Below are 45,629 nucleotides of genomic sequence, written 5' to 3' on the forward strand. Positions count from 1 at the left end.
TGATAGGCGCAAACTCGGATTCTACATCTACCTTAATCATGTGAATGGACGGTGCTACCGCCTTTAGCCTTACCCCAAATCTTGCACCTTGACGTATAATTTCAGGCTCATCCAGGCTCATATCTTCAAGTGAAGGAGCGGCAATACCATAGCCAGTCTGTTTGACCATTTTGAGAGCATCCGAGATCTGGTCATATTCTGCCTTTGCATGTGCAAAGTCTTGCATTAATTCAAGCAAATGATCTTTCCCGCGGATTTCAACGCCGACAATTTCCTTTAGGATGCTGTCGTATAATTCATCTGGTGCGAAAAGGTCAATCTCAGCAACCCCCTGCCCCATTTCAATCCCTGCTAAGCCTGCGTGATCAATGAATTCATACTCGCTAAACACACTGACAACCCTATCAACATCACGTAATCTTTTTATATCTTTAACGGTGTTCTTCACTGCCTCTTGATAGCTTTGACGAAGCCAGTGTTCTTCTTTCAACACCATTACCCAGCTAGGAAGATTGACGTTAACTTCAAGTACCGGGAATTCGTATAATGCTTCACGCATAACGCTTAATACATCTGTTTCTCTCATGCCTTCAACACTCATGGCTAGAACTGGGATATCATATTTTTCGGTTAATTCATTTCGAAGCGCTTCTGTGTTTGGGTGCTGTGGTTGAACACTGTTGATCACGATAATAAAAGGTTTCCCAACCTCTTTTAGCTCAGAAATAACTCTTTCCTCTGCTTCAATATAATCTGAGCGAGGTATTTCACCAATCGTTCCATCAGTTGTAATGACTACACCAATGGTAGAATGTTCTTGAATAACCTTCCTCGTTCCAATTTCTGCTGCTTCATGGAATGGTATTGGTTCTTCATACCAAGGTGTACTGATCATTCGAGGCCCATTTTCATCCTCGTATCCTTTGGCACCTGGTACGGTATAGCCAACACAGTCCACTAAACGAATATTTACATCCAAACCTTCTCCTACATGTACGGTAGCTGCCTGGTTTGGAACAAACTTAGGCTCTGTTGTCATAATGGTTCTGCCAGCTGCACTTTGAGGCAATTCATCTTGGGTACGAGCCCGATCAGCTTCATTTGCCATATTTGGCAGTACTACTAACTCCATAAACTTTTTTATAAAAGTAGATTTACCTGTTCGAACTGCTCCTACAACCCCTAAATATATATCGCCGCCCGTTCTTTCGGCAATATCTTTAAAAATATCTACCTTTTCCAAGTGATCCCCTCCTGAAATCCCGAGTAAGTGGGAGAATAATCTTTTCATCATATTGTATAGACAGTTTATATTTATGACGTTGTCCTACAATGTTATGACACTTTTCTAAGAAACAACCCCCTTCTTTTAAAAACCTCTCATCCGTATTTCATCTTTCATTACATACTTTTTTAATTTAATTTATAAAAAACAAAACCCTTCTCCTACAATATATTCTGAGGGAGAAGGGTTATGACTATTTCGATAAAAAGATTGGTTCTTTTGTGCTGGAATCGATTGTATACGGCAGCGAATAGGCAGGAACAAACATAGACTCTTCTATTAGAATACTCCTGATATCATCGCCTGGTTCGAAGTTATGGTTTTTATTTTGCATGATCTGGTATAAATCGCTCCGATAATCCACATAAATTTCTGCATCACCTGTAATAACATAAGAAAGATTCTGACTGGTAAATGGGCTTATGACAACCGGCTCCTCTTTAAAGCCCAGCTGTTCATAATCTAATGTATAAACATTTTCTGCTACCTTTTCTTTAAATGGCGGAAATCCCTGCATTTTAATTCTCAAATTCAAGTCCCTAATGGTCTCAGCAATCCTTAAATCAAATATTTTCACAGTTGGATTTGTTTCCACATCAATTAGAACATATTGGAATACACCGCCTGATTCATAAGCATTTCCTGGTGCTTCTGCAATATAGGCTGGTGCAATTTTGCTAAAATCAATTAGATACTTTTGATAGATGGGCGTATCCATCTCTTTTGTCTTGATTGGGAGAATCCCCCCGTTATCCTGCTGAAATTGGTCCACTGCTTTTTGTACCGATTCAACCTGATCAGCATAAGGCATTTGATTCTGCACAAGCTTGTCTTCAGGGTATGCGCATCCAGCTATAAGTGACATCACTGTGACCAAAATCAGGATTAGCACTGATTTTTTTTTCATTAAGATCAATCCTTCTAGTCTATGTATTTACTTAATCGGTCGGCCCAGTCATTACAACAAAGAAGATAATGATACCGGCTAAAACCATAAATATAAATGCTAAAAGTGAAAATATAAATTTGATTACACGATTCTGAAGTTTAAAACGACTAAAATAAACTAAAACAATGGAAATAAACATAAATCCCATTGATCCCAGTGAAATCCACATTTTCATCAAACTCGCCGACAATTGTATCCTCTCCTTTTTCCGAGAAGTATTATAACATACGAAATGATACTTTCATATGGAAAACCTCTGGTAACCATTTTGATACACAGAATATAAAAAAAGACTAAAGTAAGGCAGGGGCCTCCTTACTTTAGTCCAGTTCGACTAAATACTCCATCCAGCTATTCGTTACACCAGGTTGCTTCGTTGCATTGTATGCAGAGAAGGCTAATATCGCATCGTCGAAAGCCCATGTTTCCATAAATTCACTAAAATATTCTATCGAGTGTCTTCTAATAAATTGGTTAGGTCTTCCATCTCATTTGTTTTCCCACGCGACATAAGGGAATCTACTTCATCTTTTGGACTGCCGTTGTTAAATAAGACATTGTATAACGCCTCTGTGATCGGCATCGTGACCCCATATTTCTCAGCAAGCTGGAATGCCGCTTTTGTTGTTCTTACTCCCTCAACGACCATTCCCATGCTCTCCAGCACTTCTTCTAAGTTGTGCCCCTTACCTAATAAATTACCTGCCCGCCAATTTCGAGAGTGAACGCTTGTACAAGTCACAATCAAATCACCGATTCCTGTCAAGCCTGCAAATGTTAGCGGGCTTGCACCCATTCTCGTCCCCAAACGAGCGATTTCAGCTAATCCTCTCGTTATTAAGGCTGCTTTCGCATTATCTCCATATCCTAACCCGTCAGTAATCCCGGCCGCTAATGCGATGATATTTTTTAAAGCACCGCCAATTTCCACACCGATAAGATCCGGATTCGTGTATACCCGGAAATTTGTATTCATAAATAAATCCTGAACGTTCTCTGCCGCCTTCATATTCTTTGATGAAACAGTGACAGTTGTAGGATGCCGCAAGCTCACTTCTTCAGCATGACTAGGTCCTGAAAGTACAACTACATCCTTTAATTGTTCTTTAGGCATTTCCTCTTCAATCATTTCAGAGATTCGAAGCAGACTGTCAGGTTCAATTCCTTTACTGACATGTACAATCGTTAATGGCATCTCAATTACCTTGCATACCTTTTTTAGTACTTCCCGAATAGCTTTAGTTGGCACAGCCAAAATAATCGTTTCAATTTCTGTTAAAGCCTCATGCAAAGAAGAATACCCCACGATATTTTGCGGCAATGAAATTTCTGGCAGGTACCTTGAATTTGTATGGAATTGATTTATTTCTTGTACTTGTGTTGGGTTATGACTCCAAAGGCGGACTTCATGACCATTATCCGCAAGAACAAGTGCAAGAGCAGTCCCCCAGCTTCCAGCACCAATTACAGTAATTTTTTCCATAAAAACACACCTTTTCAACGGAACTTTACTTTATTATCTTATTACTTTCTCTCTCGAGCAATAATCTTTATGGGTGTCCCTTCAAAACCAAAGGCATCACGAATTCTATTTTCTAAAAATCGCAGATATGAAAAATGCATTAACTCCGGATCATTAACAAAAACAACAAATGTAGGAGGCTTTACAGCTACTTGTGTTGTGTAGTAGATTTTCAGTCGTTTTCCTTTATCCGTAGGAGTTGGGTTCATCGCTACAGCATCCATGATAATATCATTTAAAACGCTTGTTTCCACTCTTCTTGCATGATTATCACTAGCGATATCAATCATTGGAATTAATGTATGTATGCGTTTTTTTGTTTTTGCTGATAAAAAGACAATTGGAGCATAATCCAAAAACAGAAAATGTTCGCGAATGTTACGTTCAAAATCTTTCATCGTCTTTTCATCTTTCTCGACCGCATCCCATTTATTCACTACAATAACAATCGCTCTGCCTGCTTCATGCGCATAACCTGCAATTTTCTTATCCTGCTCAATAATCCCCTCTTCACCATCTAGGACAACTAAGACAACATCGGAGCGTTCAATTGCTCTCAATGCTCTGAGCACACTATATTTCTCGGTACTTTCGTAAACCTTGCCTTTCTTTCGCATACCAGCTGTATCAATAATGACGTAATCCTGTCCATTCACTTTAACCATTGAGTCAATCGCATCTCTGGTTGTTCCTGCAATATTACTAACAATTACACGTTCTTCCCCTAAGATGGCATTTACAAGTGAGGATTTCCCAACATTTGGACGGCCGATAAGTGAAAACTTAATGACATCATCGTCATAACGGTCCTTCTCATCCTTTGGAAAATGTTTGGCAGCCTCATCAAGAAGGTCACCTAAACCAAGTCCATGCGCACCTGAAATCGGAAATGGTTCCCCGAAGCCAAGTGAATAGAAATCATAAATTTGATCTCTCATATCGGGATTATCAATTTTATTCACTGCCAATACAATCGGTTTTTTAGCCTTATAAAGTATTTTCGCTACTTCTTCATCAGCAGCGGTTACACCTTCTCGGCCATTTGTTAAAAAGATAATGACATCTGCTTCATCAATGGCAATCTCTGCTTGTTGACGGATCTGCTCCAGGAAAGGCTCATCCCCAATATCAATTCCACCCGTGTCAATGATATTGAAATCATGAGTAAGCCATTCTGCTGAACTATATATCCGATCCCTTGTCACACCTGGTATATCTTCTACAATGGAGATTCGTTCTCCTACAATTCGATTGAAAATCGTTGATTTTCCTACGTTCGGACGTCCAACAATGGCTACTACTGGTTTCACCATGAACATCACCCTTTCTATCTTTATTCCCAATTCATATTTTACCTTTAGTTCATGTTATTAAAATTGTTTCAAGACAAATAAATAAATTTTTCTTTCATGAGTAAAAGAAACCCTTCTTATATAGAAGGGTCCAACTTTATTATACTATCAAAGTGAATTCTTCCAATCAAGGAAAAAGCTGCTTAGTGTTTTACAATCACATACGTTTCTTTCGTTAATGCATGGGCGATGCCATCTAGGATTGCTTCTAAATTCGCTGTAATCGTCTCCATTTCCTCTACACTATCACAATGAAATACAGCTGTACCACTAGGTACTTTCTTCGGATTAATCGTAATAATAGCAAGTATGTACTTATCTATCGACATATCATTGATTTCCCTCCTCTTTCATATTCCGTTCCGTCGGCATTCTAATGGCATTTTCAAGTGTAGGGACTTTTCCAATGATCTCGATTGCTTTTTCCACATCCTTATGCTGTGGAAGGACAAAAACCCCCACTCGTCCGTCATCTAAATCCCTTTTTGCCAAAGGAACAAGAGCTGGCGTACCCGAGTCTCTATACACCCCGAGTGCAGTGGAGACATCATGGAGAATAGCTTGCCTTTGACCTAAATTAGCAATGGTTGACCTTGCATTAAAATTTTTTGGTTTCAAGATAAAGCCCATCCCATATCTTAGGACCTCTTCTTGCCTTGCTGGTAACCCAATATTCATAATATAGATATTATCTACATATAACCCAGCTCCATCAAACCGGGGCTCTACAAATTCAATCTCAACAATATCGTCTAATCTTCCCCCAGACATTAATTTTTTCGAAACAAAAAATGTAATAACCCCCGCAGCTAAACCTACCCAAATATTAAAAAGTAAATAACCGAGTGTACTGACTAGTGAGCTTAAAATCACTAAATAATTTCTGCTCTCAAACGCGATGGCAATTCCTTCAATATAGGTTTTCCCTCTAGGAACCAGCTCATAACTGTCTAGCTCGGCTAATGTGTTTCTCTCCATATTCCGAACTTCCCTAAATTGAGATGCCGCAATTGTCAAAAAAGTAACAGCAGTAAAATCTTCTTCAAGAATGGATGGAACAACCAATGTTCCTAGCCCCGCAGCAATAAAACCCAATGCCACATGAATGATTTTTCCATGCAGATAAGTGGGATATTGACGGTAATCTGTTCTTAACATAAAAATCCTTGTCAAGGTTCCAATAACAACCCCAAAGATTATCGGTAGTGTATACTCACTCATGATTGTTTTTGTTTCTCCCCTTCTTGTTGACTAAAATATTGTTCAAAGAAAACAGATACAAATTTAAACCCGCTGATAATAAGCAGAAACGCCAAGCTAAGTGCCAAAACATCTAAAAATTGCATAGAACCAATTGGGTACGAGAAGGAAAATTTTCTTAACAGGAATCCATATAAAATATCCCCATGAATTGCACCGGCGACTAACGTTATCAGCCTCTGCTCTATATATTGGTGCATAATAATCACTAAATACACTAACAGAGCTGCCAGCATCCAGCTTCGGTTGAAGATTACCCAAACTGGATCATACAATTCAAATAATAGAAATGTTGCATATGATATCATCACAATAAAAGATGTAAAAATAACATATAATCTCCTCCCCGTTGTTTGCTTGGCAATCACAGCATATGTTACTAAAAGCACAAAAACAGTTGTCATGGATATTTCAAAGTCCAGCAAAACAATGGAATTTAAGGATAGAATAATGGCAATGAGCAGATAAAGAGATATTTTCAAACGTTTTATATGCCGATTCATAAAAAAGGTAGATATAATCCAGAACAACCAAAAAAGCCAATAAAAGTAAATGCCTTCCACGCCTACACCTCCTATCATTTCCATTATGGCTCATGCTTATGTACTTTAACCTGATGATGAATAATCTTTTATAAATGAACCATGTTAAAGTAAGGAGGTGTGCAAATGGGAAAAGATCGTCAAACAAGAAAATTAAAAAAAGAAGGCCGTGTTGAGTCGGATCGAGATCAGGCTCTCCATTATCCAGGATCAACAAAAATGTCAAGCCCTGAAGAAGCACGATCATTGAATGATAATAAATATAGTTAAAACCTCATGAAATTAATTAGACAAAGAAAAAAGCTCTAACGCATTGATGAATGCGCCAGAGCTTTTTCTTTATCTACAACTAAATTGCTTTGTACTAATGCCTCTTTCATTTAACCAGTGATGCGTTTCTCCTGATATAATAAGCGGAACGGATTGTAAGTCAGGAACAGTTACTGCTCCAAGAGCCGTCATCATAAACCTGATTTCATTAAGGATTATATTGATTTCTTCTATCAACTTCTCATGTCCGCTCTCCATTAATACTTTCAAAAACCTTCCAGCCAATCCTGCTGCATTTGCTCCAATTGAAAGTGCTTTAACGATATCAAGGCTATTTTGAATACCGCCGGACCCCAAAATAAATAGCTCCGGACAGCGGCTCCTAGCTTCTATAATCGAAATGGCCGTCGGAATTCCCCATTCATTAAAGAATGAAAGCAGATGGTCCCTTCTCTCATTCTCCACTTTAGCAAAATTGGTTCCTCCATAGCCGCCAACATCAACAGCTGTCACACCCACAGATTTCAATTTTTGAACAGTTTCCATGCTCATTCCAAAGCCAACCTCTTTTACGATCACAGGAACCCCTGACTTGTTAACAATGTTTTCAATTCTAGTTAAAGCGCCGGTAAAATCACGATCTCCTTCAGGCATTGTTAATTCTTGAATCGTATTCAAATGGATTTGAAATGCATCTGCTCGTACCATTTCAATAGCCGTAAGCGCCTGGTCGACTGTGGCTTCACTGCCTAAGTTGGCAATAATCGTACCATTTTCATTTTCTTTTCTAACAATTTTATAGGTATACGCTTCAGATGGATCTTTTATTGCAGACATTTGCGAACCAACTGCCATTGGTATGTTCGTTTCCCTGGCAACGATTGCTAATTTTTGATTAATCTCTAGTGTTGTTTGTCCACCGCCGCCTGTCATGGCATTGATAAAAATTGGCGAACTTAATTCAAGTTCGCCAATTTTTGTACTTAATTCAACCTGTTCTACTGAACAATTCGGTAAGCCCTGGTGAACAAACGTGATTTCATCAAAACCAGTAAGTCTACTCTGACCAGTATTTAATGAATGCTGAATATGATCCCATTTTCGTTTTGATCTCGTCACATCTATCACCATTTATTTTTTTAAATTCTTTAATTGATCTCCAATCATTTCACCTAACTGGAACCCTTTTGTTTCCTCTGGCATTTCATAATCCGTAAAGTTATCCGGCTCTTTTTCTTCCAGCTCTTTAATGCTTAAAGAAAGACGTTGATCCTCTTCATTTACATCAAGAACTTTAACTTTAACATCCTGACCTTCTTGAAGTACTTCATGAGGAGTACCGATATGTTTATGAGAAATTTGAGAAATGTGTACCAAACCTTCAACAGCAGGGAATACTTCCACAAATGCACCGTATGGTACGAGGCGCTTCACAACTCCGTCAAGCACAGCCCCTTTTGGTGCTTTTTCAGAGATATTTGCCCATGGTCCAGGTAATGTTTCTTTAATGGACAACGAAATTCTTTCATTATCACGATCAACTTGAAGAACTTTAACTTGAACCTTTTGACCTTCTTCCACTACATCTGATGGCTTTTCAACATGTTCATGAGACAATTGTGAAATATGAACAAGCCCATCTATGCCGCCGATATCAACGAATGCACCAAAGTCCGTAATTCTTTGTACGGTTCCATCCAAGACTTGACCCGCTTCAAGAGAATCAAGGATAGCTGATTTTTGTTTCCCTTTCTCCTCTTCAACCACTGCACGGTGCGAGAGAATCAAGCGATTTTTCTCTTGGTCTACTTCAATAATTTTAAATGTCAGTACACGGCCTTTATAATCAGAAAAATCTTCAACGAAGTGTGCTTCAACTAATGAAGCTGGAACAAATCCTCTTACACCCAGATCTACCACTAGACCGCCTTTTACAACATCCTTTATTTCAGCTTCAAACACTTCACCTGTCTCAAACTTTTGCTGAAGCTCATCCCATGCTTTTTTAGCATCCACTTTTCTTTTAGACAAAATTAAAGCTTCTTCTTCTACTTTTAATACTTCTAATTCTAATTCATCGCCTTCAGAAACAGCATCACTTGCTTTCTCCACATGTAAACTAGATAGTTCACTAATCGGTATGATCCCATCAAGCTTGCTGTCTTGAATATTAACGATAACCTGTTTTTCTTCTACTTTTGTAACTTGACCCTTTACACTGTCACCAATCTCAAAATTCTTAACCTCTACTTGATTCATCTCTTCGGACATATGTACTCCTCCTTAATCCAATGACTACTCTATAATAGTTTAGCTCAAGTAAAAACACGAGTCTCTTTTAATAAACTTCTTATAAATAAGCACTTTTGTCAAGCAAATACATCTTTGAATCTACCTATGCTTATTTATTAGTTCTCCTATTTCCGCCATGATGATTTCAGTTGCTTCCTCTGCCGAAACCTTTTTTTGACGGAGTTCAGCCATATCAATCGGCTTCCCATAAACAACCTTCAACCTAGAAAAGGCTTTATATGGGCCGATAATAGCACAAGGCACGACGTCGGCATCTGTTCTTAACGCGAAGAAACCGGCACCTGCAAGCCCTTTGCCTAATTCACCTGTTTTACTTCGAGTCCCCTCAGGAAACAACCCTAACACTTTTCCCTCTTTTAAGATCGCTAAACCTTTCCTTAATGCCTCCCTGTCACTCATTCCCCTTTTCACAGGGAAGGCATTCAAATGAGGGAGCAGCTTCCCAAGTGCAGGGACGGAGAAAAGTTCATCTTTCGCCATGAAGTGGATTGGTCTTGGGGCTGTTATTCCAACGATTGGGGGATCGAAATTGTGAATATGATTCGTACAAAGAAGCACTCCCCCTTCTTTAGGGATATTTTCTCTTCCTATTACTTCCATTCGGTAGATCGGCTTCATGAATCCATATACAACCGATCTGGCAAATGCATATATAGACAACTTCATCGTATCCTTTCCAAAGCTAAATCCATGATTTCTTCGACTACTTGGTCAATTGTCTTCGATGTGGTGTCTATTTCAACAGCATCGACAGCTTTTTTTAATGGAGCCACTTCACGTTCCGAATCCAGTTTGTCACGATTAGCAATTTCTTCTTTCAATGTCTCTAGATCTGCAGGAAAACCTTTCAGTTGATTTTCTTTAAATCTACGTAGAGCACGTTCTTCAACGCTTGCTAATAGAAAGACCTTTACCTCTGCGCCTGGGAGGACATGTGTCCCGATGTCCCTGCCGTCCATGACAACTCCGCCGTTTGCAGCTAAGCTTTTCTGCCTCTTCACCATTTCTTCTCGAATCAGTCTATGCTTTGCTACAATCGATACAGTATTTGTAACCTCTGAATTTCTAATTTCTGCAGTTACATTATTGCCATTCACATAGACAAGCTGTCCCTCCTTGCTAGGTTCCAGCTTGATAGTAGTGTCATCTAAAACGCTCATTAACTCAGCTTCATTCTGGAGGTCCACTTTCTTTTGTATCGCTAGGTAAGTTAACCCTCTATACATGGCACCTGTATCTACATAAATATAACCTAATTTACTGGCAACAATTTTCGCAACGGTACTTTTCCCTGCAGCAGCAGGTCCATCTATAGCAATAGAAATTCTTTTCATAGTTCCTCCTAGTAATTTCAATGGATGTATGTGTTATTCTAGTATTTTCTGCTCCCACCTCATTACTGCCATAATCATAAAATCTCCAACTTTATTTTACCATATGTAGCCATATTCAACTTAGTAGTAAGTACATTTTTTATTAATTTACACAAAAAAAGCAGGAGTAACCTGCTTTTTATCTTAAAATTACTATTATGAGCTGCTCTCATTCCTTATCTTGGCTGCCATTAAACACTTGCAGCAGTTCTGAGAAATTATTTTCCGTTACCCCCTCGTACTGCGTAATCTCTTTTAACTCTGGAAATGTATTTAACCTGTGAAAGAAAAATTGCGTGACCAGTAGAAAAACGAACTGAACAATAATTATTTTGATAATAATCCTTTCTATCGTCTTCATATAACCTCCAAATGCTAACGGCTTCTATCGTTATCATTATCGGTGGTCCTAGACGAGATTATTCACATTCTATAATCCTTTTTTACGAATCATCAACTGTCTGTCAAAAGTAAACCGCAGCAGCATCTGCCGGTCATTTGGACTTACTTCTAAAAATTGTATCGAAACTTTATTTCTTCTTTCATCTAAAGGAATCACCCTCACGATTTTACTGTGAAATTGCTGATAGTGATATTCTCCATTCTGCATAGGCAAGACAAGCCAGCAGTTTATTTTCATACCTGAGTTTAAATTAATCTTATTGGAAGTAATAATTGCTGCACCGCCAGCACTTATATCATCAGTGACCGTTACAAACGGCTTGAATTCAAAACTGGTTGGATGAACGGCAATATCCACTGATGTTTCTACCCTGACATATTGACGGCGCTGAATTTTAATATATCGTTCACTGCCAGGATCACTTAAGATTAACATTGGAATATTTTGCTTGACTCTTCCCAGTACCTCTGTTTCAAATAAGTAGACAGAGCCCGTTTTGTCAACAAAGGAACATTTTAACTGTGTACCATCTATTAAGAAGGCTGTTTTATTCGTTTGTAAATTGATCGGATAATCTATATACAGATGCTGGCCCTTTCTTTCTGCAAGCTTGCATTTATATTTTTCAAGTTTATCACTGAACTTCACTTCAAGGGTTAAAACGTCACCGATATTTATCATCACTATCACACTTTCCATTAATTCAAAAATCATACTATTTTACTATATTATGCCATGACTTCTAAGACATTCGCAATATAAAAAAAAGCTGTCGAGGGATCCCGACAGCTTTTTACGCAGCAAACTTTAAACTACATCTTCATAAACAGGTTCTGCATTCTGCAATTTTTCTACTTTCTCTTCAACACCACTTTCAGCATTAATGAAAATTCGGTATGTGTCATTTCCTAATGTCCCTAAGATCTCATGGCAGAGAACTTCTTCATTTAAATCATTTACGATGACAGCCAGTCCTTCTTGCATGACCTTAACATTCGGGTTAATTTCTTTCCTAGCTTGCTGTGCTGTAAGGGCTGGCTTAGGTACTTCGCGAACATGATGAGATTTTAAGTATTCATCAGCCGAAAAACCAATTATACTGCCATTATCAAGAGCAACCTTTACATGTATCGCATCAGGGTAGACGCGGACATCATTCTCATTCGTAACAAAGGTAAATACACCGACATTATCATATTGAGTGCTTTCGAATAAATCTAAATTCTCAAAATCATTATCTTTTAAAAATTTAACTGCTTTATTGCTAGCTTCATTCAAGCTTATTTTCTGCTGGTCCACTTCCCTTGATAGAAGGTACCAGATAGGATAGCCGCCTTTTTTAGTTATGTCCATGTTTGCATCTTGTTTTGTCTTTTTGTTTGTAATGGCAACACTGTAGAAACCAAAATCCGAGCCCTTTCCATTTTCTGTTACCTTTACTTCCGCGTTTTCGCCAAATCCGCTGTATTTCCTTGCTATTTGTGCTGCTTCTTTTTCCGTTATAGCTTCACCTTCTAGATACTTATACTGATCATCATCCTTTTGCATATTGACAAAAGTTGGACCCATCTCTGAATCAGAATAACTCTCAACTGTTTTTTCAACGGTCTTAAATCCATCAATAATCGTATTGTCTAGCGGCTGCTCCTCTGAGGCAAGGGCTAGCTCTACATCCATCCAGCGCAGATTATTCTCAAGTACCATATGCTGAACGGTTCTTAATTCTTTTTGAATATCCGCAGATTGCTCGTACAGCCCTGTTAGTGTTTTATATTCTTCATCTGTTAACGGTTCTTTATCTAGGTCACGAACTGCTGTACGATAACTAAAGTCTCCAATTTTCGCTAAGAATTCTTCTGTTTTATTAAAAGGCAGTAAAGTCAATGGAAGTTGACCTACGTCATTATGGGCTTGGGATGTTATTCTCCAAACTTCAGCCAGTGTTGGTGAAAGAGACTGTCTGGAATTCATCGCCAATGTGGTTCCAATCTTGTCATGAAGCAAATCAATTTCATAAGTTAAATCATGAAAAGCTCTTTGGTAGTTGTTTTCTGCATTAATTAAAATAGCATTTTTCTCCCTATGCTCCTGGTAGCCCCAAAATGCTGTACCAGCAACTCCCAAAACTAATATTCCTATTAGAATTCCTCTAAGCATTGTACTCACCTCTTTATTTACAGAATATATGTTTACCGATCTTCTTAATCTGCGGTCTAGTCCAAATCCAACCGCTTGTGGCTGTGTCAGGATTAAAATAATAGAGAGCATTTCCAGTAGGATCCCAGCCATTTATTGCATCCAACACTGCTTTTTTGGCCTGCTCATTCGGAGTCAACCAGATTTGCCCATCAGCAACTGCCGTAAATGCTCTCGGTTCAAAAATCACACCTGATGCGGTGTTTGGAAAAGTCGCACTTTCTATCCTATTTAAAATGACAGCAGCTACAGCAACTTGTCCGATATAAGGTTCTCCTCTTGCTTCTCCATAAACAGCATTCGCCATCAATTGAATATCATTTTGAGAAAATCCAGTTGGAACATTAGCAGCAGTCGGTTTTTGCGCCTGCGCTTGGTTCTGGGTTTGTGCTTGATTTTGATTAGCAGCAGGCGGTTGCTTTTTCTGAGTTTGCGGCTGGCTAGTTTGAGGTTGTTTTCCTCCGCCAGTTTGCGGTGCTTTCTTCTGTTTATCTAAGTCCACACCACCATAATGAGTAAAATCATTCCCTTTGTTTATTTGTTCTTTCACGTGCTGTTCATTATATTTAGTCGCTTTCACTAGCTTGTTCTTCGTTTCTTGCCCTGCCAGACCATCAATAGGCATTCCAAATTCATATTGAAAATTTCTCAGTGCCCAATAAGTACCCCAGCCAAAGACACCATCAATTTTCCCATTGTAAAATCCTAGATATTGCAGGCGGGATTGTAACTCAATTACGTCATCGCCTACTGCCCCATGTTGAATGACTTGATTAGAGAAAGCACCTGCCTTATGCTGCTGCATACTTACAGGAACACAAATCATACATACGGTAACAATGATAAAGACTTTCAGTACAAACATTTTTCTGCTCATTGATCAACACCCCCAGCGAAGAATTTCTTAATTAAGCCTATTTTTTGTAGAAGCTGGGTTTTTATACAAGAACAATAACAAAAACCCTCCAATTACAATTGAAGGGTTTTATCTACCGTGATTTTACTACTGCTTAATAATCGAGCCATTTTAACCTTCCGAAGAGCTAACCACCATAAAAAAATCATAAAAGGAAGCATAAAGAACACCCAATATTCAAAGGAAATAAGAATATAGTCATAAATGCCATGAAAGAAGAAAGGGAGAAGGAGAGAAAGACTGATCCATTTTCGGTTGGAGAACTGGCTGAACTTGCCTTTTCCTAAGTAAAAGCCCATAATAACACCAAATAAAGCATGGCTTGATACAGGCAATAACGCTCTTCCTATCGCATGTTCAACCCCGTGGGCAACCAAATATAAAATATTTTCAGCAGTGGCAAATCCTAAGGAAACGGCCACTCCATAGACAATTCCATCATACGGTTCATCAAATTCAACATGTTGGTATACCGTGTAAAACAATACAAACCATTTAAAAAACTCTTCTAGCAGACTGACTGAAAAAAATGCATGACTCCATTCATTTTGCACCAGATTTTCTACATCAATTACATACTGTATAAACATGATAGGAAACACAAGAAGTGCACCAAAAATAAAAGCTCTTGATACGACAGAAATAGGCTCAGAATCATATTCATCTTTTAAATAAAAGTAGCTTAATAAAGCTAAGCCGGGAGCGATTCCGGCCGACAATATCCCCAGCATCATCTGTCCTCATTTCAATCTATTTTCTACATTCTAATCGTATCATGATATAGATAGATTGAAAATGGATTTATTTAGGTTTATATGGTTAAGATTCTTTATAGGTGGAACTAAACCTAAAAGGAGGAAAAAATGAAAAAGAAGATTTTAGTGATACATACTGGGGGCACTATTTCCATGAAAGAGGACTCGGAGACTGGTACAGTCACACCTGGAAAAAAAAACCCTCTCACAGAAAGTACCAACCAGTTATTAAATTTGGCCGACTTAATCGTCGTAGAGCCCTTCCACTTGCCATCACCTCATATTACGCCGAAGGAAATGCTGCAGTTAAAAAAGATCATTGAGGAAAAAATGAATGAAGATTTAACCGGAGTTGTGATAACACATGGAACAGACACATTAGAAGAAACTGCATATTTTCTAGATTTAACATTAAATACACATCTTCCTATAGTCGTAACAGGAGCAATGAGATCCAGCAATGAAATAGGGGCAGACGGACTTTATAATTTAATTTCATCAATCCGGGTGGCAATTGATGAGGATTCTAAAAATAAGGGTGTTTTGGTGGTCTTAAATGATGAGATTCACACAGCTAGAAATGTCACAAAAACACATACAAGCAATATTTCAACCTTCCAAAGTCCACAGTATGGACCAATAGGCATCATTACAAAAAGAGGTATTTTCTATCACCATACCCCTACAACCAGAGAATTTTATGATATTGAAGATATCTCTAAAAAGGTTGTGCTAATTAAGAGTCATGCCGGCATGGATTCATCACTGCTTTTTGCCATTAACCAATTAAATTTTGAAGGAGTTGTGATTGAGGCACTTGGACAAGGCAATCTTCCTCCTGCAACAATACCTGGTATAAAATCATTAATTGCCAATGGTATCCCAATTGTCCTCGTGTCCCGTTGTTTCAATGGATTTGTCCAAGACACATATGCCTACGAAGGCGGGGGAAAAAAATTAAAAGATTGCGGAGTGATTTTCTCTAACGGCTTAAACGGTCAAAAAGCGCGGCTGAAATTGTTAATTACGCTGGCGAAAACAAATGATTTAAATGAGATTGAGAAAATGTTTCAAGCCTAGAAGTCTGTCTTTTTTGAAAATAGAGGAAGGACTGATCTTTCAAAAGATCAGTCCATTTCATTGCGCTTAATTTCTTGTGATATCAGGTCTCCATGGAATCGGCCATTTTCAATAAAGATTTCATTTGCATTATTCCCTGCTGCAATGACACCGGCAATAAAAATTCCTTTTACATTCGTTTCCATCGTATTTTCATTAAAAATAGGTCTTCCCGTTTGTTCATCAATATTTACCCCCATACTCTTTAAAAATTGATGGTCCGGGTGATAACCTGTCATCGCAAAAACGAAGTCATTCTCAATTTGTTTTTCTTGTCCTTCTTTTTCATAGATTACTTTGTCTTGTTGAATTCTTTTAATTACCGCATTGAACTCCATCTTGATGCTGCCATTTCGAATTAAAGCCTCAAACTCAGGTAAAATCCACGGCTTAATACTCGGGGAAAACTCCGAACCACGATAAATCACGGTTACCCGGCTGCCTGCCTTCACCAGTTCGATCGCTGCATCAACGCTAGAATTTTTCCCTCCAACTACCACAACATCTTTATCAAAATATGGGTGAGCTTCTTTAAAATAATGGTATACCTTTGGGAGGTCTTCTCCTTGAACACCCATTAAGTTTGGATGGTCATAATATCCGGTAGCAATGACTACATATTGACAGCTATATTCCTGTTTATCCGTCTTAACCGCAAACTGTTGACCTTGTTTTTCCACCTTTAACACTTTCTCATAGGCTTGTATACGTAACTCTTTCCTTTTTACAACTTCTCGATAATAAACGAGTGCTTGATTTCTTTTCGGTTTATAATTTTCTGTTACAAACGGAACGTCCCCTATTTCTAATTTCTCACTAGTGCTAAAGAATGTTTGATGTGTAGGGTAATGATAAATCGCATTGACGATATTTCCTTTTTCAATTACTAGAGGGTTTTTCCCGATGTTCTTTAACGCAATAGCTGCCGCTAACCCACAAGGACCTCCGCCTATAATAATTACATCTTCTTGTTTCATTGCGATGTTCACTCCTTAAATCCGAATACATGTTTTTTACCTATTTTATTTTACATGAAAATTGAATATTATCGTAAAAAAATCTCCCATCAATGATGACAGGAGAATGTTAAGATCATTAATCTTACTATACGGCATTAAATCCAGCCTCTGAATCTTGAGGCTTCAGCCATTTTTCGCACCCCGACCATATATGCAGCCAAACGCATATCAACACGGCGGGTAGTAGCTGTTTCGTATATATTATTAAAAGCCTTTACCATGACTGCTTCAAGCTTTTCATCCACTTCTTCTTCTGACCAATAATATCCTTGATTATTCTGTACCCATTCAAAATAGGATACCGTTACACCTCCGGCAGATGCTAATACATCCGGTACAAGGAGAATACCGCGGTCAGTTAGAATTTGTGTACCTTCTAAAGTGGTTGGTCCATTTGCTGCTTCTACCACTATTTTAGCTCTAATATCATGGGCATTTTCTTCTGTAATTTGATTTTCAATTGCTGCTGGTACAAGAATATCACAATCTAATTCCAACAGTTCTTTATTGGTAATGGTATTGTTAAATAACTTTGTTACAGTTCCAAAGCTATCGCGCCGGTCCAATAAATAGTCAATATCCAGACCATTCGGGTCATGCAGTCCGCCATATGCATCTGATATACCGATTACCTTAGCTCCTGCATCATGCATAAATTTAGACAGATAACTTCCTGCATTTCCAAACCCTTGGACCACTACTCTGGCACCTTGCAAATCAATACCCTTTTTCTTAGCTGCTTCTCTTATACATATTGTAACACCCTTGGCAGTAGCAGACTCTCGTCCGTGTGAACCACCAAGTACAAGTGGTTTTCCTGTAATAAAACCAGGGGAGTTAAATTCATCTATTCGGCTATACTCATCCATCATCCATGCCATGATCTGTGAGTTTGTGAAAACATCTGGTGCTGGAATATCTTTTGTGGGACCAACAATTTGGCTGATTGCACGTACGTATCCACGACTTAATCGTTCTAATTCACGAAAGGACATATCCCTTGGATCACAAACAATGCCGCCTTTTCCTCCTCCATACGGCAAATCTACAATCCCGCATTTCAAACTCATCCAGATAGAAAGGGCCTTTACCTCTTTTTCCGTTACGTTCGGGTGGAATCGAATCCCCCCCTTGGTTGGTCCGACTGCATCATTATGTTGAGCTCGATAGCCTGTAAAAACTTTTACAGATCCATCATCCATTCTTACAGGAATTTTAATCGTCATTAACCGCAAAGGTTCTTTTAATAGTTCGTAGACTTCTTCTGGGTATCCAAGCCTATCTAACGCATGATGAATAACCGTTTGAGTTGACTTTAATACGTCAAGTTTATCTTCCTGATTTCTTTGTTCTTTACCTTTCTCGGCAACCATTAATAATCCTCCTAAAAAATCACTCTGCGGTTGTGTCCGCTTTCAGTCACAAGTATACACCTTTCGTTTTTTTATGCAATAAAAAACCATGAATTTTGCTATCAAATGAAAACGCTGTCACCCAACTTGAACAAACTGGTTTTTGTAGTTCCTTTTCCCGTATCCCTTACTATTTAAACCGTTATTCTCCTGAATAGGTACGTAACCATTTCGGTGACGAAGGAAAGATGTTCTAAACTTATGTTTTACCCAATTTAACTAAATATATCATTTTATTTCTTTTTATATTGAATAGCCTGTCTTATAAAAAAAAGACTGCATGCTAAAAAAATTTAACAAGAGTCTCCACTGCCTTTTCTTTAATGATTACAATTCCATATTCATTTAACCGATGTATGCTCTCTAGCGAAGCATTCCCATATTCGCACATATTCGCAATGATCCCGTCTTTTACTAATAGAGGATCTTCTTTTACAAAAAAGAAATACGTTTGATTCATAAAATAAAGAGTACCATTTAGAAAATTCATGGATGCCAAACGTTTAGATAACTGAATAACTTCTTCAATATCAGTAAATTCAAATAAGATCACATTATTACTTTGGTCAGTGACCTGCATATTAATGAATCCGTCATCGATCAGAAGCTCATCTTCTTGATCTTCTTTTGTTACAATCATAATCATTCCTTGTGCATGGATCGAAAAAATCTCCACAGCAACCGCACCTTGAAAGTTCACTCCTAATTCTTCACTTGCCTCTTCAAGCATCTCGTGAAACAGCTGGTGCCATTTCAAGGAGTCTTTCCAGATATCCTCTTTCGTTAATCCACGTTCTGACAAATCGTCTGATGTTAGAAAGATTTTTATTTTATTGAATGTTAATCGTTCAATGCGCATACCTTATGCCCCCTAAAGCGACAACTCTTGGTTTAGTGTATGAAGGAAGTAAAGGATGGTGAGTCATCAATTAGGGGTTTTTTCATTCATCTCCATATTTTATCGTAATGAAGTGAGTTTCTGCTTTAGCACCAAGTCTAAAGGGCAAAGCAGTTGTGCCATAGCCATTGCTCACAAGCAAAGTACATTTATTGTATTTTTCAATTTTCCCCTTTTCATAAGGACTAAATCCTAACAAACGAATTTGTCCCCCGTGCGTATGACCGCTCAACACGAATGAAATCCGATCTGTTTCATTAACTTTATCAATAATTTTTGGATTATGACTGACTAGTACTTTAAAACCTTCATCACCAGCATCCTGGAGTGCGAGGTGAAGACGCTCTCTTCCTTTCGTCATGTCATCAACACCTAAAAGTATAAAGCGATCTCCTTCTTCGGACTCAAAGGAAACCGCGGTGTTATCCAATATTTTAACTCCATATTTTAACAATAGTGCATCGATAATGCGCTGATCGGCCTCATAGTCGTTATTTCCCCAAACAAAATAAACGATTCCAAGTTCCCTCAGTTTTTTAATATTTTCTTCAACTCTTTCGAGCGGCACGCCTTTTTCTAATAAATCTCCGCCAATGATAACCATGTCAACCTTATCTTTAACTTGATTAAGCAAATTACTGGTTATAACACGTTTATGTATATCAGAAATAAAAAAGATCTTTACTTCTCCAAAGCTTTTTGGAAAATTAGGAAATGTTACCTCCTGATAAAGGACTCTGTCCGCATTTGCCTCTTTATACATATAAAGTAATAACCCTGCCCCTACGAGACCCATCACTAAAACCGCTGCTATCATAAGTCCTCCCGATTGCTTTTTAATCTTTTACCATCTTAAACTTTTGAAAATCTAATGAAATAATACCATAAAGTATAGAAAAACAGAAAAAAACTGTAGTTTGCCAGAATCCAGATAAAAATAATAGCACAAAGCTAATCATCACTAAAGGGGGCATTATATGTTCAATAAATGAAGCTTTTCTATACCCAATCATTAATTCTGCGGCATTACTAATCAAGTCTGCCTTCAGTAAAAAACCGATAATAAAGAATACAGAAGCTCCAAAAAATCCTAAAGGATTGAATAGAAACTCCACAATAAGGTCCGACGGGTGAAAAGGGTTACTGAACGGCACACATTTAATAAATAAAAAGCCGCATAAATAACCTAAAACTAACTTAATTAGTTTTTCTAACATGAAAAAGCCCCCCTCCTTACAATGTATGAGGGTGTTTGAAATTATTGCCAAGTTTAGCAGGCACATATTTCTTCCCCATGTTCATTTTTTAATTTATACACAGACATGATTTAATCATATCTGTCATAAGTTACATTGACGCATGAAAAATTAGGAGGGCATTTATGTTTACACTTTATAAAACTTATCAACCTTATGCCAGTCCATTTGACCCCTGTAAACCCATTAAAGTGAAGACTTACTCTACTCCGCCAAATTTATATATAGGATTTCAACCACCTAATTTCCCACAATTCACGCCGATGGAGGCTTTAAGAGCAGGAACCCTATGGAAACCTTTTTATGATCCATATTACAACCCATATGAGAAAGCTTCTAAAGGAGGCTATCCATCATGAAACAGCTGCCTGCAGAATTTTACCAATTGATGGAACAACTCCAAGCTGTTGACTTCGTTCTTGTAGAGCTTACTTTATATTTAGATACCCATAACGGAGATGCGGAAGCCATTAAACAATACAATCATTACGCTAAAGAAAGAAAAAAATTAGTAAAAGCGGTAGAAAGCATTTATGGACCATTAATGCCTTTTGGACATAGTTATGCAGGTCAACCATGGAATTGGGATGACTCTCCTTGGCCGTGGCAGGTATAAGTAGTATTTTTCAAGTGTCCCTGATGTGAATCATTCTAAACTAGTTCTACTTAATAGGAGGGATAAGAAATGTGGGTGTACGAAAAAAAGCTTCAATACCCTGTTAGGGTCAGCTCATGTAATCCAAGATTAGCTAAATTTTTAATTGAACAATATGGCGGTGCAGATGGGGAACTAGCTGCAGCTCTTCGATACTTAAATCAACGCTACACGATCCCCGACAAAGTAATCGGCCTCTTAACAGATATTGGTACAGAGGAATTTGCTCACTTAGAAATGATCGCGACAATGGTATACAAGTTGACAAAAGACGCTACACCCGAACAAATGAGGGATGCTGGTCTTGATGCACATTACGCCAATCATGATAGCGCTCTATTCTATCATAATGCTGCAGGGGTTCCGTGGACTGCTTCCTATATCCAAGCAAAAGGTGACCCAATTGCCGATTTATATGAAGATATTGCTGCAGAAGAAAAAGCAAGGGCTACTTATCAATGGATTATTAATATGAGTGATGATCCAGACCTAAACGATGGTCTCAGATTCTTAAGAGAGCGTGAAATTATCCATTCACAGCGCTTCAGGGAAGCGGTAGAAATACTTAAAGAAGAGAGGGATAAGAAAAAGTTCTTTTAGTTGCCTCGGAAGCAGCATTTGCTTTGCTGCTTCTTCTTATTTATTTTCATGGAATAGATTAATATCAAAATTTTCTTTCATCATCTCAAAAACAAGATGTCGGTTATTCCAGGCATCTTCCTTTTTCCATAAATCCTTGCTTTTGTCAATAATTTCACATCTTAACGCATGGTATTCTTTTTCAGCCTTGTCCCTTTTTTCTTTTAGAAGATTCATAAATCCATAGCAGCCAACAATAAAAGCAAGGGCATAAAAATTAACAGAATGATCTACATAGGCTGAAAACATCGATGAAAATGAATAAGAATAAGGAGTAATAATAACCTTGTATAAATAATAAAAGTAAAAAAACGAACTAAAAACGGTTGCCCACATCACAAGCAAATGCCTAAATTTAAGTGTTTCATATTTTTGCTTCTTCTCTACCACTTTTTGAAGCATTTGTTTTGTTGCCGGATCTGTTCGTTCATCTAGTGTAATGATTGATTTTTCCATACCGCATTTCTCCCCTCCCTTAACCACTATATGCTTCCGTCCATCAATTATGTCCAACCCCTTAGGAAATTGAAATAAAAAACAGCCCCAGAATGGAGCTGCTTTTAACGAGTTACTGAACTGGAATTTTTAAGGTTTGGCCAACAATTATTTCATTTCCCTTTAATCCATTTGCTTTTTGTATTACAGGAATCCCCGCTTTTGAACGGTAATATTTCATCGATATACTATATAAAGTATCATTGGGGTGTACTCTATGATATTTATATTCTGGTGCATCCTTGCCACTCCCGCTGGATTGATAAGAATTTTTATCGTCCCCCCCAGTACGAGGTGCTAATGAATCGGTTATGTCGGATTCTTTATTCATATCATTCTGGTCAGTTTTATCCGTTAAGGGGTCTTCCTCGATGATCTCATCAACAGCCTCTTCTTGTGAAGAATGATCCTCCAATCCATTCTCGACTTCGACCATCTCATAATCAGATCTCCCATTACTCACTTTTTCTACATTGCCTTTCTTTTCACTTTCGAGAATGGTATATATACTAAAGCTGACGATCGGTAAAAGAATAAAAAATAGTACTAATAAGCGAATGACTGGATATTTTAACTTTAACTTCGTTTTCTTTTTTTTATGTTGATGTATTTCACTGCGGGGAGGTAATCCATTTTTGGATGAGGATGGCTCTTCCCCAATTTTTTCTATCCTCTTTCTCAATTTCTCGGCTTGGTCACGATGTGGTTCTTCCTTATTCATGGGGTCCCCCCTCCACTTTCCTGTCTTTCTTAGAAAAACTTATATATAAACCTAGCAGGAAATCTATTATAAAGTGCATCACAATGGTGACTAGAAGATTTTCTGTGTATTCATATATAAAGCCTATAAAAAAACTTAAAACAATAATATTAATAAAAAGAAACACATTAAAAAGATAACGATAATGGATTAGTGCAAAAATAATACTTGTCACAACCAAGCCGGCGTGAGTTTGGATCATCCCTCTAAATAAAATTTCTTCACTGATCGCCACACAGGCTGCAATAAACACAATCTGCACTGGCGTTTTATTATGAAAAAGCTTTGCATTAAGTCCCCCATCATCATACATGGATGATGGAAGTAATTTCATTAAACTTAGATCTAAAAGCACAACAAAAAGTCCTAATGTAACGCCTATTGTCCAAATCCTTGTGTCTCCCCACTGAAATAACTCATAAAACGCTGAAAACGAATCGAACAGGATAAAACCAAGGATAATGGAAATAATGATTAATAACACTTGTGTAGCAACAAGATGAAACACGATTTCTCGCTCAGAGAGTTCCTTAATGATCTCTTCATACTTTTTTTTCATAGATTACTCTCACTTATTTAATAGAATAGTTGATAAGTACTGCTTCCAATAGAATGATTCATCACCCTTTTTGTTTTTGCATGTCGTTTTAGTAAATGAAGAATTATCGATACCACAAAGGTCACAGCAGTCTTCTACTTCTATTTTCCGTTGTTCGCCAAAATAATTCAAGATTTTTTCTCTTCGACAATCTTCACAATCCAGCCATTTTTTCATTTGATATACATGATTTTTCTTGACAGCCATTCGCTGATCTACATAATCATTAAACAGCTGTAATATTTCATCATATTTTAATTGTTTCTGTCTATGAGAAATAAAGAAATCTTTTGCCAGCCTCCACTGTGTCTCACTAAAACCGGCAAGCGCGATGATTTCATCTTCAAACTCTTCCATCCTCTGTAAGTTGTTTGAGTTTTGTCTTAACCAGTAACCGAGCCTCTCAACTTGAGATGAATTCGGCACTTCATTTTCGACAAGCTGATAGGGCAGAAGTTCGTCTCCTGGGGAATAAAGTAAGATAGCAATACTTTTTCCACCATCTCTTCCACCCCTTCCAATTTCTTGCAAATATGACTCCATTTGCAAGGGCATATGAAAATGGATAACATAACGGACATTTTCCTTGTTAATTCCCATCCCAAAAGCACTTGTTGCGCAAATCACATCGAGCTGCCCATTAAGAAACTGCTGCTGTATGAGCATTCGGCTTTCTTGATCAAGCCCTCCATGGTAAGCTTGGATATCCGAAACACCACGAACCTTTAACAAGTAAGCCACTTCTTCAGCCAGCTTTTTACTTGAGAAATAAATAATCCCTGGTCCTTCCAGAGTTGAAACAAGCTCAACCACTCTTTCCTGCTTATCATAAAAACTCGAAACCTGCTCGACCTTTATCGCTATGTTAGGACGATCAACTGAATAGATGTATTTTTCGCAGCTTGTTAGGTGTAATGATTTAATAATATCTTCAGCTATCTTTTCTGTAGCCGTCGCGGTCAAAGCCAGTGTTAACGGGTTGCCTAATTGCTCCCTGATATTCCCAAGCCTCATATAATCGGGTCTAAATTCATAGCCCCACTGGGAAATACAATGCGCTTCATCTACAACAAACAACGATATCGTTAGATTCTGAAGCTTTTCTATCACATAATCTAATTGCAGCATCTCCGGGGAAACAAAAATAAATTTAAATTGATCAAGCCGTCGAAAAACTTCCCTTCTATCGGCTCCTTGCAAAAAAGAATTTAATGCAATCACTCTTTTTTCCCCATTCATCTGCATTTGTTCCACTTGATCTTGCATTAAGGAGAGAAGAGGAGAAACAATAATAACTGTCCCTGGCAAAAGATAACCTGGAAGCTGATAGCACAGAGATTTTCCTGTCCCAGTAGGCAGCAAAGCAAATGTATGTTGTCCATTCATAACAGATGTAATGACTTCTTGTTGTCCCTGCTTAAAGGAAGAAAAGTTGAATTTCTTTTGCAAAAATGATAGTAAATCAACACTCATATGTTATCTCCCAGCTGTGCCATAACAAGTCGTATTTCAAAATAACTCGCATCCACAATCTCTTGTCTAATCTGTTTTAATTGTCTTGACGTTATCTTTTTAACAGCCAAAACAATCCGCTTTTGCAGTTCTTCAGAAACATACGGAGATATGTCAAATGATTGAATTTGTAATGCAATCTCCACGATATGATCTTGTATTGTATTCAGCTTCAACTTCCTAATCTTTGCTATTTCTTCAATTAATAAACCATTATTGATCAATTTCAGGGTCAACCTTGCTGAATCTGTTAAAGGCACATCCTCATGTAAATCCAATAGAAGATGATGAAGAAGAGGGTATTTCTTTTCATTTTTATGAATTTCACTCATCACAAAGTGTAAAAGAGAGACAAATTGGTAATGGTAATGAGAATGTTCATACCCTAATAGTTCAGCCGCCTGTCTTTTCGTTTTACCAATATTTCGAAACCCTGTTAACCTCATTACTAATAAGGATGGGTCTACTAATTGACTGCCCTCTAAACATCGGACCATTTCATCATATAGCATTTTTGATAAATCAGTGCGTTTGATATTATTTATCACTAAAAATCGTTTAATCCAAGCCTGAACATCCTTATTTCTTTGAACAGGGAGATATTTTATTTCCTCCATTCTTAAATTAGAGGCCACCTGAACGATCAACGAGAGTCTCTCCCAAAAAACTTCATCCTGCTGAAATTGATAACCATCTAAATAATGAATAAAGGCATGTTGGGCAAGAAAGGTTTTTAGATAATTTAGACCATCTTCTGTCAACAGAAATGACTGCTGAGAAGTTCGCAACAAGAGATGTTCCCTTTCGAGGTCAGTGATCAGCTCATCAAAATGTTCACGTGATAATTTAGGAAAAGTTTTAAAATACTGACTAATTTGGTAAAATTTTGCGTCTTGAATTGTTTGGGAGGATTTCTTTCCATTCAGGAGATGATATATAGAGTAAATGGTTCTTTCACCATTTATTTTGTATAAACAATTTAAAACCACTCCGTGTAAAAAAGTTATGGCCATTGTCATCACCTTGTCACTTGATCATATATAAGGAAAAATGCACAAGAATAAGGAAGCTTTAGACCGTAACGGTCTCAAATGATACTTCCCTTTTACAACCTGTACCGGTCTATTTTATCATGAAAGATGAAAATTTCTTAGGGTCTTTTTAAAAAGCCTGATATGATAAGCATTCTCATTACTTTTTCTATTGAAATGTTAGTCATGGAGCTTTAAAATAGGTATGAGGGATACGTTTCAAAAATATTATGAAATGTATAGAGTAAAATGTTTAAATTCTTGGGAGGTTTTTTTACATGGCAAAATACACAATTGTAGACAAAGAAACATGCATTGCATGTGGTGCTTGCGGAGCCGCTGCACCAGACATTTACGATTACGATGATGAAGGAATTGCATTCGTAACACTTGACGATAACGAGGGAATTGTTGAAATTCCAGATGTGTTACTTGACGATATGATGGATGCCTTTGAAGGTTGTCCAACAGATTCTATTAAAGTAGCTGATGAGCCATTTAATGGAGACGCTTTAAAATTTGAATAATCCTTAGCATAATTCGAAAATCCTCTCTTTATTAAAATAAAGAGAGGATTTTTTGTACGAATAAATAAAAAAGCATCGAACCCTGAATATTCGCTGCTTTTTTTTATTCTGTATGGTTTAGGCATTTCCAACTGGTTTTTGTTTTCCAATCCATGTACTCATTCTCGTGAACAAAAGCATAAATAAAATTGAAATTAATGCTCCCTTAATTATATTGAATGGCAAGATCCCTGCAACAATCATCTGTCTTGTTTCTTCATTTGACATGGCAGGGAAATTTAAGAAGAATGTGTATGCCGGTAAAATGACATAGTAATTAAGGACACTCATCAAGACAGCCATACTGACTGTACCTGCAACTAAACCAATCGTCATCCCTTTTTTAGATTTTAATTTTTCATAAATATAGTAAGTAGGTACAACAAATAGTACTCCTGCAATAAAATTAGATAAATGACCAATTGGAATTCCTGTGTCGCTGCTTGTCAAAAAATAATCGAGAATATTTTTTAATAATTCTACTAAAATACCAGCACCAGGCCCAAAAATAATCGCAGCTATTAATGCTGGGATATCACTGAAATCCACCATAAGAAATTGTGGGAACGGCGGAATTGGAAAATTTAGCAGCATAAGTACAAAGGAAACACTGCTTAACATTCCAATTGAAACTAAAGTTTTGACGTTGTACTTCTTCATTTTATCCTCTCTCCTTTTTGGACCCATCTCTCCAAAGAAGAAAGGTTCAGCATCTTAAGGAATTCTCCCCTGTACGATAAAACTCCCATAACACATAGTTACGGGAGTTAATATACAAAGGTACACTTAATAAACATCCAAGTAATGAAACTTTTTGAATGTCTGCAGAACCTCCATCTTCTCCCATCCAGACTATACTGTCGGCTTTGGATTTTAACCAAATCAACCAGTAAGCGCTTATTGATCCAGAATTGGTTTGCTCTCTGAAATCTTTTTTACGGTTACTTACGGCTCGCGGGCTTAGAGAATATCTCATCACCGCCGGTCGGGAATTTCACCCTGCCCCGAAGATAGACCAATATTTATTTTAAATATATTATACATTTTATTGTTACATATGGGAAGAATTTGGCCAGTTATTACATAATTTTTTGTCGTTCCCTTTCTTTTATGGTAAATTAATATAGTGAAAATTATATTATTTTAAAGTTCTTTATTCAAAGGAGAGTAACATGGAAAAAGTATTGATTTTCGGTCATAAGAACCCAGATACTGACACAATCTGCTCTGCAATCGCATATGCAGATTTGAAGAAAAAGATCGGCGTGGATGCAGAACCCGTTCGATTAGGAGAAATCAACGGTGAGACAGACTATGCATTAAAAACTTTTAATGGTGAGGTCCCTCGTTTAGTAGAAACAGTCTCAAATGAGGTAAAAAATGTCATTCTTGTCGATCACAATGAACGTCAACAGAGCGTTTCTGACATTGAGAAAGTTCGAGTTCTAGAAGTTATTGACCATCACCGTATTGCTAATTTCGAAACTAGTGATCCTCTCTACTATCGTGCTGAACCAGTAGGCTGTACCGCGACAATTTTAAAGAAAATCTACCGTGAAAACGGAGTTGAAATTGAAAAAAACATTGCTGGATTAATGCTTTCAGCTATCATTTCAGATTCTCTCTTGTTTAAATCACCTACATGCACTGATGAGGATGTTGCTGCAGCTAAAGAACTAGCGCAAATTGCTGGAGTCGATGCGGAACAATACGGTCTAGAGATGCTTAAAGCAGGTGCTGATTTAAGTGATAAATCTGTTCAACAATTAGTTTCTCTTGATGCTAAGGAATTCCAAATGGGCAGCAGCAAAGTAGAAGTTGCTCAAGTAAATGCAGTTGATATCCAAGATGTATTCTCCAGACAAGCAGAGTTTGAAACAGAACTGCAGTCAATTATTGAGAAAAAGAATCTTGATTTATTTTTGTTTGTTGTAACAGATATCTTAAATAATGATTCAACAGTAATTGCACTTGGAAGTGCAGCGGATGCTGTAGAAGAAGCATATAATGTTAAATTAGAAAATAACACAGCACTGCTTAAAAACGTTGTTTCTCGTAAAAAACAGATTGTACCCGTTCTTACAAATATCCTTTCTGCAAGAGGATAAGAAGATTTAAAAAACACAGGCATACATGGAGGGCACTGAAAAAGCCCCTTAAAGGAAAAAAGGGAAGGATTTCTCAATTATTTTGAGGAATCCTTCCCTTTTTGTTTTATAATTAGGTTAACAATTTTAAGCGGGTGGTTTCAATGATTCAAAAACAACAATCAATGGCATTAAGTCCATATATGGAACTCTATAACTTAATCGTTCCTGCAGACAATATGTTACGAAAAATTAATGAACTAATTGACTTCTCTTTTGTTTATGAAGAATTGAAAGATAACTATTGCTTGGATAACGGGCGAAATGCCATTGACCCTATTCGTATGTTCAAATATTTATTTTTGAAGACCGTCCATGACCTATCTGATGTTGATATAGTAGAACGTTCTAAGTATGACATGTCTTTTAAATACTTTCTCAACATGGCACCAGAGGAGCAAGTAATTGATCCTAGCTCTTTAACAAAGTTTAGAAAATTACGGTTAAAAGATATTAATCTTTTAGATCTGCTTATCAATAAGACTGTAGAAATAGCTATTGAAAAGGAAGTCATCAAAAGTAATTCTATTATTGTTGATGCCACCCATACAAAAGCTCGGTATAACCAAAAAACTCCTAAAGAGGTCCTTATGGACCGTTCCAAAAAACTGAGAAAAACGATATATCAAATAGATGAAAATATGAAGAGTAAGTTTCCATCCAAAACGACAACGGATGTACTAGAGGATGAAATCAAATATTGCCAAGATCTCATTGATGTGATTAAAAAGGAAGAAGTTCTTGTTCAATATCCAAAAGTAAAAGAACAGTTAAATCTTCTGGAAGAAACCGTTGCCGATGATGTTGAACAATTACAGATATCAGAAGATAAAGACGCAAAAGTTGGACATAAAAGTGCGGATTCCGCATTTTTTGGATACAAAACACACCTTGCCATGAGTGAAGAGAGAATTATCACAGCGGCAACAATAACCACTGGCGAAAAGAATGACGGAAAGCAATTAGAAGCGCTAATTGAAAAAAGTATCGAAGCTGGAATGGAAGTTGAAACTGTAATTGGTGATGCAGCATATTCTGAAAAGGGAAATATAGAATATGCCAATAAAAATGAAATAAAATTAGTAGCTAAACTAAACCCTTCTGTCACACAAGGNGGGAAAAGGCTGTTAAATTACTTGATCTTGTTGGGATTCCAAATCCCGAAATCCGATTCAAGCAGTACCCTCATCAATTTTCGGGCGGAATGAGACAGCGTGTTGTAATCGCTATTGCTTTAGCCTGCAATCCGCAAATTTTAATTGCTGATGAGCCGACTACAGCTCTTGATGTAACTATACAAGCGCAAATACTTGAGTTAATGAAATCTTTGCAAAAGAAAGTGGAGACTTCCATTATTTTCATTACTCACGATTTGGGTGTAGTAGCTAACGTTGCGGATCGTGTAGCTGTTATGTATGGTGGAAAAATCATTGAAGTAGGAACTGTAGATGAAATCTTCTATAATCCAAAGCATCCATATACATGGGGGTTAATTAGTTCAATGCCTGACTTGGAAACAGAAGAAGAGGATGAATTATTCGCAATTCCAGGCACACCACCTAATCTTTTGAATCCTCCAAAAGGGGATGCCTTTGCACCTCGTAACCAGTACGCAATGAAAATTGACTTAGAGAAAGAACCTCCGATGTTCAAGGTCTCTGACACGCATTATGCTGCTACATGGCTGCTTCACCCTGATGCTCCAAAAGTTGAGCCGCCTGCTGCTGTTCAAAAGCGAATGAAGATGTACCAAGAACAACATAAGTAAAAGGGGGGAATGCTGATGGAAATGAAGAAAAAACTATTAGAAATCAAGAATCTAAAGCAATACTTCAATGTGGGAAAACCAAATGAAGTGAAAGCTGTTGATGGACTGACTTTCGATATTTATGAAGGTGAAACATTGGGACTTGTAGGGGAATCAGGCTGCGGGAAATCAACTACTGGCAGAACAATTATTCGCCTTTATGATGCAACAGATGGACAGGTTTTGTTTGATGGTGAGGACGTTCATGGTAAAAAGTCTAAAGCAGAAATGAAGAAATTCAATCGGGAAATGCAGATGATTTTCCAAGACCCGTATGCATCATTAAACCCAAGAATGAAAGTGGCGGATGTGATTGCTGAGGGAATTGATATTCATGGCTTAGCAAAAACAAAAGAAGAACGGACGAAAATGGTCCATGATCTATTGGAGACTGTTGGATTAAATAAAGAACATGCAAACCGCTATCCACATGAATTCTCAGGCGGGCAAAGACAGCGGATTGGAATTGCTCGTGCTTTAGCAGTAAAGCCTAGTTTCGTAATTGCTGATGAACCAATTTCAGCATTGGATGTTTCGATTCAAGCACAAGTTGTTAACCTAATGAAAAAGCTACAGCGAGAGAAGGGCTTAACTTATTTATTTATCGCACATGACTTGTCTATGGTGAAATATATTAGTGATCGAATTGGCGTCATGTACTTTGGTAAGATGGTGGAGCTTGCTCCAGCAGAGGAACTATATAAGAATCCGATGCATCCTTATACTAAATCTCTACTATCTGCAATTCCTCTGCCAGATCCAGTATATGAAAGAAATCGTAAGCGCCAAACATATGATCCCTCATCACATAACTATCGTGAAGGTGATCAAGTCGAGTTGAGGGAAATAACAGCAGGACATTTTGTTCTTTGTTCTGAGAAGGAATACGAAGAATTGAAAAAGCAATAATAAAAAACGATCTCTAACTTGGAGGGCACTGAAAAAGCCCCTTAAAGGAAAAAAGGGAAGGATTTCTCAATTATTTTGAGGAATCCTTCCCTTTTTGTTTTATAATTAGGTTAACAATTTTAAGCGGGTGGTTTCAATGATTCAAAAACAACAATCAATGGCATTAAGTCCATATATGGAACTCTATAACTTAATCGTTCCTGCAGACAATATGTTACGAAAAATTAATGAACTAATTGACTTCTCTTTTGTTTATGAAGAATTGAAAGATAACTATTGCTTGGATAACGGGCGAAATGCCATTGACCCTATTCGTATGTTCAAATATTTATTTTTGAAGACCGTCCATGACCTATCTGATGTTGATATAGTAGAACGTTCTAAGTATGACATGTCTTTTAAATACTTTCTCAACATGGCACCAGAGGAGCAAGTAATTGATCCTAGCTCTTTAACAAAGTTTAGAAAATTACGGTTAAAAGATATTAATCTTTTAGATCTGCTTATCAATAAGACTGTAGAAATAGCTATTGAAAAGGAAGTCATCAAAAGTAATTCTATTATTGTTGATGCCACCCATACAAAAGCTCGGTATAACCAAAAAACTCCTAAAGAGGTCCTTATGGACCGTTCCAAAAAACTGAGAAAAACGATATATCAAATAGATGAAAATATGAAGAGTAAGTTTCCATCCAAAACGACAACGGATGTACTAGAGGATGAAATCAAATATTGCCAAGATCTCATTGATGTGATTAAAAAGGAAGAAGTTCTTGTTCAATATCCAAAAGTAAAAGAACAGTTAAATCTTCTGGAAGAAACCGTTGCCGATGATGTTGAACAATTACAGATATCAGAAGATAAAGACGCAAAAGTTGGACATAAAAGTGCGGATTCCGCATTTTTTGGATACAAAACACACCTTGCCATGAGTGAAGAGAGAATTATCACAGCGGCAACAATAACCACTGGCGAAAAGAATGACGGAAAGCAATTAGAAGCGCTAATTGAAAAAAGTATCGAAGCTGGAATGGAAGTTGAAACTGTAATTGGTGATGCAGCATATTCTGAAAAGGGAAATATAGAATATGCCAATAAAAATGAAATAAAATTAGTAGCTAAACTAAACCCTTCTGTCACACAAGGATTTCGTCCAAAAGAGGATGAATTTGAATTTAATAAAGATGCTGGAATGTATGTCTGTAAAGCAGGGCATATGGCTATAAGGAAAGCGAAACAAGGAAAAAAAGGGGAAGGTAGAAACCAAGTAACTACGTACTATTTTGATATAGAAAAATGTAAACATTGTCCGTTTAAAGAAGGATGTTATAAAGAAGGGGCTAAAAGTAAGACTTATTCTGTAAGTATCAAATCAAACGAGCATACAGAACAGGCAAAATTTCAGGAAAGTGAGTATTTTAAAGAAAAATCTAAAGAACGATATAAAATAGAGGCTAAAAATAGTGAATTAAAACACAGGCACGGGTACAATGTTGCAAAATCCTCGGGTCTATTAGGCATGGAATTACAAGGTGCAATGTCTATATTTACAGTAAATCTAAAAAGAATATTGAAGCTAATGAATCAATAATAAGGGGATATAGACCCCAATCCACACAAAAAACGACTCAGAAAATAAAATTCTGGGTCGTTTTTTGATCCACTTCTATAATCCCTCCGAAAAATCCGAAGGATTTTCAGTGCCCTCCATACATGGCCTGTGTTTTTTAAAATTCTTCCATTAAGATAAGCTTGGTTATTGACTATGAATTACCAGCACTTGATTTGGGCGAATAACGTCGGTTGTCAACGAGTTGATTTTCATTAAAGTTTGTACTGTAGAGTTTGTTTTTTGAGCAATATAGCTCAACGTATCTCCTTTTTGTACAATGTACTGATTCTGTTCTGACTCATCATATGTATTAATTTTCGCCGATGCATGCAGAGCATCGGATCTCTCAGCGGTTTGTTTAAAGGCTTGTACACTTTCGCCTAATTCTATATCACCAAGCACCTCTACTGGATCAAGGGCATTTTTTTTATTCACTGTCCACTCTGATTCATGAACCTCAAAGTGCAGGTGCACACCCGAGGAACGGCCTGTGTTCCCCATTTCGCCGACAGACTCTCCTTTTTTCACCCGATGACCTACTTCGACGTATCTTTTATTTAAATGTGCATACACAGTCTCTAAATTATTGTGGTGCTTTACAAAGACAACATGTCCATAAGAACTTGAATAATAGGACTTTGTTACGATCCCGCTATCAACCGAATATACTGGGGTTCCCAGCCCTGCAGCAATATCTATTCCGTAATGACTGCCATTTCTTGTTCCAAACGTATCTGTAACGACACCGTCTGTAGGCCATATCCATTCTTCTGCAGCCGTGTCAGGCTCCAGCATCTGTGCATTAGTTTTCCCTCCAAGGAATAACAAAGTGATAAAAACACCCATTATTCCGGCTATTAACAATCTTTTTATAAAATCTAGCATCCTGTATCCTCCTTGTTTTTTTCATAGGTATAAGAGCAGCAAGATCCTCAATTCAAAACTTAGAAGACGGAAGAAGGAACAGCAGGGGATCGTCTGCCCATTAAAAGCCCGATAAGTTCAACTACCTCAATGAAATAGACATTTATGAAGTTTCACTTTTTACTCTCCTTTTTCACGCTATGTGGCCGATTACTAGTTTAGAACAGCATTTTAAAGAAGAAATCGTGCAGTGCCTATGCATTTTCAAAAAACAGTAGAACTCATATTTAAAAGACACATTTGTTATTATTTGGCCAGTTTTTATGTTTTTATGCAATAAAAAAAAGATCAGCTCTTTGGCCGATCTTACTCTGATAAAAATTTCTTATTAGGAGCTACTGGAACAGCCCATTCTTCATTAAAAATAAATTTTCCAATCTGATCTAGATTTGCATTTTCAATCTTCACCTTTTCATAATCAAAGTCCTTTGCTGTCAGCAGTATTGCTTCTATCGTATGAATCATCGACTGATCATTGGAAAGCTCGGAACTTTCTCCAAGGCGAATGACTAACAGTTCTTTATTGGCTGTAACCATATCTTCTATATTAAAATTACTTGGAATCGAGGCTTTTAACATATCTGTTTCGATATCAGTTTTCATCGCATCCATCGCTTCATTAATATTTTCATAAGGATTTCTTGATGGTACTAAATAAGGTAAATTATCTTCCCCACTCGGATAGAAGAAATAGTAGGCACGATTGCCTTTTTCCTCTACCTCAATTTCTGTTAACTTTCCCATATTGCCAAACTCCGCACCCGGGCTGCCGTCAGTCGAAAGGAGAATGCTTTCAATATTAAACATTGCAGCTGAGCTTAATAACGTAGACATAAAAGCCATTTCTGAAGCACTGCCATCGCCATAGTAATGATCTATCGGCAGATCAACATGTAATGAATTTGATTCTTCTACGTAAGAAAGTGAAGCATTCAAGGGCAGATATTCACTTAAGTTCCATTCTTCTTCCCTTAATTTTGACATTGTTTCTTTATACTGCTCAAAGAGTGGCAACTCATCATTATAGGGAACCGTAACGCTAACCGGGACTATATTTTGAGCATTTTGATCGGGAATGGTATACGTAAATACACTTTTTCCAGCTATATCTGATTCATACAATGCTGTATAGGAACCCTCAAGATCAATAGTCATTAATTCTCGATTTTCTTCTTCGGCATTGAAACGTTCTTTATTGTCAGGTTCATCCTCTGATAGAATTCCCATCTCCTCATTGCCATCAGGAGCTTGTTTTAATGCAGCATTTTCAGCAGATTCCGTAGTCGCATTTTCATTTACCAAGTCTTGTGCAGATTGATTAAAGTTCAATACATTTGAGGCAAGGACCACAAAGAGCAGGAGAGCAGCAGCAGACGCTATAGACGGGATGATCCACGCCTTTTGCTTTCGCTTTTTCATCTTTACTGTTATGTTTTGATAGATGTCACGAGGATCGCGATGATCTCGAATTTTCGGAAGTTCTCGAAGGTACTCTTCCAGCTGCTTATCGCTCAACTCTGACTTTTTCACCATCAATCCCCTCCTTACCCATTCTATCTTCCATCTCTTTCCTTAATACTTTAAGGGCTCTATGCTGAGTTGTTTTTACTTTGCTTTCAGTCCAGCCTAAGCTTTGAGCAGTCTCAGCAATGGAAAGCTCCTGCATATATCTCATAATAATAACCATTTTCTGATCTACTGTGCAAAGATCCAAGCAATGATAGATTAGGCTCACTTCTTCTTTTTGCAATGTCACATCTTCAGGTATAGGATTTTTATCCTTTACCTGCTGCGTGTTCCAGTCAAACTTCTCTATTAGTCTTTGTTTCCAGCCTTTTTGTTTGCGAAAGTGATCAATTGCAACATTTCTAGCGATAGAGAAAAGCCATGTTTTTTCACTGCTTTTTCCTTCAAAACGTTGATATGACTTTAACACTCTTATATACACTTCTTGAACTAAGTCTTCAGCCTGTTCACGATTTTTAACCATGTAAAAAAGGAATTGAAATACATCATGATGATATTTTGAATATAGATTTTCAAAAACGGAGTCCATTGGTTTCCCTCCCCGTTCAACCAATTAGTCGTAATCTTAATTTAAAAAGTTACACTTTAAATATAGTATCTTTCTAGAAAAAAAGGAAGAAGTTTCTTAGAACTCTCCCTTTTTAAAGAATTTATGCAATTTTGCGATTTGCCTGCTGTGCTGATGTTTCATGGACACCGTTATCAGATCTTGACTAACTTTCTTTTCTAAGAGCTTTTGTTCCTCAATGTTTCTTGTGAATCAAGAACATTCGCCATTCTTTGCATTCTAATTAAATATTTCGTGGAATAAAAAAGGAAAATGTCGTACCATGTCCCTCTTTGCTTTGCACGGACATATGACCTTTATGTGCCTCAACTATATTCTTGGCAATAGCTAACCCCAGACCTGTTCCGGAACCTCTAGTTCTCGCCTTATCGGCTTTATAAAAGCGTTCAAATACAAATGGGAGATCCTCTTCAGGAATGGCAGTACCATAATTAAATACTTCAACATGCAGTCCCTTATCATCTGAAACCGCAGAAACTTTAATTTCACCTTTTGGAGGGGTATGCCGGATAGCATTGCTAATCAAATTTGTTAGTACTTGTTCAATTCTATCACCATCAAAGTAACCATAATCTGATAATCCCCCAAAGTCTCCCGTTAAAAAGATTTCTTTTTCTTTCGCTAACACATGGAATTTATGGGTAACTTTTCCGAAAAATGACTTCAATTCAATTTCATGAACTGACAATTGAATATGTCCAGCTTCCATCCGCGCTAAATCTAGAAGTTCATTTACGATACGTCCCATTCTTAATGACTCTTCATAGATCACCCTTGCCATCTCAATCTTTTCTTCATGAGATTCTGCTATCCCATCAACAATGGCTTCACTGTACCCTTGCATCATTGATAATGGTGTTCTAAGTTCATGGGAGACATTTGCAATAAAGTCATTACGGAGTTTATCAAGCTGTCTCTCTTCAGTCATGTCTCGGACAACCGCCACTGCTCCACGGATAAATTTATTATTATATAAAGGACTGACAATAATTACATAAAAACGACCTTGAACTGATATTTCTCCAATTTGCTCCTTTTCTGTATCAACAGCAAGCTGAAAAAGTTCCATAACCTCAGAAGGAATCTCTTCTGTTTTAGCCATTTTAAGTCCTTGTTCAAAATACCAGTTTTGCAGAAATCGTTCAGCAGGAGGATTCGTGATCAAAATCGTACCATCACGATTGAAGGTAATAACGCCATCTACCATACTGCTCAAAATGCTGGCTAGCTGCTCTTTTTCTTGCGATAAGGCATTTAAGTTAAACTTAAGCTGACGGCCCATCTGATTAAAAGCTGTTGCCAGCTCCCCAATTTCATCATTTGTTAAAATCGGTACTTTCGTATCGAATTTTCCACGTGCAATTTCTATTGCTGCTTCTCTCATTTTTCTTAACGGCGCATTAATCCTCGTCGCCAAGAAAAAGGCAAAAACAGTTGTTAGAATAATAGCAGCACCTGCTGCAAGCAAGATGAATTTTGTTGTTGACTGAGTCGTTTCTTGTATAACGGACAAGGATTGCATGATGAAGACCGCACCAGCTTGATTTTCACCATAATGAAAAGGAACCCCAATAATAAGCAGACGTGAATCTTCATCATAATTACTTACTGGGAAAGAGGCAATTTTTTGGACCCCTTCTTGATTCGTAAAGACTTTAGATAAAACAGGATCTTCCAAAAAGAAATCAACGTCTAAGCCAAAGGTATTTTTCATATTCGGAGAAACAAAGTACTCATGAGAGTTCTTTATGATGATAGCCTCCGTTACGTCATCCAAAAGCTCCCAGGATATTTGCAACCCAATTTCTTGTTCCTGATCCTCTAAAAAATGCGACATTCTTACAGCGGTATTAGATAAATTTTGTTCTGTTACACTGATATGATAATTCTCAAAGTACTCTAACAGCATGACAGTTAAGATAAATAATACAAACGAAACAAGTAAAAGAATGGTTCCCCAAAGTTTACCAACAACACTTCTCCAAAGCATCATTCATTTACGACCTCAAACTTATAACCGACACCCCAGACAGTGACAATCATTCTTGCTGCCTCCTCAGAGACTTTATTTAACTTTTCACGTAAACGCTTTACGTGGGTATCAACTGTTCGCAAATCACCAAAAAATTCATAATGCCAGACTTCTTTTAAGAGCTGCTCCCGATCGAATACTTTGTCTGGAGATTTCGCTAAGAAAAATAAAAGTTCATATTCCTTCGGAGTTAAACTAACCTCTTTGCCGTCTGCTAATACTCGGTGTGCATCATTGTCAATTGTCAGATGTGAAAACACGATAACATCTTTAGCAGTTGTATCCGCTTGAATAAATGAAGCTGAGGAAGATCTGCGTAACAGCGCCTTTACTCTTAGAACCACTTCCCTAGGACTAAACGGCTTTACAATATAGTCGTCTGTACCGACTTCAAATCCTTGAACACGGTTCACTTCTTCACCTTTAGCAGTCAGCATAATAACCGGGGTTGCTTTTTTCTCACGAAGCTCTCGGCAGACTTCAATCCCATCCTTACCAGGCATCATTAAATCAAGTAAAATAACATCATAATCATTGGCTACAGCCTTAGATAGGGCTTCATTTCCGTCTTCTGCTTCCTCAATAATATAGTTCTCTCTCTCTAAGTACATTTTCAACAAACGTCGAATTCTTTCTTCGTCATCTACCACTAAGATTTTTACATCTTTTTCCATCGAAAAATCCCCCTAAATTGTATTCATGTATAGCTTTTTTAAAAAAGGCCCTCACTAAAAAAGTGAAGGCATATTAATAATGCTTACGAACCTGCATATGAGTGAAGTCCTGCAATTACCAGGTTAACCGCAATAAGGTTAAACATGATAATGGCAAAGCCGATCACTGCGAGCCACGCAGACTTCTCTCCATGCCAGCCTTTTGATAAACGCAGATGTAAAAAAGCTGCATAGAAGAGCCATGTGATCAGGGCCCAAACTTCTTTTGGATCCCAACCCCAAAAACGAGTCCACGCGATCTGTGCCCATATCATCGCAAATACAAGTCCACCTAAAGTAAAGACTGGGAATCCGATTAAAACAGAACGATAACTAATTTCGTCAACTAAATCGAGTTTAATATTTTTTGTTAACGGTTGAAGTGCTGCTCCAATTCGTTTTCTTAAGATAAGTCGGATGAGCAGATAAAGGAGGACACCAGCCAGCAGTGACCAAATCACTGTATTTAGTTTCTTGGCATTGACAATAGCAGGAACTTCGATAATCGGTTCAAACTTTCCTGTCTCGACCAATTCTCCCTGATGCGGACCGACCAGCGCCGGCATATTGTATTCTAATGTCGATTCTATCTGATTTTTATCAATCCAATTGTATGTTGCTTTATAATCCATGAGTGAAAAAGTTGTCGTTACAACAATAAAACCAATTACTGAAACGATTGAAAACATAACCACTTCAAGCCAAACTGTTTTTTTAGATCGCTTGGACTGATCTACTGACTTTACTAGGTAGATCAATGCCGCTCCAAAACTAACAGCTAAGATCGCTTCTCCTAAGGCTACTGTTGATACATGTATTTGCAGCCAATAGCTTTGCAGCGCTGGAATAAGCGGTGAAAGTTCTCTTGGAAACATGCTTGCATACGCAATAATTAAGAGCGCAACCGGCAGAACGAACAGCCCCAGTATTGGTGTCTTGTAGAGAAAGTAAATTAAAATAAACGCCGCTACTAAACACATTCCAAAGAAAGTCGTATACTCAAACAAATTACTTAATGGCGCATGTCCTGCCGCCATCCATCTAGTAATGAAATAACCCAGCTGTGCGATGAATCCAATAATAGTTAAGAATATCGCAATATTTGCCCATTTATTAGGAGATTTCTGTTCCTTTGACCCATTCTTTTGTTTAATGGCTCCTCCAAAGAAAGGAATAGCTACTAAATAAAGGATGAAAGCTGCAAATAATAGGTTTGAACTTAGATTAGCCAACTATTTCCCTCCTTATTTATCCTCAGTTTCTTTAATTAAGTCGTCCGGTTCGTTTATACCCGAACCTTCTAATATTTCTTTGATTTCCCGCTTGATGCCATGCCAGTTCTTATTGGTATGTCCAGCGATCCATATTTCTTGGTCTCTTCTTTGTATCCAAATTCTTCTATGGTTCCAGTATGCACCCTGTGCTACTCCTACCATAAAAAGGAAACCGCCGACAGCAAAGATCCATAGAGTTAGGTCCTTACGTACTGTTAAACCTGAAACATCCTTTGTTTCAATACCGGCAAAAGCCATCTTATACTCATTATCTTCAAATGGTTCAATCGTTTGCTGGATGGCAACAAAGCTGATTTCTCCATCAGGCTTATCAGGTGTAATCATATTAAAAACGAAAGCGGGATTATTCGGTATCCTCGACTTGGTTGCAGGCTGTCCCTCTGAATTAAATTCAAAATCCGGAAAATAGCTCATTACTTCAACACTATAACCGTTGCCAAGATCATACTTTGTTTCAGGTTCGTTTAGATCAACAGAAATCTTACCAAATTGTTCATTGGTTTCTTTGTTCGTTAAATGAAAGCTCATTGTAGACAACTCGTCTAATTTATACTCCACTTGGTAGAGAGCATAACCTTCAAATTTTAAAGGCTCATTAACCCGAATGCTAAATTCCTTTACTTGATCGAGTTTGGCTTCTTCACCAGCAACTGAATTATCTGCTCTTTTGTAGAGAACAACATCAGACTGATAATTCTTTGCAACCATGCCGGAATTACTGAGCGCTTCATCAAAAACTTCATGATCTTTGTCATAAACCTCTAAGGTGAACTCCTTGTTTTCAAGGTAATATTGTCCATTCGTTTCTGGAATAACTTTTGTTTCTCCTTCACGAATCCAAAGAACATCATCTATATACATTCCGGGAACAAAGCGAAGCATTCCACCGATTAAAAAGATGATTAAACCAACATGGTTCACATACGGTCCCCAACGTGAAAAGCGGCCTTTTTCGGCTAGAATATTGCCGTTTTCCTCTCTAATGCTGTATCGTTTCTTTTTTAAATTTTCGATGACTCCATCAAATGGTATATCCTTATTTTCGACCTGCGTGATACCAAACAGCCTCTGGCGTTTTAGAAAACTCTCGTGTCTCGTCACCCTCTGTTTTTTCAACGCACGATATAAAGGGACAACCCGGTCAAGGCTGCATATAACAAGTGATATGCCAATTGAAGCAATCAGCACTAAATACCACCAAGAGCTATAGAGATTGTGGAAACCTAACTCGTAATACATTTTTCCAAGCCAGCCATACTGGTCCTCATAATATTCTACTGCAGGCATAACAGGAGGAATATACATTTCTTGCGGAAAAATCGTTCCTAATGCTGATGCAATTAACGTAATAACAATTAACCATACTCCCACTTTAACAGATGAGAAAAAGTTCCATATTTTATCAATAATTGTCTTATTGTAGGTCTGTGATCTACGTGCACTGCCCTCATATCTCATATCAAGAAGTTTTTCTCTCGTTTTCTCCTCGATTAAAGGAATACCACATGATTCACATAGCACCGTACCATGTGGATTTACATGGCCGCATTCACATTTAACTTCTTTCATTACAAAAACTCCTCATACCCTTATGGTTTGATCTCTTCCATCATATCCATCATGACTTCTTCCTTAATAATTTCACCTGTATGTACTCTTTCAACAATACCGTCCTTATTAATTAAAAATGTGATTGGAAGTGGATCTACTCCGTAAGCCGTCAAAACTTCCTGATTTTTATCGTTTAAAACTGGAAAAGATAAATCATAACGATTGATGAATTCATTAACTACCACATCAGATTCCCCAATATTAACAGCAAGAACCTGCACTCCCTTATCTTTATAAACCTTGTAGCCGCTATCCATATACGGCATTTCCCGCTCACATGGCTTACACCAAGTAGCCCAGAAATTCAGTAGTACACCCTTGCCCTCATAGTCAGAAAGGCGATGTTTTTCACCATTCATATCAGATAAAACAAAATCAGGAGCTTTTTTCCCAACCTCAACCTTTTGAATATCATCTTTTGTGAAATTCGCATACAAAGTGTATACAACGGCGGCACCTAGAAGGATTAAAATAATCGACCGCATGATCAAACGTTGTTTTTTCAAAATAGTTCCCCCCCGTTCATGTCGAATTTTACACAAGTTGACATTATTATATCATTTTTCAACATTTCTACGTTGTTATCTTATTTGTTAAGTGTGAAACTTCTATGAATTTTTTAATACTATTTTTTAACATTTAAAATTGATACACACAAAAGGATTGACGTTTAGAAAAAGAGCTTATGATTTTTCAGCTAAAGTTCGGAGCTGCTTTACTTCATGCGGCGTCAATTCTCTCATATCTCCCACACTTAAACCTTTTAATGTTAGGAATCCGTATTGTTCTCTTTTTAGTTTCAACACGGGATGTCCAATCGCCTCAAGCATTCTTCGAACTTGGCGGTTTCTGCCCTCATGGATTATCAGTTCTACGATCGCAGTTTGCTTCTTCTTGTCGATGCTTAATACCTTCACTTTGGCGGGTGAAGTTTTCCCATCATCAAGCATGATTCCTCTCTCCAGACTTCTAATCTTTTCCCGAGAAGGAATTCCTTTTACTTTTGCAACATACGATTTATCGATTTCATTTTTTGGATGCATTAACAGGTTTGCAAATTCACCGTCATTTGTTAACAGTATTAAACCTGAAGTGTCGTAATCCAAGCGTCCAACCGGATAAACTCTCTGTTTAATATCCGGCAAGAAATCAGTGACTACCTTTCTGTCTTTATCATCCTTAACACTGGAGATAACTCCGCGCGGCTTATAGAATAGATAGTACACAGGTTCTTCTCTTTCCACAGGTATGCCATTTACCTCCACCCTGTCCGACGAGGATACTTTGATTCCCAATTCCTTTACCACTTTTCCATTTACTTTAACTTGTCCCTCAATGATCAGTTGTTCTGCTTTTCTTCTTGACGCAAATCCAGCATGTGCTATGACTTTTTGCAGTCTCTCCATGTATGTCACCTCAAAATTTCTATTCACTTATATTTTCATTCTGTCCAATAAGGATTATGACATAACTATTGATGTTTTCAAAGTATAAGCGCTTCTAAAAAGCACTCACAGACAGAATGTACTAAGCAAAAAGAGACCCATATGAAATGAGTCTCTTTTCGCACTAAGCAGTCTTTATTCTCTTTTAATTACCAAAGACAAGGGTTACTACAATAATCGCTGAAGCAATTCCCACCAGGTCAGCTAACAAACCAACTTTTAATGCATCCCCCATTTTTTTGATCCCAACAGCCCCAAAATAAACAGTAAGGACATAGAAAGTGGTATCCGTGCTCCCTTGAATGGTGGATGCTAATCTTCCTATGAACGAATCCGGTCCATACGTCGCCATCAAATCACTTGTCATCCCTAAAGCAGCATTTCCTGAAATAGGACGAATAATGGCAAGCGGAGCTATTTCAGCTGGAACTCCTATAGCTTCTAGAGCTGGCCGGATCATATCCATAAAATAGTCCAAGGCTCCAGAGGCGCGAAATACAGAAATCGCAACCAACATGCCAACTAGAAATGGTATAATCGAAAAAGCGATTTTGATCCCTTCTTTACCGCCCTCAACGAAACTTTCATAAGTAGGAACTTGCTTAAACGTCCCGTATACTAAAATAAAACCAATTAGTACCGGAATAAACCAAAGTGATATTATCGAGACAATCCCCATTTCACATACGTCCTTTACGGGTTCTTCTATAATGAAAATAGCGGTCTATTAAAATAGCACCTATTGTGGAACATAACGTTGCTATTAAAGTAGTTCCAACGATATCCGTTGGAGAAGCGGAATTATAGTTCATCCTAATGGCAATAACTGTTGTAGGAATCAGCGTTAAACTCGATGTATTAATCGCCAGAAAAGTAATCATTGAACGGCTCGCTTCTTGTTTATTTCCATTTAATCGTTTCATCTCTTCCATTGCCTTGATTCCTAAAGGGGTTGCCGCGTTTCCAAGACCGAACATATTCGCCATCATATTGGATAAAATATATCCCATTGCGGGATGATCATTTGGCACCTCTGGAAACAGCCTCTTGACGATCGGTCTGAATAACTTTGCTAATATCTGAAGCAAGCCTGCATCTTCTGCGATTCTCATCATTCCTAACCAAAAAACGAGAATGCTGATTAATCCAATACATAAAGTGACTGCTTCTTTCGCCCCTGTAAAAACTGCTTCATTTACATCTTGCATGGTTCCATTAAACATCGCGAAAATAATACCAATAACCGTCATCGCAACCCAGATGATATTAACCATTTGCTCTCACACCAATAATTGTTGTAAACAAGCTCTTAAAGCGATCTAAAAAACTTTCGTTCTGTTCTTCTTTTCTCTTATAATAAACAGGCATTTCCTTCAGCGGTTTTTCATCAAAATATATGATTGCTTTCCCTACCACTTCTGGCACATTTCGTTGTTCTTTCCACTCCTCCTTTGGAGAAAGGAGTTTTATATCAATCTTAAATAGTTCCCTTTCTTCTTCCGTTACTGGATAAGTAAACTCATGTCCAAAATAGATCTGCTTTTTATAAAATTTTTCATCCACATTCTTTATCATCCCTCCATCAATGACTTGTACCATATCAAACTGTTTGAAAGCAGATTCAAACATATGAATATGATCATTCCAATCACTTGGGGCATTCAATGTGACCGCAATTAAATTCATATCGCCCTTAGTTGCAGTGCTGACAAGCGTTCTTTTTGCGAGCTTCGTATAACCGGTCTTCCCTCCTGTGCTATACTCATAGAGGCCTGTTAGCAGTCTATTTTTGTTTTTCCAGACACGATCCCACTTTTCATTAGGGTTGGGTGCCCGATGTACCTCTGTACCTGATATTTGACGATATGTATCGTTCTTCATCGCATATCTGGTAAGCATGGCCATCTCGTATGCCGTCTTCTGCTTGAAAAAAAAATCATCCA

48 protein-coding genes, 2 pseudogenes and 1 riboswitch (1 of these 51 cut by a window edge) are annotated in these 45,629 nt (G+C 37.6%); of the genes and pseudogenes, 11 read left to right on the forward strand and 39 right to left on the reverse strand.

Translation table 11 applies throughout. The features are described from left to right. The 8 genes from spoIVA to CZ487_RS18730 form a co-directional block, all read right to left on the reverse strand. Nucleotides 1-1,243, reverse strand: the 5' portion of a protein-coding gene (gene spoIVA, locus CZ487_RS18695) for a stage IV sporulation protein A (RefSeq protein ID WP_077213808.1). It extends 236 nt beyond the left edge of the window; 1,243 of the gene's 1,479 nt are visible here — the first part of the coding sequence; its start codon is at nucleotides 1,241-1,243; its stop codon lies beyond the left edge, outside the window. A 235-nt stretch (nucleotides 1,244-1,478) separates the two neighbouring features. Then, nucleotides 1,479-2,192: a hypothetical protein gene (locus CZ487_RS18700; RefSeq protein ID WP_077213809.1), complete on the reverse strand. Its 714-nt coding sequence runs from the start codon at nucleotides 2,190-2,192 to the stop codon at nucleotides 1,479-1,481. Nucleotides 2,193-2,223: 31 nt separating this feature from the next. Then, nucleotides 2,224-2,409 (reverse strand): DUF2768 domain-containing protein, encoded by a 186-nt coding sequence (locus tag CZ487_RS18705; protein WP_337189778.1) that lies wholly within the window; start codon nucleotides 2,407-2,409, stop codon nucleotides 2,224-2,226. Between the two features lie 273 nt (nucleotides 2,410-2,682). Then, entirely contained in the window at nucleotides 2,683-3,717 is a 1,035-nt protein-coding gene (locus tag CZ487_RS18710; RefSeq protein ID WP_139339592.1) for an NAD(P)H-dependent glycerol-3-phosphate dehydrogenase, read from the reverse strand. Nucleotides 3,718-3,758: 41 nt separating this feature from the next. After that, nucleotides 3,759-5,069 carry a ribosome biogenesis GTPase Der gene (gene der, locus CZ487_RS18715; RefSeq protein WP_077213812.1) on the reverse strand — a complete coding sequence of 437 codons (1,311 nt, stop codon included), beginning with the start codon at nucleotides 5,067-5,069 and terminating at the stop codon, nucleotides 3,759-3,761. A gap of 182 nt (nucleotides 5,070-5,251) precedes the next feature. Further along, a complete protein-coding gene (locus CZ487_RS18720; RefSeq protein WP_077213813.1) occupies nucleotides 5,252-5,437 on the reverse strand; it encodes a capping complex subunit for YIEGIA in 186 nt (61 codons plus the stop codon). Nucleotide 5,438: 1 nt separating this feature from the next. Then, nucleotides 5,439-6,329 (reverse strand): YIEGIA family protein, encoded by an 891-nt coding sequence (locus CZ487_RS18725; protein WP_077213814.1) that lies wholly within the window; start codon nucleotides 6,327-6,329, stop codon nucleotides 5,439-5,441. Next, nucleotides 6,326-6,931: a YphA family membrane protein gene (locus tag CZ487_RS18730; protein WP_077213815.1), complete on the reverse strand. Its 606-nt coding sequence runs from the start codon at nucleotides 6,929-6,931 to the stop codon at nucleotides 6,326-6,328. Before CZ487_RS18730 ends, CZ487_RS18725 begins: the two co-directional genes overlap by 4 nt. Nucleotides 6,932-7,036: 105 nt before the next feature. Here CZ487_RS18730 and CZ487_RS18735 point away from each other — a divergent pair, with 105 nt between their 5' ends. After that, a complete protein-coding gene (locus tag CZ487_RS18735; RefSeq protein WP_077213816.1) occupies nucleotides 7,037-7,180 on the forward strand; it encodes a YpzI family protein in 144 nt (47 codons plus the stop codon). Nucleotides 7,181-7,249: 69 nt separating this feature from the next. On the opposite strand, the gene fni is transcribed toward CZ487_RS18735, so the two are convergent. The 9 genes from fni to prsW form a co-directional block, all read right to left on the reverse strand. Beyond that, a complete protein-coding gene (fni, locus tag CZ487_RS18740; protein ID WP_077215386.1) occupies nucleotides 7,250-8,299 on the reverse strand; it encodes a type 2 isopentenyl-diphosphate Delta-isomerase in 1,050 nt (349 codons plus the stop codon). 12 nt (nucleotides 8,300-8,311) lie between these two features. Continuing rightward, nucleotides 8,312-9,451, reverse strand: a complete 1,140-nt coding sequence (gene rpsA, locus CZ487_RS18745) for a 30S ribosomal protein S1 (RefSeq protein WP_077213817.1) — start codon at nucleotides 9,449-9,451, stop codon at nucleotides 8,312-8,314. Between the two features lie 120 nt (nucleotides 9,452-9,571). After that, on the reverse strand, nucleotides 9,572-10,159 hold the full coding sequence (locus CZ487_RS18750; protein ID WP_419865729.1) for a lysophospholipid acyltransferase family protein: 588 nt from the start codon (nucleotides 10,157-10,159) through the stop codon (nucleotides 9,572-9,574). Continuing rightward, on the reverse strand, nucleotides 10,156-10,827 hold the full coding sequence (gene cmk / locus CZ487_RS18755) for a (d)CMP kinase (protein ID WP_077213818.1): 672 nt from the start codon (nucleotides 10,825-10,827) through the stop codon (nucleotides 10,156-10,158). Before cmk ends, CZ487_RS18750 begins: the two co-directional genes overlap by 4 nt. Before the next feature lie 208 nt (nucleotides 10,828-11,035). After that, nucleotides 11,036-11,227 carry a YpfB family protein gene (locus CZ487_RS18760; RefSeq protein ID WP_077213819.1) on the reverse strand — a complete coding sequence of 64 codons (192 nt, stop codon included), beginning with the start codon at nucleotides 11,225-11,227 and terminating at the stop codon, nucleotides 11,036-11,038. 69 nt (nucleotides 11,228-11,296) lie between these two features. Next, on the reverse strand, nucleotides 11,297-11,950 hold the full coding sequence (locus tag CZ487_RS18765) for a flagellar brake protein (RefSeq protein ID WP_077213820.1): 654 nt from the start codon (nucleotides 11,948-11,950) through the stop codon (nucleotides 11,297-11,299). A 126-nt stretch (nucleotides 11,951-12,076) separates the two neighbouring features. Continuing rightward, complete coding sequence (gene ypeB / locus CZ487_RS18770; protein WP_077213821.1) at nucleotides 12,077-13,426, reverse strand: germination protein YpeB; 1,350 nt, start codon at nucleotides 13,424-13,426, stop codon at nucleotides 12,077-12,079. Nucleotides 13,427-13,439: 13 nt separating this feature from the next. Then, nucleotides 13,440-14,342 carry a spore cortex-lytic enzyme gene (sleB, locus tag CZ487_RS18775; RefSeq protein WP_077213822.1) on the reverse strand — a complete coding sequence of 301 codons (903 nt, stop codon included), beginning with the start codon at nucleotides 14,340-14,342 and terminating at the stop codon, nucleotides 13,440-13,442. 92 nt (nucleotides 14,343-14,434) lie between these two features. Further along, entirely contained in the window at nucleotides 14,435-15,112 is a 678-nt protein-coding gene (gene prsW, locus CZ487_RS18780; protein WP_077213823.1) for a glutamic-type intramembrane protease PrsW, read from the reverse strand. A 132-nt stretch (nucleotides 15,113-15,244) separates the two neighbouring features. Between prsW and CZ487_RS18785 the strand changes: the two genes are divergently transcribed. Beyond that, the gene (locus CZ487_RS18785) at nucleotides 15,245-16,216 is read left to right on the forward strand and encodes an asparaginase (protein ID WP_077213824.1); all 972 of its coding nucleotides are present in this window, start codon (nucleotides 15,245-15,247) and stop codon (nucleotides 16,214-16,216) included. Between the two features lie 47 nt (nucleotides 16,217-16,263). Here the strand turns inward: CZ487_RS18785 and CZ487_RS18790 are convergent, their stop codons facing one another. The 5 genes from CZ487_RS18790 to CZ487_RS18810 form a co-directional block, all read right to left on the reverse strand. Beyond that, a complete protein-coding gene (locus tag CZ487_RS18790) occupies nucleotides 16,264-17,232 on the reverse strand; it encodes a YpdA family putative bacillithiol disulfide reductase (RefSeq protein WP_077213825.1) in 969 nt (322 codons plus the stop codon). 137 nt (nucleotides 17,233-17,369) lie between these two features. Then, on the reverse strand, nucleotides 17,370-18,647 hold the full coding sequence (locus CZ487_RS18795) for a Glu/Leu/Phe/Val family dehydrogenase (protein ID WP_077213826.1): 1,278 nt from the start codon (nucleotides 18,645-18,647) through the stop codon (nucleotides 17,370-17,372). Nucleotides 18,648-18,969: 322 nt separating this feature from the next. Then, nucleotides 18,970-19,545, reverse strand: coding sequence for a genetic competence negative regulator (locus tag CZ487_RS18800; protein ID WP_077213827.1), 576 nt, complete (start codon nucleotides 19,543-19,545; stop codon nucleotides 18,970-18,972). 82 nt (nucleotides 19,546-19,627) lie between these two features. Continuing rightward, nucleotides 19,628-20,401, reverse strand: a complete 774-nt coding sequence (locus CZ487_RS18805; RefSeq protein WP_077213828.1) for a metallophosphoesterase — start codon at nucleotides 20,399-20,401, stop codon at nucleotides 19,628-19,630. Nucleotides 20,402-20,420: 19 nt separating this feature from the next. Beyond that, nucleotides 20,421-20,801, reverse strand: coding sequence for a hypothetical protein (locus tag CZ487_RS18810; RefSeq protein ID WP_077213829.1), 381 nt, complete (start codon nucleotides 20,799-20,801; stop codon nucleotides 20,421-20,423). Nucleotides 20,802-20,965: 164 nt separating this feature from the next. On the opposite strand from CZ487_RS18810, the gene CZ487_RS18815 reads away from it, so the two are divergent. From CZ487_RS18815 to cotJC, 3 genes are all read left to right on the forward strand, one after another. Continuing rightward, nucleotides 20,966-21,199 (forward strand): spore coat associated protein CotJA, encoded by a 234-nt coding sequence (locus CZ487_RS18815; RefSeq protein WP_077213830.1) that lies wholly within the window; start codon nucleotides 20,966-20,968, stop codon nucleotides 21,197-21,199. Continuing rightward, complete coding sequence (locus CZ487_RS18820) at nucleotides 21,196-21,456, forward strand: spore coat protein CotJB (protein ID WP_077213831.1); 261 nt, start codon at nucleotides 21,196-21,198, stop codon at nucleotides 21,454-21,456. The genes CZ487_RS18815 and CZ487_RS18820 overlap by 4 nt, the downstream gene beginning before the upstream one ends. Before the next feature lie 69 nt (nucleotides 21,457-21,525). Next, the gene (cotJC, locus tag CZ487_RS18825) at nucleotides 21,526-22,095 is read left to right on the forward strand and encodes a spore coat protein CotJC (RefSeq protein ID WP_077213832.1); all 570 of its coding nucleotides are present in this window, start codon (nucleotides 21,526-21,528) and stop codon (nucleotides 22,093-22,095) included. A gap of 36 nt (nucleotides 22,096-22,131) precedes the next feature. On the opposite strand, the gene CZ487_RS18830 is transcribed toward cotJC, so the two are convergent. The 5 genes from CZ487_RS18830 to CZ487_RS18850 form a co-directional block, all read right to left on the reverse strand. Next, nucleotides 22,132-22,590, reverse strand: coding sequence for a YpbF family protein (locus CZ487_RS18830; protein WP_077213833.1), 459 nt, complete (start codon nucleotides 22,588-22,590; stop codon nucleotides 22,132-22,134). A 112-nt stretch (nucleotides 22,591-22,702) separates the two neighbouring features. After that, nucleotides 22,703-23,350 (reverse strand): LysM peptidoglycan-binding domain-containing protein, encoded by a 648-nt coding sequence (locus CZ487_RS18835; RefSeq protein ID WP_077213834.1) that lies wholly within the window; start codon nucleotides 23,348-23,350, stop codon nucleotides 22,703-22,705. Beyond that, nucleotides 23,343-23,948, reverse strand: coding sequence for a CPBP family intramembrane glutamic endopeptidase (locus CZ487_RS18840; RefSeq protein WP_077213835.1), 606 nt, complete (start codon nucleotides 23,946-23,948; stop codon nucleotides 23,343-23,345). Before CZ487_RS18840 ends, CZ487_RS18835 begins: the two co-directional genes overlap by 8 nt. 9 nt (nucleotides 23,949-23,957) lie before the next feature. Further along, a complete protein-coding gene (locus tag CZ487_RS18845; protein ID WP_077213836.1) occupies nucleotides 23,958-25,460 on the reverse strand; it encodes a RecQ family ATP-dependent DNA helicase in 1,503 nt (500 codons plus the stop codon). Beyond that, on the reverse strand, nucleotides 25,457-26,512 hold the full coding sequence (locus CZ487_RS18850; protein ID WP_077213837.1) for a YpbB family protein: 1,056 nt from the start codon (nucleotides 26,510-26,512) through the stop codon (nucleotides 25,457-25,459). The genes CZ487_RS18845 and CZ487_RS18850 overlap by 4 nt, the downstream gene beginning before the upstream one ends. Before the next feature lie 296 nt (nucleotides 26,513-26,808). Between CZ487_RS18850 and CZ487_RS18855 the strand changes: the two genes are divergently transcribed. Next, nucleotides 26,809-27,057, forward strand: coding sequence for a ferredoxin (locus CZ487_RS18855; protein ID WP_077213838.1), 249 nt, complete (start codon nucleotides 26,809-26,811; stop codon nucleotides 27,055-27,057). Between the two features lie 117 nt (nucleotides 27,058-27,174). Here CZ487_RS18855 and CZ487_RS18860 read toward each other — a convergent pair whose 3' ends face one another. Beyond that, entirely contained in the window at nucleotides 27,175-27,756 is a 582-nt protein-coding gene (locus CZ487_RS18860; RefSeq protein WP_077213839.1) for an ECF transporter S component, read from the reverse strand. 171 nt (nucleotides 27,757-27,927) lie between these two features. Beyond that, nucleotides 27,928-28,112: riboswitch (FMN riboswitch) on the reverse strand. Nucleotides 28,113-28,268: 156 nt separating this feature from the next. Between CZ487_RS18860 and CZ487_RS18865 the strand changes: the two genes are divergently transcribed. The 5 genes and pseudogenes from CZ487_RS18865 (at nucleotide 28,269) to CZ487_RS18885 (ending at nucleotide 33,550) form a co-directional block, all read left to right on the forward strand. Continuing rightward, entirely contained in the window at nucleotides 28,269-29,204 is a 936-nt protein-coding gene (locus CZ487_RS18865; RefSeq protein ID WP_077213840.1) for a manganese-dependent inorganic pyrophosphatase, read from the forward strand. A 143-nt stretch (nucleotides 29,205-29,347) separates the two neighbouring features. After that, a pseudogene (locus CZ487_RS18870) lies at nucleotides 29,348-30,367 on the forward strand (transposase); the annotation flags it as partial. Beyond that, nucleotides 30,367-31,011 (forward strand): annotated as a pseudogene (locus CZ487_RS18875) (ABC transporter ATP-binding protein); the annotation flags it as partial. The pseudogenes CZ487_RS18870 and CZ487_RS18875, both read left to right, overlap by 1 nt. A 21-nt stretch (nucleotides 31,012-31,032) precedes the next feature. Continuing rightward, nucleotides 31,033-31,959, forward strand: a complete 927-nt coding sequence (locus CZ487_RS18880) for an ABC transporter ATP-binding protein (protein ID WP_077211879.1) — start codon at nucleotides 31,033-31,035, stop codon at nucleotides 31,957-31,959. 136 nt (nucleotides 31,960-32,095) lie between these two features. Next, nucleotides 32,096-33,550: an IS1182 family transposase gene (locus tag CZ487_RS18885; protein ID WP_077210323.1), complete on the forward strand. Its 1,455-nt coding sequence runs from the start codon at nucleotides 32,096-32,098 to the stop codon at nucleotides 33,548-33,550. A 165-nt stretch (nucleotides 33,551-33,715) separates the two neighbouring features. Here the strand turns inward: CZ487_RS18885 and CZ487_RS18890 are convergent, their stop codons facing one another. The 11 genes from CZ487_RS18890 to CZ487_RS18940 form a co-directional block, all read right to left on the reverse strand. After that, a complete protein-coding gene (locus CZ487_RS18890; protein ID WP_077213841.1) occupies nucleotides 33,716-34,456 on the reverse strand; it encodes a peptidoglycan DD-metalloendopeptidase family protein in 741 nt (246 codons plus the stop codon). Between the two features lie 345 nt (nucleotides 34,457-34,801). Beyond that, complete coding sequence (locus tag CZ487_RS18895) at nucleotides 34,802-36,028, reverse strand: GerMN domain-containing protein (protein ID WP_084783334.1); 1,227 nt, start codon at nucleotides 36,026-36,028, stop codon at nucleotides 34,802-34,804. Then, nucleotides 36,000-36,551 (reverse strand): RNA polymerase sigma factor SigX, encoded by a 552-nt coding sequence (gene sigX, locus CZ487_RS18900; RefSeq protein WP_077213842.1) that lies wholly within the window; start codon nucleotides 36,549-36,551, stop codon nucleotides 36,000-36,002. Before sigX ends, CZ487_RS18895 begins: the two co-directional genes overlap by 29 nt. Nucleotides 36,552-36,813: 262 nt before the next feature. After that, nucleotides 36,814-38,583, reverse strand: coding sequence for an ATP-binding protein (locus CZ487_RS18905; protein WP_077213843.1), 1,770 nt, complete (start codon nucleotides 38,581-38,583; stop codon nucleotides 36,814-36,816). Then, a complete protein-coding gene (locus CZ487_RS18910) occupies nucleotides 38,580-39,296 on the reverse strand; it encodes a response regulator (protein ID WP_077213844.1) in 717 nt (238 codons plus the stop codon). Before CZ487_RS18910 ends, CZ487_RS18905 begins: the two co-directional genes overlap by 4 nt. A gap of 83 nt (nucleotides 39,297-39,379) precedes the next feature. After that, a complete protein-coding gene (gene ccsB, locus CZ487_RS18915) occupies nucleotides 39,380-40,567 on the reverse strand; it encodes a c-type cytochrome biogenesis protein CcsB (RefSeq protein ID WP_077213845.1) in 1,188 nt (395 codons plus the stop codon). 12 nt (nucleotides 40,568-40,579) lie between these two features. Continuing rightward, on the reverse strand, nucleotides 40,580-42,199 hold the full coding sequence (resB, locus tag CZ487_RS18920) for a cytochrome c biogenesis protein ResB (protein WP_077213846.1): 1,620 nt from the start codon (nucleotides 42,197-42,199) through the stop codon (nucleotides 40,580-40,582). A gap of 20 nt (nucleotides 42,200-42,219) precedes the next feature. After that, nucleotides 42,220-42,747: a thiol-disulfide oxidoreductase ResA gene (gene resA / locus CZ487_RS18925; RefSeq protein WP_077213847.1), complete on the reverse strand. Its 528-nt coding sequence runs from the start codon at nucleotides 42,745-42,747 to the stop codon at nucleotides 42,220-42,222. Between the two features lie 177 nt (nucleotides 42,748-42,924). Further along, a complete protein-coding gene (gene rluB, locus CZ487_RS18930) occupies nucleotides 42,925-43,647 on the reverse strand; it encodes a 23S rRNA pseudouridine(2605) synthase RluB (RefSeq protein WP_077213848.1) in 723 nt (240 codons plus the stop codon). A gap of 184 nt (nucleotides 43,648-43,831) precedes the next feature. Next, nucleotides 43,832-44,365, reverse strand: coding sequence for a spore maturation protein (locus tag CZ487_RS18935; protein WP_077213849.1), 534 nt, complete (start codon nucleotides 44,363-44,365; stop codon nucleotides 43,832-43,834). 1 nt (nucleotide 44,366) lies between these two features. Then, nucleotides 44,367-44,960: a nucleoside recognition domain-containing protein gene (locus CZ487_RS18940; protein WP_077213850.1), complete on the reverse strand. Its 594-nt coding sequence runs from the start codon at nucleotides 44,958-44,960 to the stop codon at nucleotides 44,367-44,369. Nucleotides 44,961-45,629: the final 669 nt, after the last annotated feature.

Source organism: Robertmurraya dakarensis, assembly GCF_900156875.1.
Taxonomy (GTDB): domain Bacteria; phylum Bacillota; class Bacilli; order Bacillales; family Cytobacillaceae; genus Robertmurraya; species Robertmurraya dakarensis.

What these genes read in the sequence shown, in the direction of transcription:
- CZ487_RS18815 (WP_077213830.1), top strand. Translation starts at nt 20,966, where the DNA reads ATGTTTACACTTTATAAAACTTATCAACCTTATGCCAGTCCATTTGAC.
- CZ487_RS18840 (WP_077213835.1), bottom strand. Translation starts at nt 23,948, where the DNA reads ATGAAAAAAAAGTATGAAGAGATCATTAAGGAACTCTCTGAGCGAGAA.
- CZ487_RS18810 (WP_077213829.1), bottom strand. Translation starts at nt 20,801, where the DNA reads ATGTTAGAAAAACTAATTAAGTTAGTTTTAGGTTATTTATGCGGCTTT.
- CZ487_RS18880 (WP_077211879.1), top strand. Translation starts at nt 31,033, where the DNA reads ATGAAGAAAAAACTATTAGAAATCAAGAATCTAAAGCAATACTTCAAT.
- CZ487_RS18720 (WP_077213813.1), bottom strand. Translation starts at nt 5,437, where the DNA reads ATGTCGATAGATAAGTACATACTTGCTATTATTACGATTAATCCGAAG.
- CZ487_RS18725 (WP_077213814.1), bottom strand. Translation starts at nt 6,329, where the DNA reads ATGAGTGAGTATACACTACCGATAATCTTTGGGGTTGTTATTGGAACC.
- CZ487_RS18795 (WP_077213826.1), bottom strand. Translation starts at nt 18,647, where the DNA reads ATGGTTGCCGAGAAAGGTAAAGAACAAAGAAATCAGGAAGATAAACTT.
- CZ487_RS18820 (WP_077213831.1), top strand. Translation starts at nt 21,196, where the DNA reads ATGAAACAGCTGCCTGCAGAATTTTACCAATTGATGGAACAACTCCAA.
- rluB (WP_077213848.1), bottom strand. Translation starts at nt 43,647, where the DNA reads ATGGAGAGACTGCAAAAAGTCATAGCACATGCTGGATTTGCGTCAAGA.
- CZ487_RS18940 (WP_077213850.1), bottom strand. Translation starts at nt 44,960, where the DNA reads ATGGTTAATATCATCTGGGTTGCGATGACGGTTATTGGTATTATTTTC.
- CZ487_RS18890 (WP_077213841.1), bottom strand. Translation starts at nt 34,456, where the DNA reads ATGCTAGATTTTATAAAAAGATTGTTAATAGCCGGAATAATGGGTGTT.
- sigX (WP_077213842.1), bottom strand. Translation starts at nt 36,551, where the DNA reads ATGGACTCCGTTTTTGAAAATCTATATTCAAAATATCATCATGATGTA.
- sleB (WP_077213822.1), bottom strand. Translation starts at nt 14,342, where the DNA reads ATGAGCAGAAAAATGTTTGTACTGAAAGTCTTTATCATTGTTACCGTA.
- CZ487_RS18835 (WP_077213834.1), bottom strand. Translation starts at nt 23,350, where the DNA reads ATGAATAAGGAAGAACCACATCGTGACCAAGCCGAGAAATTGAGAAAG.
- ypeB (WP_077213821.1), bottom strand. Translation starts at nt 13,426, where the DNA reads ATGCTTAGAGGAATTCTAATAGGAATATTAGTTTTGGGAGTTGCTGGT.
- CZ487_RS18850 (WP_077213837.1), bottom strand. Translation starts at nt 26,512, where the DNA reads ATGGCCATAACTTTTTTACACGGAGTGGTTTTAAATTGTTTATACAAA.
- CZ487_RS18765 (WP_077213820.1), bottom strand. Translation starts at nt 11,950, where the DNA reads ATGATAAATATCGGTGACGTTTTAACCCTTGAAGTGAAGTTCAGTGAT.
- CZ487_RS18800 (WP_077213827.1), bottom strand. Translation starts at nt 19,545, where the DNA reads ATGCGCATTGAACGATTAACATTCAATAAAATAAAAATCTTTCTAACA.
- CZ487_RS18865 (WP_077213840.1), top strand. Translation starts at nt 28,269, where the DNA reads ATGGAAAAAGTATTGATTTTCGGTCATAAGAACCCAGATACTGACACA.
- rpsA (WP_077213817.1), bottom strand. Translation starts at nt 9,451, where the DNA reads ATGTCCGAAGAGATGAATCAAGTAGAGGTTAAGAATTTTGAGATTGGT.
- CZ487_RS18705 (WP_337189778.1), bottom strand. Translation starts at nt 2,409, where the DNA reads ATGAAAATGTGGATTTCACTGGGATCAATGGGATTTATGTTTATTTCC.
- CZ487_RS18750 (WP_419865729.1), bottom strand. Translation starts at nt 10,159, where the DNA reads ATGAAGTTGTCTATATATGCATTTGCCAGATCGGTTGTATATGGATTC.
- CZ487_RS18935 (WP_077213849.1), bottom strand. Translation starts at nt 44,365, where the DNA reads ATGGGGATTGTCTCGATAATATCACTTTGGTTTATTCCGGTACTAATT.
- CZ487_RS18805 (WP_077213828.1), bottom strand. Translation starts at nt 20,401, where the DNA reads ATGATAGCAGCGGTTTTAGTGATGGGTCTCGTAGGGGCAGGGTTATTA.
- CZ487_RS18885 (WP_077210323.1), top strand. Translation starts at nt 32,096, where the DNA reads ATGATTCAAAAACAACAATCAATGGCATTAAGTCCATATATGGAACTC.
- CZ487_RS18735 (WP_077213816.1), top strand. Translation starts at nt 7,037, where the DNA reads ATGGGAAAAGATCGTCAAACAAGAAAATTAAAAAAAGAAGGCCGTGTT.
- cotJC (WP_077213832.1), top strand. Translation starts at nt 21,526, where the DNA reads ATGTGGGTGTACGAAAAAAAGCTTCAATACCCTGTTAGGGTCAGCTCA.
- der (WP_077213812.1), bottom strand. Translation starts at nt 5,069, where the DNA reads ATGGTGAAACCAGTAGTAGCCATTGTTGGACGTCCGAACGTAGGAAAA.
- CZ487_RS18700 (WP_077213809.1), bottom strand. Translation starts at nt 2,192, where the DNA reads ATGAAAAAAAAATCAGTGCTAATCCTGATTTTGGTCACAGTGATGTCA.
- prsW (WP_077213823.1), bottom strand. Translation starts at nt 15,112, where the DNA reads ATGCTGGGGATATTGTCGGCCGGAATCGCTCCCGGCTTAGCTTTATTA.
- CZ487_RS18845 (WP_077213836.1), bottom strand. Translation starts at nt 25,460, where the DNA reads ATGAGTGTTGATTTACTATCATTTTTGCAAAAGAAATTCAACTTTTCT.
- CZ487_RS18855 (WP_077213838.1), top strand. Translation starts at nt 26,809, where the DNA reads ATGGCAAAATACACAATTGTAGACAAAGAAACATGCATTGCATGTGGT.
- CZ487_RS18910 (WP_077213844.1), bottom strand. Translation starts at nt 39,296, where the DNA reads ATGGAAAAAGATGTAAAAATCTTAGTGGTAGATGACGAAGAAAGAATT.
- CZ487_RS18790 (WP_077213825.1), bottom strand. Translation starts at nt 17,232, where the DNA reads ATGAAACAAGAAGATGTAATTATTATAGGCGGAGGTCCTTGTGGGTTA.
- resB (WP_077213846.1), bottom strand. Translation starts at nt 42,199, where the DNA reads ATGAAAGAAGTTAAATGTGAATGCGGCCATGTAAATCCACATGGTACG.
- CZ487_RS18860 (WP_077213839.1), bottom strand. Translation starts at nt 27,756, where the DNA reads ATGAAGAAGTACAACGTCAAAACTTTAGTTTCAATTGGAATGTTAAGC.
- CZ487_RS18710 (WP_139339592.1), bottom strand. Translation starts at nt 3,717, where the DNA reads ATGGAAAAAATTACTGTAATTGGTGCTGGAAGCTGGGGGACTGCTCTT.
- CZ487_RS18785 (WP_077213824.1), top strand. Translation starts at nt 15,245, where the DNA reads ATGAAAAAGAAGATTTTAGTGATACATACTGGGGGCACTATTTCCATG.
- CZ487_RS18830 (WP_077213833.1), bottom strand. Translation starts at nt 22,590, where the DNA reads ATGGAAAAATCAATCATTACACTAGATGAACGAACAGATCCGGCAACA.
- CZ487_RS18905 (WP_077213843.1), bottom strand. Translation starts at nt 38,583, where the DNA reads ATGATGCTTTGGAGAAGTGTTGTTGGTAAACTTTGGGGAACCATTCTT.
- CZ487_RS18760 (WP_077213819.1), bottom strand. Translation starts at nt 11,227, where the DNA reads ATGAAGACGATAGAAAGGATTATTATCAAAATAATTATTGTTCAGTTC.
- CZ487_RS18895 (WP_084783334.1), bottom strand. Translation starts at nt 36,028, where the DNA reads ATGGTGAAAAAGTCAGAGTTGAGCGATAAGCAGCTGGAAGAGTACCTT.
- cmk (WP_077213818.1), bottom strand. Translation starts at nt 10,827, where the DNA reads ATGAAAAGAATTTCTATTGCTATAGATGGACCTGCTGCTGCAGGGAAA.